This window comes from Agrobacterium sp. CCNWLW32 (assembly GCF_037083425.1).
In the GTDB taxonomy this organism is placed as follows: Bacteria; Pseudomonadota; Alphaproteobacteria; order Rhizobiales; family Rhizobiaceae; genus Agrobacterium; species Agrobacterium radiobacter.
The window spans coordinates 1-57,671 of the sequence record NZ_JBAOJM010000011.1 but is presented as its reverse complement, the minus strand read 5'-3'; the positions used below and the strand labels follow the sequence as shown (position 1 = coordinate 57,671).

Annotated in this window: 47 protein-coding genes; 14 read left to right on the top strand and 33 right to left on the bottom strand. The window is 59.2% G+C overall.

Annotated elements, in window-relative coordinates; genetic code table 11:
• Positions 1–50: 50 nt before the first annotated feature.
• On the bottom strand, positions 51–1,070 hold the full coding sequence (locus V6R85_RS19970) for a bile acid:sodium symporter family protein (RefSeq protein WP_003505904.1): 1,020 nt from the start codon (positions 1,068–1,070) through the stop codon (positions 51–53).
• Between the two features lie 97 nt (positions 1,071–1,167).
• Here V6R85_RS19970 and V6R85_RS19965 point away from each other — a divergent pair, with 97 nt between their 5' ends.
• Positions 1,168–2,028 (top strand): LysR family transcriptional regulator, encoded by an 861-nt coding sequence (locus tag V6R85_RS19965; protein ID WP_003505897.1) that lies wholly within the window; start codon positions 1,168–1,170, stop codon positions 2,026–2,028.
• Positions 2,029–2,083: 55 nt separating this feature from the next.
• On the opposite strand, the gene glpK is transcribed toward V6R85_RS19965, so the two are convergent.
• The 19 genes from glpK to V6R85_RS19870 all read right to left on the bottom strand — a co-directional run bounded on the left by glpK (position 2,084) and on the right by V6R85_RS19870 (position 25,539).
• A complete protein-coding gene (glpK, locus tag V6R85_RS19960; protein ID WP_020810335.1) occupies positions 2,084–3,583 on the bottom strand; it encodes a glycerol kinase GlpK in 1,500 nt (499 codons plus the stop codon).
• A 69-nt stretch (positions 3,584–3,652) separates the two neighbouring features.
• The gene (locus V6R85_RS19955; RefSeq protein WP_003505894.1) at positions 3,653–5,374 is read right to left on the bottom strand and encodes an ABC transporter substrate-binding protein; all 1,722 of its coding nucleotides are present in this window, start codon (positions 5,372–5,374) and stop codon (positions 3,653–3,655) included.
• 75 nt (positions 5,375–5,449) lie between these two features.
• The gene (locus tag V6R85_RS19950) at positions 5,450–5,743 is read right to left on the bottom strand and encodes a DUF2160 domain-containing protein (RefSeq protein ID WP_003505892.1); all 294 of its coding nucleotides are present in this window, start codon (positions 5,741–5,743) and stop codon (positions 5,450–5,452) included.
• Between the two features lie 2 nt (positions 5,744–5,745).
• A complete protein-coding gene (locus V6R85_RS19945) occupies positions 5,746–6,669 on the bottom strand; it encodes a carbohydrate ABC transporter permease (protein WP_003505890.1) in 924 nt (307 codons plus the stop codon).
• 3 nt (positions 6,670–6,672) lie between these two features.
• The gene (locus V6R85_RS19940; protein WP_003505888.1) at positions 6,673–7,539 is read right to left on the bottom strand and encodes a carbohydrate ABC transporter permease; all 867 of its coding nucleotides are present in this window, start codon (positions 7,537–7,539) and stop codon (positions 6,673–6,675) included.
• Between the two features lie 2 nt (positions 7,540–7,541).
• On the bottom strand, positions 7,542–8,612 hold the full coding sequence (locus V6R85_RS19935) for an ABC transporter ATP-binding protein (RefSeq protein ID WP_111792695.1): 1,071 nt from the start codon (positions 8,610–8,612) through the stop codon (positions 7,542–7,544).
• Positions 8,613–8,624: 12 nt separating this feature from the next.
• Positions 8,625–9,695: an ABC transporter ATP-binding protein gene (locus tag V6R85_RS19930; protein ID WP_080864677.1), complete on the bottom strand. Its 1,071-nt coding sequence runs from the start codon at positions 9,693–9,695 to the stop codon at positions 8,625–8,627.
• Positions 9,696–9,732: 37 nt separating this feature from the next.
• The gene (locus tag V6R85_RS19925) at positions 9,733–11,256 is read right to left on the bottom strand and encodes a glycerol-3-phosphate dehydrogenase (protein ID WP_003505883.1); all 1,524 of its coding nucleotides are present in this window, start codon (positions 11,254–11,256) and stop codon (positions 9,733–9,735) included.
• A gap of 108 nt (positions 11,257–11,364) precedes the next feature.
• Positions 11,365–12,138 (bottom strand): DeoR/GlpR family DNA-binding transcription regulator, encoded by a 774-nt coding sequence (locus V6R85_RS19920; protein ID WP_003505873.1) that lies wholly within the window; start codon positions 12,136–12,138, stop codon positions 11,365–11,367.
• A gap of 119 nt (positions 12,139–12,257) precedes the next feature.
• Entirely contained in the window at positions 12,258–13,736 is a 1,479-nt protein-coding gene (gene cysG / locus V6R85_RS19915; RefSeq protein WP_020812586.1) for a siroheme synthase CysG, read from the bottom strand.
• Positions 13,708–16,356 (bottom strand): nitrate reductase, encoded by a 2,649-nt coding sequence (locus tag V6R85_RS19910; RefSeq protein WP_336377143.1) that lies wholly within the window; start codon positions 16,354–16,356, stop codon positions 13,708–13,710. The genes cysG and V6R85_RS19910 overlap by 29 nt, the downstream gene beginning before the upstream one ends.
• 214 nt (positions 16,357–16,570) lie before the next feature.
• Entirely contained in the window at positions 16,571–16,906 is a 336-nt protein-coding gene (gene nirD / locus V6R85_RS19905; RefSeq protein ID WP_003505867.1) for a nitrite reductase small subunit NirD, read from the bottom strand.
• A 5-nt stretch (positions 16,907–16,911) separates the two neighbouring features.
• On the bottom strand, positions 16,912–19,359 hold the full coding sequence (nirB, locus tag V6R85_RS19900) for a nitrite reductase large subunit NirB (RefSeq protein WP_020812588.1): 2,448 nt from the start codon (positions 19,357–19,359) through the stop codon (positions 16,912–16,914).
• 5 nt (positions 19,360–19,364) lie between these two features.
• Positions 19,365–20,162, bottom strand: coding sequence for an ABC transporter ATP-binding protein (locus V6R85_RS19895; RefSeq protein WP_129565462.1), 798 nt, complete (start codon positions 20,160–20,162; stop codon positions 19,365–19,367).
• 13 nt (positions 20,163–20,175) lie between these two features.
• The gene (ntrB, locus tag V6R85_RS19890; protein ID WP_003505862.1) at positions 20,176–21,069 is read right to left on the bottom strand and encodes a nitrate ABC transporter permease; all 894 of its coding nucleotides are present in this window, start codon (positions 21,067–21,069) and stop codon (positions 20,176–20,178) included.
• A gap of 113 nt (positions 21,070–21,182) precedes the next feature.
• Entirely contained in the window at positions 21,183–22,475 is a 1,293-nt protein-coding gene (locus V6R85_RS19885; protein WP_003505860.1) for a CmpA/NrtA family ABC transporter substrate-binding protein, read from the bottom strand.
• Between the two features lie 378 nt (positions 22,476–22,853).
• The gene (locus V6R85_RS19880; protein WP_129565463.1) at positions 22,854–24,149 is read right to left on the bottom strand and encodes a CmpA/NrtA family ABC transporter substrate-binding protein; all 1,296 of its coding nucleotides are present in this window, start codon (positions 24,147–24,149) and stop codon (positions 22,854–22,856) included.
• A gap of 35 nt (positions 24,150–24,184) precedes the next feature.
• Positions 24,185–24,772 carry an ANTAR domain-containing response regulator gene (locus tag V6R85_RS19875; protein ID WP_080865065.1) on the bottom strand — a complete coding sequence of 196 codons (588 nt, stop codon included), beginning with the start codon at positions 24,770–24,772 and terminating at the stop codon, positions 24,185–24,187.
• Positions 24,773–24,873: 101 nt separating this feature from the next.
• Positions 24,874–25,539, bottom strand: a complete 666-nt coding sequence (locus V6R85_RS19870; RefSeq protein WP_020812594.1) for a GntR family transcriptional regulator — start codon at positions 25,537–25,539, stop codon at positions 24,874–24,876.
• 266 nt (positions 25,540–25,805) lie between these two features.
• Here V6R85_RS19870 and V6R85_RS19865 point away from each other — a divergent pair, with 266 nt between their 5' ends.
• The 6 genes from V6R85_RS19865 (at position 25,806) to amyA (ending at position 33,625) form a co-directional block, all read left to right on the top strand.
• Entirely contained in the window at positions 25,806–27,062 is a 1,257-nt protein-coding gene (locus V6R85_RS19865; RefSeq protein ID WP_003505852.1) for an NRAMP family divalent metal transporter, read from the top strand.
• A 20-nt stretch (positions 27,063–27,082) separates the two neighbouring features.
• Entirely contained in the window at positions 27,083–27,850 is a 768-nt protein-coding gene (locus V6R85_RS19860; RefSeq protein ID WP_003505845.1) for a LamB/YcsF family protein, read from the top strand.
• Between the two features lie 11 nt (positions 27,851–27,861).
• Positions 27,862–28,671 carry a putative hydro-lyase gene (locus tag V6R85_RS19855; RefSeq protein ID WP_003505842.1) on the top strand — a complete coding sequence of 270 codons (810 nt, stop codon included), beginning with the start codon at positions 27,862–27,864 and terminating at the stop codon, positions 28,669–28,671.
• A 7-nt stretch (positions 28,672–28,678) separates the two neighbouring features.
• On the top strand, positions 28,679–30,295 hold the full coding sequence (locus tag V6R85_RS19850) for a 5-oxoprolinase/urea amidolyase family protein (protein WP_129565464.1): 1,617 nt from the start codon (positions 28,679–28,681) through the stop codon (positions 30,293–30,295).
• Positions 30,292–32,025 (top strand): acetyl/propionyl/methylcrotonyl-CoA carboxylase subunit alpha, encoded by a 1,734-nt coding sequence (locus V6R85_RS19845; protein ID WP_003505838.1) that lies wholly within the window; start codon positions 30,292–30,294, stop codon positions 32,023–32,025. Before V6R85_RS19850 ends, V6R85_RS19845 begins: the two co-directional genes overlap by 4 nt.
• A 112-nt stretch (positions 32,026–32,137) precedes the next feature.
• Positions 32,138–33,625 (top strand): alpha-amylase, encoded by a 1,488-nt coding sequence (gene amyA, locus V6R85_RS19840; protein WP_129565465.1) that lies wholly within the window; start codon positions 32,138–32,140, stop codon positions 33,623–33,625.
• Positions 33,626–33,655: 30 nt separating this feature from the next.
• On the opposite strand, the gene soxR is transcribed toward amyA, so the two are convergent.
• Complete coding sequence (gene soxR / locus V6R85_RS19835) at positions 33,656–34,111, bottom strand: redox-sensitive transcriptional activator SoxR (RefSeq protein ID WP_003505833.1); 456 nt, start codon at positions 34,109–34,111, stop codon at positions 33,656–33,658.
• 157 nt (positions 34,112–34,268) lie between these two features.
• Entirely contained in the window at positions 34,269–36,377 is a 2,109-nt protein-coding gene (locus V6R85_RS19830) for a TonB-dependent receptor plug domain-containing protein (RefSeq protein ID WP_129565466.1), read from the bottom strand.
• 147 nt (positions 36,378–36,524) lie between these two features.
• Between V6R85_RS19830 and V6R85_RS19825 the strand changes: the two genes are divergently transcribed.
• Positions 36,525–37,994, top strand: coding sequence for a glycosyl transferase family protein (locus V6R85_RS19825; protein ID WP_129565467.1), 1,470 nt, complete (start codon positions 36,525–36,527; stop codon positions 37,992–37,994).
• 7 nt (positions 37,995–38,001) lie between these two features.
• Here the strand turns inward: V6R85_RS19825 and V6R85_RS19820 are convergent, their stop codons facing one another.
• The 6 genes from V6R85_RS19820 to repA form a co-directional block, all read right to left on the bottom strand.
• Positions 38,002–39,201 (bottom strand): low temperature requirement protein A, encoded by a 1,200-nt coding sequence (locus V6R85_RS19820; protein ID WP_129565468.1) that lies wholly within the window; start codon positions 39,199–39,201, stop codon positions 38,002–38,004.
• A gap of 53 nt (positions 39,202–39,254) precedes the next feature.
• A complete protein-coding gene (locus V6R85_RS19815; RefSeq protein WP_336377142.1) occupies positions 39,255–39,539 on the bottom strand; it encodes a hypothetical protein in 285 nt (94 codons plus the stop codon).
• Between the two features lie 65 nt (positions 39,540–39,604).
• On the bottom strand, positions 39,605–39,817 hold the full coding sequence (locus tag V6R85_RS19810; RefSeq protein WP_003505824.1) for a hypothetical protein: 213 nt from the start codon (positions 39,815–39,817) through the stop codon (positions 39,605–39,607).
• Between the two features lie 457 nt (positions 39,818–40,274).
• Positions 40,275–41,552, bottom strand: a complete 1,278-nt coding sequence (gene repC, locus V6R85_RS19805) for a plasmid replication protein RepC (RefSeq protein ID WP_112295344.1) — start codon at positions 41,550–41,552, stop codon at positions 40,275–40,277.
• Between the two features lie 185 nt (positions 41,553–41,737).
• Positions 41,738–42,751 carry a plasmid partitioning protein RepB gene (gene repB / locus V6R85_RS19800; RefSeq protein ID WP_003505821.1) on the bottom strand — a complete coding sequence of 338 codons (1,014 nt, stop codon included), beginning with the start codon at positions 42,749–42,751 and terminating at the stop codon, positions 41,738–41,740.
• Complete coding sequence (gene repA, locus V6R85_RS19795) at positions 42,748–43,962, bottom strand: plasmid partitioning protein RepA (RefSeq protein ID WP_026363408.1); 1,215 nt, start codon at positions 43,960–43,962, stop codon at positions 42,748–42,750. The genes repB and repA overlap by 4 nt, the downstream gene beginning before the upstream one ends.
• 434 nt (positions 43,963–44,396) lie before the next feature.
• Between repA and V6R85_RS19790 the strand changes: the two genes are divergently transcribed.
• The 4 genes from V6R85_RS19790 to V6R85_RS19775 all read left to right on the top strand — a co-directional run bounded on the left by V6R85_RS19790 (position 44,397) and on the right by V6R85_RS19775 (position 49,233).
• The gene (locus V6R85_RS19790) at positions 44,397–45,782 is read left to right on the top strand and encodes an FAD/NAD(P)-binding protein (RefSeq protein ID WP_035212939.1); all 1,386 of its coding nucleotides are present in this window, start codon (positions 44,397–44,399) and stop codon (positions 45,780–45,782) included.
• A 385-nt stretch (positions 45,783–46,167) separates the two neighbouring features.
• On the top strand, positions 46,168–46,563 hold the full coding sequence (locus V6R85_RS19785; RefSeq protein ID WP_003505815.1) for a RidA family protein: 396 nt from the start codon (positions 46,168–46,170) through the stop codon (positions 46,561–46,563).
• A gap of 31 nt (positions 46,564–46,594) precedes the next feature.
• A complete protein-coding gene (locus V6R85_RS19780; protein ID WP_112295350.1) occupies positions 46,595–47,683 on the top strand; it encodes a D-TA family PLP-dependent enzyme in 1,089 nt (362 codons plus the stop codon).
• 71 nt (positions 47,684–47,754) lie between these two features.
• Positions 47,755–49,233, top strand: a complete 1,479-nt coding sequence (locus V6R85_RS19775) for a M81 family metallopeptidase (RefSeq protein ID WP_112295342.1) — start codon at positions 47,755–47,757, stop codon at positions 49,231–49,233.
• A 58-nt stretch (positions 49,234–49,291) separates the two neighbouring features.
• On the opposite strand, the gene V6R85_RS19770 is transcribed toward V6R85_RS19775, so the two are convergent.
• The 5 genes from V6R85_RS19770 to hutI form a co-directional block, all read right to left on the bottom strand.
• Positions 49,292–49,861, bottom strand: coding sequence for a HutD/Ves family protein (locus V6R85_RS19770; RefSeq protein ID WP_080867027.1), 570 nt, complete (start codon positions 49,859–49,861; stop codon positions 49,292–49,294).
• A gap of 61 nt (positions 49,862–49,922) precedes the next feature.
• A complete protein-coding gene (hutU, locus tag V6R85_RS19765) occupies positions 49,923–51,596 on the bottom strand; it encodes a urocanate hydratase (RefSeq protein WP_003505808.1) in 1,674 nt (557 codons plus the stop codon).
• Positions 51,597–51,607: 11 nt separating this feature from the next.
• A complete protein-coding gene (hutG, locus tag V6R85_RS19760) occupies positions 51,608–52,408 on the bottom strand; it encodes an N-formylglutamate deformylase (protein ID WP_336377141.1) in 801 nt (266 codons plus the stop codon).
• 1 nt (position 52,409) lies between these two features.
• A complete protein-coding gene (gene hutH, locus V6R85_RS19755; protein ID WP_099086304.1) occupies positions 52,410–53,954 on the bottom strand; it encodes a histidine ammonia-lyase in 1,545 nt (514 codons plus the stop codon).
• On the bottom strand, positions 53,951–55,210 hold the full coding sequence (gene hutI, locus V6R85_RS19750; protein WP_077998620.1) for an imidazolonepropionase: 1,260 nt from the start codon (positions 55,208–55,210) through the stop codon (positions 53,951–53,953). The genes hutH and hutI overlap by 4 nt, the downstream gene beginning before the upstream one ends.
• A gap of 114 nt (positions 55,211–55,324) precedes the next feature.
• On the opposite strand from hutI, the gene V6R85_RS19745 reads away from it, so the two are divergent.
• Together V6R85_RS19745 and hutC are read left to right on the top strand one after the other, a co-directional pair.
• Positions 55,325–56,671, top strand: coding sequence for a formimidoylglutamate deiminase (locus tag V6R85_RS19745; protein WP_112295341.1), 1,347 nt, complete (start codon positions 55,325–55,327; stop codon positions 56,669–56,671).
• A gap of 51 nt (positions 56,672–56,722) precedes the next feature.
• Positions 56,723–57,448: a histidine utilization repressor gene (hutC, locus tag V6R85_RS19740; RefSeq protein WP_174075239.1), complete on the top strand. Its 726-nt coding sequence runs from the start codon at positions 56,723–56,725 to the stop codon at positions 57,446–57,448.
• Positions 57,449–57,671: the final 223 nt, after the last annotated feature.

Here is a 57,671-nt window from a genome sequence, read left to right as displayed (position 1 = left end):
CAAAAAGAACGGCCCCTTAGGGGGGGCCGTTTTTGTTTGCGGAAATCCTGTTAGCGAGCGGATGCCGCCGCACCCTCTGCAGCAGCCGTTTCCGCGATCGCTGCCTTTTCATGCGCCTTGCGGGCATAACGCTGAGCAAGAACCGCGCAGACCATCAGCTGTATCTGATGGAAGAGCATGATCGGCAGAACGATCGCGCCAATGCTCTGGCCGGCGAAAATCGCGCCCGCCATGGGAACACCACTTGCGAGGCTCTTCTTCGATCCGCAGAAGGTGATGGTGATTTCATCGGCCTTCTCGAAACCGAGCAGACGGCTGCCGAACATGGTTACGCACAGAACAAGCGCCAGAAGCACGATGTTGATGAGGATGACAACGCCGATATCCCTGAGCGAAAACGTGTGCCAGATGCCCTCGATGACAGCGTCGGAGAATGCGAGATAGACCACCATCAGGATCGAACCGCGATCGACCGGGGACAGCAGCTTCTTGCGCGCCCGAATCCAGTCGCCGATCCAGGGCTGCAGAGCCTGCCCGACGATGAACGGCAACAGAAGCTGCAGGAAGATTTGCAGGAACGCGTCCAGCGAAAAGCCGCCGCCATGGCCGCCCACCGTAAACAGCAGGCCAACCAGCAATGGCGTGAGGAACATGCCGAAGATATTCGAGGCCGAGGCCGAACAGATCGCCGCTGGCACGTTTCCGCCCGCCATGGAGGTGAAGGCGATGGAAGACTGTACGGTGGATGGCAGCACGCAGAGAAACAGCACACCCATATAAAGCGGCGCCGGCAGGATGCTTTCGGGAATGAAACCGATCGCCACGCCGAGAAGCGGGAAAAGGCCGAAGGTGACGAGCAGGATCGCCAGATGCAGGCGCCAGTGCAGGATGCCCGCAATCACCACATCCCGCGAAAGCCGCGCACCATGCAGAAAGAAGAGAAGCGCGATCGCCAGTTTCGTCGCAAGGCCGAAATACTCCGCCGGCTCGCCGCTAATCGGCAAGATGGAGGCCAAAATCACGGTGGCCACCAGCATCATGGTGAAACGATCGGGCAGGAAGCGGGTCATGGGAGTCTTTCCGGCATCGGTTTTGCTTGAAACGGGCGTCACTATCGCTCATCATGATTTCGGATGCAAAGATTAACAGTTATCACGATTTGAGATAATGCTGAACCTTCAACATCTTGCCAGCTTCGTCATGCTTCAGCAAACCGGCAGTTTCACGCTTGCTGCCGATCGGCTGGGTATTGGCCAATCCACCGTCAGCCAGCATATTCAAAGGCTTGAGGCAGCCCTTGGCCGCCGGCTGATCGCCCGTAGCACCCATCAGGTGAAACTGACTGGCGAGGGCGAGGCGCTGCTTGGTTATGCCCGCAACATGCTGGAGATCGACAGCAAGGTCTCATCGCTCTTCAGCGAAAACCGTCTGCGCGGGCGGCTGCGGCTCGGCGTCTCGGAGGATTTCGTCGCCAGCCGGCTGACGGCCATTCTGGAGGAATTCATCCGCCTTTATCCGTTGGTGGATCTCGAATTGACGGTCTCGCTGAGCGGCGTGCTTTACCAGATGCAGGATAATGGTGAGCTGGATGTGGTGCTCGCCAAACGCCGCCTCGGCGACAAGCTGGGTCACTTCCTTTACCGCGAACCGCTGGTCTGGCTGGCGCGCGACCCGGAACGCATGCTGAACCAGCCGGACGCCCTGCCGCTGATCGCCTTTCCGCCGCCCAGCATCACCCGAAAGGCGGCGCAGGAAGCATTGGACCGGGCCGGCCTCTCCTGGCGGATCGTCTGCACCTGCGGCAGCCTCAGCGGACTTACCGCTGCCGCAAGAGCGGGCATGGGCATTCTGGTGCAGCCACGCAGCATGGCGCCGGCAGGCCTCAAGGAGATTGCGGCGGGTGTGCTGCCGGCTCTGGAGGATGTGGAATTCGTGCTTCAGCCCAGCAAGGGCGCGGATACGAAGCTGGTGCGCGCCCTTTCCGATCTCGTGTCGAGCAAGAGCATCGCACCTGGCAGCTTCGTATAGATTTCCTGGCGCATTTCCGAAAGCAAAACCGCTTCACACTTTTGCTGGAAATACTCTAGTTTTCCCGTTTCGAGAGGCAGCGGCCGACGCTGTCGCGCCAGCCGGCAATAGCGTTTTTCCGCTCGCCCTCTTCCATATCCGGGCTGAAACGGCGATCACGCCGCCAATGGTCGGCAAAGGCCTTGCGGTCCGGCCAGATACCAGCGCGCGATGCTGCGAGCCATGCGGCACCGAGAATGGTCGTCTCGAGAAAGACAGGACGATCGACGGGTGCTGCAAGAATATCCGCCAGCCGCTGCATGGTCCAATCGGAAGCGACCATGCCGCCATCGACCCTCAGCACCGTCTTGCCATTATCACCCGCCCAGTCCTTGCGCATGGCGTCCAGCAGATCGAAGGTCTGGTAGGCCACGCTTTCCAGCGCCGCGCGCGCAAATTCCGCCGGGCCGGTGCCGCGTGTCAGGCCAAAGATCGCACCCCGCGCCTCGGCGTCCCAGTAAGGCGCGCCAAGACCGGTAAAGGCCGGTACGAGATAAACACGCTGCCTTGGATCGGCCTTTTCGGCAAGCGCACTGACTTCTGATGCAACCGAGATGAAGCCAAGCTCGTCACGCAGCCATTGCACGGCGGCACCTGCGATGAAGATCGAGCCTTCGAGCGCATAGGTCGTGACGCCATCGAGGCGGTAAGCGATCGTCGTCAGCAGGCGATTGGTGGAGGCGACGCGATCAGTGCCGGTGTTGAGAAGCGCAAAGCAGCCGGTGCCATAGGTGGATTTCATCATGCCCGGCTCGAAGCAGGCGTTGCCGATCACGGCCGCCTGCTGATCGCCGGCGACGCCAAGGATCGGGATTTCCGCACCCAGCAGCGACCTGTCCGTCACGCCGAAATCGGCGGCGCAATCCAGCACTTCCGGCAGCATGGCGCGCGGAATATCGAGGATCGACAGGAGTTCATCATCCCAGGCGTTGTCTTCGATATTGTAGATCAGCGTTCGCGAGGCATTGGTGGCGTCGGTCACATGGCGGCGGCCACCGGTGAGACGGTAGATCAGGAAACTGTCGACCGTGCCGAAGCAGATTTCCCCCTTCACGGCTTTTTCGCGAAGGCCGCTGACGCTGTCGAGAAGCCATTTCAACTTCGTGCCGGAAAAATAGGGATCGAGCAGCAGCCCGGTCTTTTTCGAAAAAAGCGGCTCGAGTCCCCGGCGTTTCAGATCCTCGCAGACAGGCGCGGCGCGCCGATCCTGCCAGACGACGGCGCGATGCACGGCCTCACCGGTATTACGGTCCCAAAGCACGGTCGTTTCGCGCTGGTTGGTGATGCCGATCGCCGCGATATCGGATGCGGCGATGCCGGCATCGGCAAGCGCCAACCGGATGGTTTCCAGCACACTTTTCCAGATATCCTCTGCATCGTGTTCGACCCAGCCGGAGGCCGGGAAATGTTGCGGAAATTCTCGCTGCCCGACACCGATGACCCGCATGTCGCGATCAAAGACCATCGACCTTGTCGATGTCGTTCCCTGATCGATCGCCAGAATATAACCGCCCATTATGCTACTCCCTTTCAGACGCAATGACGGGGCGGCAAAGCCGCCCCGGTTTAAGATTTCATGCAGAAATTACTTCTGCCAGCTTTTGACCAGTTCGTCGTAATTGACGGTGACCGGCTTTTCCTTTTCGTTGGCGATCTTCAACTGCGGCGCCAGATTGCCCTTCGAAACGGCATCCTTGTTCCAGTATTCGATATCGTGCTCTTCCGCCAGTTTCGGACCGATATCGCCCTGCACGCCGGCACGTTCCAGACGGCTCATGACTTTTTCTTGCTCGGCGCAGAGAGAGTCCATTGCCGCCTGAGCCGTCTTTGCGCCCGAAGACGCATCGCCGATCGCCTGCCACCACAGCTGTGCCAGCTTCGGATAGTCAGGAACGTTGGTGCCGGTTGGCGACCACTGCACGCGGGCCGGTGAACGATAGAACTCGATGAGACCACCGAGCTTGGTGGCCCGGTCCGTGAAGCTCTTGTGGTGGATGGTGGTGTCGCGAATGAAGGTCAGACCCACATGGCTCTTTTTCACATCCACGGTCTTGGAGGTCACGAACTGCGCGTAAAGCCAGGCGGCCTTGGCGCGGTCGTCGGGGGTGGATTTCATCAGCGTCCACGAACCCACATCCTGATAACCGAGTTTCATGCCGTCCTTCCAGTAGACGCCATGCGGCGAAGGTGCGACGCGCCATTTCGGCGAACCGTCCTCGTTCACCACAGGCAGGCCGGGCTTGGCCATATCTGCCGTGAAGGCCGTGTACCAGAAGATCTGCTGGGCGATGTTGCCCTGCGCCGGCACCGGGCCGGATTCGGAGAAGGTCATGCCCTGCGCTTCGGGCGGCGCATATTTCTTCAGCCATTCGAGATATTTCTCGATGGAATAGACGGAAGCCGGACCATTGGTATCGCCGCCGCGCGCCACGCAGGAACCGACCGGCTGCGACTTGTCGTTGACCTTGATGCCCCATTCATCGACCGGCAGACCGTTTGGCAGGCCCTTGTCGCCGTTGCCGGCCATGGAAAGCCAGGCATCGGTGAAGCGCCAGCCGAGCGACGGGTCCTTCTTGCCATAGTCCATATGGCCAAAGACCTTCTTGCCATCGACATCGCGGCCGGTGAAGAATTCGGCAATATCCTCATAGGCCGACCAGTTGACGGGCACGCCGAGGTCATAACCATATTTGGCCTTGAAATCGGCCTTGTTCTTTTCGTTGTTGAACCAGTCATAACGGAACCAGTAGAGGTTCGCGAATTGCTGGTCGGGAAGCTGGTAGAGCTTCTTGTCCGGCGCCGTCGTAAAGGCGCTGCCGATGAAATCCTTGAGGTCAAGACCGGGATTGGTGACGTCCTTGCCTTCATTGGCCATGAAGTCGGTCAGGTTGCGCACCTGCTGGTAACGCCAATGGGTGCCGATGAGGTCACTGTCATTGACCCAGCCGTCATAGAGGTTCTGACCGGTCTGCATCTGGGTCTGGATCTTTTCGACCACATCACCTTCCTGGATCAGGTCGTGCGTGACCTTGATACCGGTAATGGCGGTGAAGGCCGGAGCCAGAACCTTGGATTCATACTCATGGGTCGTGAGCGATTCGGAAACGACCTTGATCTCCATGCCCGCGAAAGGTTTCGCGGCATCGACAAACCATTGCAGCTCCTTTTCCTGATCGCCACGCGAAAGCGACGAGAGATCGCCGATTTCCTTGTCCAGAAACTGCTTTGCTTCCTCCATTCCGGCGAAAGCGGAACCCGTCATTGCCAGCAGCATGGCCGCCGTCGTCGTCATCAGATGCCGTCGCATATCAGTCCTCCCAAGGGTTTGCGATTGCATGAAGTCTGCTGGTGCGGTTTTCCTCCGCCGCACCTTTTTCCTGCTCTAGACAAAACGGAAAACGCCGATGGCGTAGACCGCAGACAGAGCGAGAGCCCACCACAGGTTCGGGCCGACCAGCCCGAGCCATGCGAGATGAATGAAGGCGCTGCCGAGCAGCGAGATGAACAACCGGTCGCCGCGCGTGGTCTCGAAGCGCAAGATGCCGAAGCGGGGATTGCCGCCGGGCGAGAGATATTCCCAGAACCACATGCCGACGAGCAGCACGGCAATGGCGCCGAAAAACGCAGCCGTCTGCCAGGTCCAGGCCATCCAGGTAAAATCGGGCATCTTCGTCATGGTCAAACCCTCCCCAGCGCAAAGCCCTTGGCGATGTAATTACGCACGAACCAGATCACCAGCGCGCCGGGGATCAGTGTCAACACGCCGGCGGCGGCAAGCAGGCCCCAGTCCATGCCGGCGGCGGAAACGGTTCGCGTCATGGTCGCGGCAATCGGCTTGGCGTCCGTCGTCGTCAGCGTGCGGGCGATCAGAAGCTCGACCCACGAGAACATGAAGCTGAAGAAGCAGGCGACACCGATGCCGGAAGCGATGAGCGGCATGAAGATCTTCACGAAGAATTTCGGGAAGGAATAGCCGTCAATATAGGCGGTCTCGTCGATTTCCTTCGGCACACCGGACATGAAACCTTCGAGAATCCACACCGCCAGCGGCACGTTGAACAGGCAGTGCGCCAGCGCCACCGCGATATGTGTGTCGATCAGACCGAATGCCGAATAAAGCTGGAAGAAAGGCAGCGCGAAGACGGCGGGCGGCGCCATACGGTTTGTCAGCAGCCAGAAGAACAGGTGCTTGTCGCCCAGAAAACGGTAACGTGAGAAGGCATAAGCCGCTGGAAGCGCCGCCGCGACCGAAATCACCATATTCATCACGACGTAAGTAATCGAATTGATGTAACCCGAATACCAGGATGAATCCGTGAAGATCGTCCTGTAGTTCTGCAACGTTGGCTGGTGCGGATAAAGCGTCATGGACGACACGATTTCCGAATTCGTCTTGAAGCTCATATTGATGAGCCAGTAGATTGGCACGAGCAACAGCACGATATAGATCGTCGGCACCAGCCAGGAAAACCTGGACGGCCCATGGTGACGGCGTGACCTTGCCGTTGCGGCAAAACCAGGCCGTACCGAGGCAGCAACTGCCGCAGAACCAGTACCCATGCCATTACGTTCCACACCGGTCGTGACGTTCGAAGCACTCATGTCTCAAGTCTCCGCGTCGTGGCTGGTCATGACGGTGTAGAACACCCAGGACAGCAGCAGGATGATGAGGAAGTAGATCAGCGACATGGCTGCCGCAGGCCCGAGGTCAAACTGGCCGAGCGCGACCTTCACGAGATCGATGGACAGGAAGGTCGTGGAATTGCCGGGGCCGCCGCCGGTGACGACGAAAGGCTCGGTATAGATCATGAAACTGTCCATGAAGCGTAGCAGGAAGGCGATCAGCAGCACCCGCTTCATCTTCGGCAGCTGGATGTACCGGAACACCGCAAAACGTGACGCGCCATCGATCCTTGCCGCCTGATAATAGGCGTCCGGAATGGAGACAAGGCTGGCGTAGCACAACAGCACGACAAGGCTTGTCCAGTGCCACACATCCATGATGATGACCGTAATCCATGCGTCAACCGGATCGTTGACGTAGTTATAGTCAAGACCAAGCTGATTGGCGTAATAACCGAGCAGTCCGATATCGCTGCGGCCGAACACCTGCCAGATCGTGCCGACAACATTCCAAGGCACCAGCAGCGGCAGCGCCATCGTCACGAGGCAGACCGGCACGCCGATGCCGGATTTGGGCATCTTGAGCGCGATGAATATGCCGAGCGGAATTTCGATCGCCAATATGATGCCGGAAAACACCAGGTTGCGTCCGAGAGCGTTCCAGAAGCGATCGGAACTGAGGATTTCCTCGAACCATTGCGTTCCCGCCCAGAAGAACTGGTTATTGCCGAACGTATCCTGCACCGAATAGTTCACGACGGTCATCAGCGGAATGACGGCAGAAAAGGCGACCAGCACCAGCACCGGCAGCACCATGAACCACGCCTTGTTGTTCCAGCTCTTTTCCATGGTCAGGCTCCCATCTTCACGCGCCAGGAATCGGCAAAGACACCGATCGCGGCCGGATCGAAGCGAACACCCGCTTCCGCCGGAATTTCCTCGTCTTCCGCAACGACGATCGCGAGCTTCTGGCCGGCAAACCGGGCGCGCACGATCTTCTGCCGGCCGATATCCTCGACCTTGTCAACAGTGATGGGCATACCGCCCCGTTCCAGCCGGACGAATTCCGGGCGGATGCCGATCTCGATCCGCTGCTTTCCATCAACCTTCGGCGCACCTGCCAGCGGCACGCCGAGGCCGCCGACAACCGCCGTCGCCCCTTCGATGCTGGCGGGCAGCACGTTCATGCCCGGTGAGCCGATGAAATAACCGACGAAAGTGTGTCCCGGCCGTTCGAAAAGCTCGGCGGGCGTGCCGATCTGGACGATCTGCCCGTCATACATGACGACCACCTTGTCCGCGAAGGTCAAAGCCTCGGTCTGGTCATGGGTCACATAGACCATGGTGAAACCGGACTGGCGATGCAGGCGCTTCAGCTGCGAGCGCAGCACCCACTTCATATGCGGATCGATCACCGTCAGCGGTTCGTCGAAAAGAATGGCATTGACGTCGGAACGTACCAGGCCGCGCGCCAGCGAAATCTTCTGCTTCTGGTCTGCCGTCAATCCGCGCGCATGGCGTTTGGCCATGCCGGAAAGATCGGTCATTTCGAGAATTTCCCGCACCCGGCGGCCCACCTCGGCCTCCGGCACATGCCGGTTGCGCAGCGGAAAGGCGAGATTGTCGTAGACCGTCATCGTGTCGTAGACGACCGGGAACTGGAACACCTGCGCAATATTGCGGTCTTCGGTGGCAAAATCGGTCACGTCAGTTCCGTCAAAGGCGATGCGGCCTTCCGACGGACGCAGCAGGCCGGAAATGATGTTGAGCAGCGTGGTCTTGCCGCAGCCGGAAGGCCCAAGCAGCGCATAGGCGCCGCCGTCCTCCCATTCGTGATGAACTTCCTTCAGGGCATATTCGCCGGCAGCCTGCGCCTTGGCATTATAGGCGTGGCGGATATGATCGAGCGTGATGCGTGCCATGACCGATCTCCCTTACGCCGCTTCGCCGATGGCGCGGCCATTCGCGTCAAAGGCCATCAGGTGTTTTGTATCGAGAAAGAGCTCGATATCTCTGTCCGGTTCGATGTCGTGGATGCCATGCGCCAGCATGACCCAGCGCCTGCCGGAAAATTCCACATGCACGAAGCTCTCCGATCCGGCGATTTCCGAAATCAGCGTCCGCGCACGGATGGATTGCCGCGCCTCACCCTTCGCATGCGGGAAAAGATGATGCGGCTGGAAAGCAATGGTCAAAGGTCCGTCCGGCACGGCCGCAAGATGCGCCGGCACCGTGACAACGGCCTGATTGGCACGGGTGAAAGCCCCACCCGTCTTGATGACCTCGATGGTGTTGAGCGGCGGGTCGGCGAAGATTTCCGCGGTCACGATATCCACCGGACGCCGGTAGACCTCGATCGTGCGGCTAAACTGCGTCACCCGCCCTTCGTTAAGCGTCGCGGTATTGCCGCCCAGCAGCAGCGCTTCTGACGGTTCGGTCGTGGCATAAACGAAGATCGCACCGGATTCCGCAAAAATGCGCGGCAGTTCCTCACGCAATTCTTCGCGCAGCTTGTAATCGAGATTGGCCAGCGGCTCGTCGAGCAGCACCAGATTGGCGTTCTTGACGATGGCTCTTGCAAGCGCGGTGCGCTGCTGCTGGCCACCAGAAAGATTGAGGGGCGTGCGGTCTAGATAGGGCGTCAGCTTCAGAAGCTCGGCCGCCTTCCTGACCTCCCTATCGATGGTCGCCTGATCCTTGCCGGCAACCCGCATCGGCGAAGCGATATTTTCATAAACCGAGAGCGCCGGATAGTTGATGAACTGCTGATAGACCATGGCGACATTACGCTTCTGCACCGGAAAGCCCGTCACGTCCTCGCCATTAAAAAAGATCTCGCCGGCGCTCGGCTTGTCCAGCCCGGCCATCAGCCGCATCAGCGTCGTTTTGCCCGAAAGTGTCGGTCCAAGCAGGACGTTCAGGCTTCCGCGCTGCAACGTCAGATCGATCGGGTGAATATGATACTCACCGCCAACCATCTTCGAGACGTTTCGCAATTCAAGCATGGTGATCCAAAGCCTCCTCCGCTTTTCGATCGGATCGTCAGATTGCCTTCAAGCGTTCACCCGCAATGTCTTCGATATAATCCTCCAGCCCACGCACCTCTTCGGGGGTTAAAAACAGCCCCTGCTTGGTGCGGCGCCACAGAATATCCTCCGCCGTCAGCGCCCATTCCCTCGCCATCAGCCAGCGAACCTCAGCCTCGTAGAGCGTGCCGCCGAAAAACCGCCCCATCGCCGCCGTCTCAGTCGCATTGCCGATCAGCGCCGTCGCATCCGTTCCGTAGCAGCGCACAAGCCGCTTTGCATGACGCTCTTCGAGAAAGGGGTAACGTGAACGCAGCGCCGAAACTTCCGCGACGTAGGCTTCGGCACCGAAATCTCCACCCGGCAAATGCGAGCCCGCGGTCCATGGCGCACCCTTTTCACCCAGCGCATCGCCGATTTTTTCAAGAGCATGTTCGGCAAGCCGCCGATAGGTGGTGAGCTTGCCGCCGAAAATATTGAGAAGCGGCGCTTCGCCTTCCGCCCCTTCGGTTTTCAGCACATAATCGCGGGTCGCTTCCTGCGCTTTTGACGCGCCGTCATCGAACAAGGGCCGCACGCCGGAATAGGTCCAGACGATATCCGCCGGCCCCACCGGTTCAGCGAAATATTCGCTCGCCGCATTGCAAAGATAGCTGATCTCCTCGTCGCTGATCTTAACAGCACGGGGGTCGGCGGTATAGTCGCGATCCGTCGTGCCGATCAGCGTAAAGTCCTGTTCGTAAGGGATGGCGAAGATAATGCGGCCATCAGGATTCTGGAAAAAATAGGCGCGCGGATCGGAAAACTTCTTGCGCACGATGATGTGGCTGCCTTGCACGAGGCGGACATTGTGGACATTGTTTTTACCGAATGTCGAAGACAGCACCTTGTCCACCCAGGGGCCGGCGGCATTCACCAGCATGCGCGCCCGGTGGGTCTTGGCTTCTCCGGCGACATTTTTCGTTTCAATCCGCCAGAAGGCGCCTTCGCGCCGGGCCGAAACCACCTGCGTACGATTGAGGATCAAAGCACCGCGATTAGCGGCATCGCGGGCATTCAGCACCACAAGACGGGCATCGTCCACCCAGCCATCCGAATATTCAAAGGCGCGGGCGAAAATCGGCTTCAGCGGCTTTCCGGCGGGATCACGGCGCAGATCAAGCGAGCGTGTGGCGGGCAAAAGCTTGCGGCCGCCGAGATGGTCGTAAAGAAATAACCCGAGACGCACGAGCCAGGCCGGGCGCACGCCACCCTTCTGGAACGGTAGTACGAAGCGCATCGGCCAGATGATGTGCGGCGCCATGGCCCACAGCACCTCACGCTCCATAAGCGCTTCGCGCACCAGACGAAATTCGTAATGTTCGAGATAACGCAAACCGCCATGGATGAGTTTGGTCGCGGCGGACGAGGTGCCGGAGGCAAAATCGTTCATTTCCGCAAGCGCCACGGAATAGCCCCTGCCAACGGCGTCACGCGCGATGCCGCAGCCATTGATACCGCCGCCGATCACGAAAATATCGTGAATTGCCTCGTCAGACATGGACCCTCCCGTGCTTTCATCGACGCTCTCCTCATCGATATATTGAAAGCACAGCCATCTAATTCGAAGACAAAACGAATGTCAAACGAAATCAAAAAGCCCCTTGAATCAGGCGTCGCGACCCTCGGTTTCGATCAGCCGGACATCGTGATCGGCACAGATGGTACGGATGGAATCAACAGGACAATGATCGGTAATGAAGGTGTGCACCTGGGAAAGATGACCGATACGCACGGGGGCCGTGCGCTCGAATTTAAGCGAATCCGACACCAGAATGACATGGCGCGCATTGGAGATGATCGCCTGCGCCACCTTGACCTCACGGAAGTCAAAGTCGAGCAAAGCCCCGTCTTCATCGATGGCCGAAACGCCGATGACGGCAAAATCAACCTTGAACTGGCGGATGAAATCCACAGCCGCCTCGCCGACGATACCACCATCGGAACCGCGCACGACACCGCCGGCAATCACCACTTCGATGCCGGGGAAAACCCTCAACCTGTTGGCAACATTGATGTTGTTGGTAATAACCATCAACTCGTGATGATCCGCGAGCGCTTCACCAACTGCCTCGGTCGTGGTGCCTATATTGATGAAAAGCGACGAGTTATTGGGGATGAGGGCCGCGGCAGCGGCGCCGATCGCCTGTTTTTCGGACGATGCGATGGCGCGGCGCGCCTCGTATTTGACGTTTTCATTGCCGCTTGGAAAGAGCGCGCCGCCGTGGATGCGGGTCAGCACCCGCGTATCGCAGAGATCGTTCAGATCCTTGCGGATCGTCTGGGGGGTCACCGAAAACCGCGCCGCCAGTTCATCGACCAGCACCCGGCCGTTCGCTTTCGCCAGCGCAACGATTTCATCCTGACGCGGTGTGAGCAGCATTTCACCCTCCCTCCTCTTTCAATTTTTTCGTTTTATTGAAGAGCGAACGAAAAACCAATGTCAAGGGAGGGTTTACGGTGAGAAGGATCGCCGGTTAGCGGAAACTATCAAAAATCTTGTTAGCCGGCTTTTTGAACAGGCCCAGCATCGGCTTCCTCGTTGCGGGTAACGGAAAATGCCGCGGAGGCGTTATGGAACGTATCACCGATGCCAATCAGCACAGGTTCGTTCACGCCCAGTCTCTCGACCGCGGCAGCCAGTTGCGCAAGCGAACCGCACCATCGTCGCTCATTGGCGCGGCTGACGGAAATCATCACCACCACGGGTGTCGATGCGGGCATTCCCTGGGCAAGCAGGCAGGACTGAATATCGCCGGCGGTTCGTCCGCCCATATAAAAGACAGTGGTGACGGAGGGGTTCGACAGGGACTGCCAGTCGATATTCTCCGGCAGCTTCCCCTGCCGGGAATGACCAGTGATGAAGCGTACCGACTGGGCATGGTCGCGATGGGTCAAGGACACGCCTAGGCGCGAGGCCATGGCGCTTGCGGCAGTGATGCCGGGCACGACTTCGACCGGGATATTTTCGGCCTCCAGCGCGGCGATCTCCTCGCCGGCGCGCCCGAAAATCATCGGATCGCCGGATTTCAGCCGCACCACCCGTTTTCCGGCCTTGGCGAGGCGGATCATCATCTCGTTGATGTCTTCCTGCCTGCAGCTTTCCCGGCCACCACGTTTGCCAACCAGCATGCGCTTCGCCTCCCGCCGCGCCAGTTCCAGCACTTCGGCTGAAACAAGATCGTCGAACAGGATGACATCGGCCGCCTGCAAAGCGCGCACCGCTTTCAGAGTCAGCAGTTCGGCATCGCCCGGTCCGGCGCCTACAAGCGTCACCAGCCCGGCGCGCGAACCCACCCGACCGGCCTGCGTTCCGATATCCGCAAGCAGCCGTTCTTCGCTGCCTTCATCCAGCCTTTCGGTGAACGCCCGATCGACGAATTTTTCCCAGAAAGAGCGTCGCGCCGGACCCGGCACGAGTCGCAGATTGACGCGCTCGCGAATTGTCTGGGCAAGCGCGCCCCAGTCCTTGAGGGCCAGCGGCAGCAAGGTTTCGATGCGCCGGCGGATGGCCTGCGCCAGGATGGGTGCGGCGCCATCGGTGGAAATCGACACCACCACCGGCGAGCGATTGACGATGGAGCCGAACTGGAACTGGCAGAACTCCGGCTTGTCGATGACATTGACGGGAATGCCAGCCGCTCGTGCGGCATGGTAAAATCTTTCCGCCTCTTCATCGGTCTCGCAATCCGCCAGCGCTAGTTCCGCGCCCTTGAAAATATCCGCACCCCATGAACGGTCATGCCATATCAGCATCGGGCTTTTTGCGACGAGCGTCGCGAAGCTTTCCGAAAGCTCGCTTTCCTCACAATAAAGATGAAGTTCCGCCCCGCAGGCCAGCAGCAGTTCCGCCTTCCAGGCCGCCCCATCCGATCCGCCCGCCAAAACCACGCGCTTGCCCTCAAGTCCCCAGAAGACAGGCAACTTAGCGAGCTTCTCCATACGAGCCGGTTCATTCCGCTGCGGTTTTAAGGCATCCATCGATGATCCCCCTGATTTCAGCGCGGCAGGAGCCGCAATTGGTTCCGGCATTCAACGCCTTGCCGATGGCTTCGACACTGTGGCAGCCATCACGGATAGCGGCCGTGATCTGGTTCACCCCGACATTGAAGCAGGAGCAGACCGTCGCACCCGGATCAGCCCGGCCCGCACCGGGACGCCCGGCGACCAGCGCAAAGCGCATGCGCAAATCCTCGTGGCGCTCAGTAAGTTGCGAGATCGCCCAGTTGCGGGCAACGGCCACCGGTTCATTGGCAATGAACAGTGCCGCAAGCAGTGTTTCGCCGTCGAAAAAGGCGAGACGCAGATCGCCCGTCTGCCGGTCGCTGTAACCCAGCGGCTCGATCCTGGCATCGATGCCGAAAACCTGTCGCGCCCAGAGCGTCCAGTCCTGCGGCTCTTCGGCAAAGGCAAGCTCCATGCGATAGCCGCCATCGGCTTTGGCGATGGCCCAGTAGGCGCAATCCGGCGCATCGGGCCGGGTGCGGGAAATGGCAAAACCATAGGCCTTCGCCGCAAAACGCCTTGCCTTCACCGCCACGTTTTTCGAAGCGGGCTGGCCGGAATGCGGATCCGTAACAGGTGCCACAACCATATCGATGCGCGCCCGCGAGGCAAACTGATCGTTCCAGTGCATCGGTACGAAGACCGAACCGCGCGCCTGCCTTTCGCTGACCAGCGCCCGCAGCAGAACCTTGCCATGAGGACTTTCCAGCTCCACTAGATCGGCGCTTTCAATTCCCAGCGCCTGCGCATCGCGCGGGTGAAGCTCGGCGAAGGGTTCGGCGATATGGGCGGTAAGCCGCGCGCTTTTGCCGGTGCGGGTCATGGTGTGCCATTGATCGCGGATGCGGCCGGTATTCAGTGTCAGCGGATAGTCGGGTGACGTCCTGCGGGTGTCCGGCAAGGCGGTGGCTATGAACCGCGCCTTGCCATCGCCATGATAAAACCGGCCATCCGCGAAAAAGCGGGTAACGGTGGCGTCACTGGATTCGGCTTTCGGCCATTGAAAGGGTGTCATCGCATCATAGGAATCCCGTTCGACACCGCTAATATCGAAATCGCGACTGCCCGCATTCTCAAAGCCGGAAAGAGCGGCGTGTTCGGCGAAAATCTCCGATGCCTGGCCAAAGGCGAAGGCTGCGTCAAAACCCATGCGCCGACCCACTTCCGCCATTTGCCACCAGTCAGCCTTCGCTTCACCCGGAGCATCGAGAAAACCGCGCTGACGCGAAATCCGTCGTTCGGAATTGGTGACGGTGCCGTCCTTTTCGCCCCAGCCGAGCGAGGGCAGGAGGACATCGGCATGGCGGGCCGTATCGGTACTGGCCATGACCTCGGAGACCACAACGAAAGGACAGGCCTTGATGGCCGCCTCGACGGCACCGGCATCCGGCATGGAAACGACGGGGTTGGTGGCCATAATCCACAGCGCCTTGATGCGGCCGTCGGCCACCGCCCTGAACATATCCACCGCTTTCAGGCCGGGCTTTTGCGCAATGGCGGGTGAGGCCCAGAAGCGCTGCACACGATCGCGGTCCTCCGCACTTTCGATGGCCATATGGGCGGCCAGCATGTTTGCCAGCCCGCCGACTTCGCGACCGCCCATGGCGTTCGGCTGGCCGGTCAGCGAAAACGGCCCCATGCCCGACCTGCCGATACGGCCGGTGGCAAGATGGCAATTGATGATGGCATTGACCTTGTCGGTGCCGCTTTCCGACTGGTTGACGCCCTGGCTGTAACAGGTGACGGTCTTTTGCGTGCGTTCGAACAATTCGTAAAAGGAAATCAGTTCGGCAATCGTCAGACCGGTGGCCTCGGCGATCTCCGGCAGGCTGTATTCGGTTGCTGCCTGCATCGCAGCGCCAAAGCTGACCGTATGGTTTTCCACATAGCCGTGATCGATTGCAGGACTATCGGCAAGATGCGCCAGCAAGCCGACAAACAGCGCCACATCTCCATCCGGGCGGATGGCGAGATGCATATCGGCAATATCGGCACTCATCGTCCGGCGTGGATCGATGACGACGACCTTCATCTCAGGCCGTGCTGCCTTTGCGACGGCAAGACGCTGATAAAGGACCGGATGGCACCAGGCGAGATTGGAACCGGTGAGGATCACCAGATCGGCAAGCTCCATATCCTCATAGGTGCCCGGCACCGTATCGGCTCCGAAGGCACGGCGGTGGCCGGCGACGGAGGACGACATGCAAAGTCTTGAATTCGTATCGATATTGGCCGAGCCGATGAAACCTTTCATCAGCTTGTTAGCGAGGTAATAATCCTCCGTCAGCAATTGGCCGGAGACGTAAAAGGCCACCGAATCCGGGCCATGCTCGGCTATGGCTTCAGAAAAGCGGGTGGCGACGAGATCAAGGGCTTCGTCCCACGTCGCCCGTCTGCCGTCAATTTCGGGATGGAGAAGGCGGCCGTCGAGATCGATGGTTTCGGCCAGAGCCGAACCCTTGGAACACAGCCGGCCGAAATTGGCGGGGTGGTCCTGATCGCCTTTGACGGAAACGGCGCCATTGTCGTTGACGGTGGCGATGACACCGCAGCCGACGCCGCAATAGGGACAGGTGGTTTTTGTTTCAACGGGCATGGGTTTGCCCTCTCAGTGCGTGGCGCTTCCCCCCCTCTGTCCTGCCGGACATCTCCCCCTCAAGCGGGGAGGTCGACAAGCGTAAGGCTCCCCGCTCTATATCGACGGGCGGCGCGGCCAGCTGGGAACGGAAGCGCGTGCCGCAATTGATCTCCCCCCTTGAGAGGGAGATGTCCGGCAGGACAGAGGGGGGTAAAATCGCCGCCATCGCAATTCACTCCGCCGCAATCATCAGAGTTTCAAGCGCGATGGAAAGCCGGCCGTCGAGATTGCGGACGGGGATAGTCTTCACCTCACCCTCATCCGCCCCCAAGGCCTTGCCGGTTTCCAGCGAAATCACCCAATTGTGCAACGGACACGTCACCGAAGCCCCATGCACGATGCCCTGAGACAACGGTCCACCCTTATGCGGGCAATGATCCTCAATCGCGAAGACCTGATTTTCCGCCGTGCGGAATACGGCGATCTTGCCCATCGGCGTTTTCACGCAACGCGCACCACGCAGCGGGATGTCGGAGATGTCACCAATATCAATCCAGTTGCTGTCCATCGTTCTCACTCCGCCGCTTCACTGAAACCGATTGCCGCCATGGGCCTGAACTCATGCTTGTCGTGGCCGGATACACGTTCGGACCATGGATCAACCTGCGCGAATTTCTGGCTGAAGACGAAGCGGTCGAAATAGCCCTTGCGCTTTTCAGCATCGTCCATGATCTGGCGACGAACCTCGTCGTAGCCGATACGCTTGGCCCATTTGTAGATGCGCTCGAGGTAACGCGCCTGTTCGCGGTACATCTGGGTCAGCGCCACGATATGCTCCAGCGCCTCATCCTCGGTCCTCACGAGACCGAGCACTTCCGTGCCCTTGATATCGAGACCGGCGGCACCGGCGAAATGGATTTCAAAACCGGAATCGACGCAGATGACGCCGATATCCTTGCAGGTGGCCTCCGCACAGTTGCGCGGACAGCCCGAGACGGCGAGCTTAAGCTTGGCGGGTGTCCATGAGCCCCACATGAATTTTTCGATGCGGATGCCGAGACCGGTGGAATCCTGCGTGCCGAAACGGCACCATTGCTGGCCGACGCAGGTCTTCACTGTGCGCAGGCCTTTGGCATAGGCCTGACCGGAGATAAAACCGGCCTTGCCGAGATCGGCCCAGACCGCCGGCAAATCCTCCTTCTCGATACCGAGAAGATCGATGCGCTGGCCGCCGGTCACCTTCACCATCGGGATTTCGAACTTGTCGACCACATCCGCAATTGCCCGGAGCTCGGAGGAAGAGGTGACGCCGCCCCACATGCGCGGGACGACGGAATAGGTGCCGTCCTTCTGGATATTGGCGTGAACGCGCTCATTGATATAACGCGACTGATAATCGTCGGCATATTCATCCGGAAAGTCGCAGACGAGGTAATAATTGAGCGCCGGCCGGCACTTGGCGCAGCCGCAGGAGGTTTTCCATTCCAGCTCCTGCATCACGGCAGGAATGGTCTTCAGACCCTTGGCCTTGATCAGGCGGCGCACATCGTCATGGCCGAGATCGGTGCATTTGCACATGGGCTGCACGGCGGCGGGATTGTAGCTGTCGCCCAGCGTTATCGTCATCAACTGCTCGACAAGACCGGTGCAATTACCGCAGGAGGCGGACGCCTTGGTGTGGGCACGCACATCGTCCAGCGAGGTCAGCCCTTTGGAAGTTATAACCGAAGTGATCTTGCCCTTGCAGACGCCGTTGCAGCCGCAGATTTCCGCATCATCCGGCAAGGCTGCAACGGCCGCCATAGGGTCCAGCGGAGACCCTCCCTGATAGGCCTGGCCGAAGATAAGGGTTTCGCGCATGGTGGAGATATCGGTCGATTTCTTCATCAGGTCGAAGAACCACGACCCATCCGCCGTCTCGCCGTAAAGAACCGCGCCAATGATGCGGTTTTCCTTGAGAATGAGACGCTTGTAGACGCCGGCGGTGGCATCGCGCAGCACGATTTCCTCGCGGTCATCGCCTTCGGCGAAGTCGCCGGCGGAAAACAGGTTGATGCCTGTCACCTTCAGCTTCGTATTGGTGACAGAGCCGTGATATTCGGCCGAACCGCCGCAAAGCCGGTCAGCCAGCACGCGGGCCGATTCATAAAGCGGCGCAACGAGGCCATAGCACATGCCGCGATGCTCGGCGCATTCGCCGAGCGCGTAGATCGAGGCGTCCGACGTCATCATGCCGTCATCCACCACGATGCCGCGATTGACGGCGATGCCGGCTTCCTTGGCGAGACCCGAGGCCGGGCGGATACCGACCGCCATCACCACCATATCGCCCTTGATGATCCGGCCGTCCTCGAGCTCGATGCCCTCGACCTTGTCCTCACCGAGAATGCACTTGGTGTTGGCCTTGGTGATGATGTCGATGCCGCGCTCGTTCAGCGCCTTTTCTAAGAGATAGGCCGCTGCCGGATCGAGCTGACGCTCCATGATGGTCGGCATCAGATGGATGACGGTGACATCCATGCCCTGACGCTTCAGCCCGTAAGCCGCCTCCAGCCCGAGAAGACCCGCACCGATGACGATGGCGCGGCCTTTGCCTTCAGCGATTTCCAGCATCTTCGTCACATCGTCGAGATCGCGATAGGCGAGCACGCCGGGTAATTGATGACCGGGAACGGGAATGATGAAGGGCAGGGAACCGGTGGCGATCACCAGCCTGTCGTAAGAGGCCGTGATGCCGTTTTCGCTGGTCACGGTTTTCTTGTCACGGTCGATGCCGGTGACTTTCGCGCCCTTGTGCAGCGTCACATTATTAGCCGCATACCATTCGTCATTATGAATGACGATGTCCTCATAGCTCTTTTCGCCTGAGAGTACCGGCGAGAGCATGATGCGGTCGTAATTGACGCGCGGTTCGGCGTTGAAAATCGTGACGTCGTAAAGGCCGGGGGCGGTTTCGAACAGGTTCTCCAGCATGCGCCCCGGCGCCATGCCATTGCCGATGATGACGAGTTTTTGCGCCATAGTCGTTACTCCGCGGCTTCGACGAAGCGGTGACGTTCGTAAAGGAACTTCAGCACGGCTTCGCGGCATTTGAGGTAGGTCTTGTCGGAGGCAAGCTCGATGCGGTTGCGCGGGCGTGCCAGCGGCACGTCAAGCACCTCGCCGATATGGGCGGCGGGCCCGTTGGTCATCATCACGATGCGGTCGGAAAGCAGCACCGCCTCGTCCACATCATGGGTGATCATGACCATGGTGTTGCCGAGACGGGCGTGAATTTCCATCACCGCATCCTGAAGATGAGCGCGGGTCAGCGCGTCCAGCGCGCCGAAGGGCTCATCCAGCAGCAGGATTTTCGGCTCCATGGCGAGCGCGCGGGCAATGCCGACGCGCTGTTTCATGCCGCCGGAAATTTCCGAAGGTTTCTTGTCCTTGGCATGGGCCATCTGCACGAGATCGAGATTGCGCATGACCCAGTCATGCCGCTCGGCGCGGGTCTTGGTGTTGCGGAAGACCTTTTCCACGGCAAGATTGACGTTTTCATAGACCGAAAGCCAGGGCAGCAGGCTGTGGTTCTGGAACACGACGGCGCGTTCAGGCCCGGGTTCATTGACCTCCCGGTTTTCGAGAAGCACCGCACCGGCGGAGACTTTCGTCAGCCCGGCGATGAGGTTGAGCATGGTGGACTTGCCGCAGCCAGAATGGCCGATGACCGAGACGAATTCACCTTTTTCGATGGTGAGGTTGATGCCTTTCAGCACCTCGGCGCGCGAGCCGCCCTTTTCGAAATATTTGTCGATATGATCGAGCTTCAGATAAGCGTTCATAATATTGGCCCTCTCAATTCGCCGCAGCGCCGCGGGTGATGACCTTGCCAAGCGCCGCCACGAGCTTGTCGAGCATGAAGCCGACAACGCCGATGTAGGCGAGCGCCACGATAATGTCGGGCAGGCGCGAGGAATTCCACGCATCCCAGATGAAGAAGCCGATGCCGACGCCGCCGGTCAGCATTTCCGCAGCCACGATGGCGAGCCACGAAAGACCGATGCCGATGCGCAGGCCGGTGAAGATGTAAGGAGCGGCCGACGGCAGCATGATTTTGAAGAAGAATTCGAGCTGGTTGAGCCGCAGCACCTGCGCGACATTGCGGTAATCCTGCGGAATATTGCGTACGCCAACCGCCGTATTGATGATGACCGGCCAGATGGAGGTGATGAAAATCACGAAAATGGCCGATGGATTGCTGTCCTGAAAGGCAGCCAGCGAAAGCGGCAGCCAGGCGAGCGGCGGCACGGTGCGCAGCACCTGAAAGATCGGATCAAGGCCGCGCATGGCCCAGACCGACTGGCCGATCACCGCACCGAGGATGATGCCGGCAATGGCGGCGAGGCCGAAACCATAGGCCACACGCTCAAGCGAGACCAGAACGCGCAGCCCAAGGCCGATATCCTGCGAACCATTCTGGAAAAACGGCGATACGATGAGATCGTAGCTTTCCTCGAAGACCTGGCTAGGCGGCGGCAGCGAGGAGCCGGGCGCGGAACAGAGCAGCTGCCAGACGCCGAGCAGCATGGCGAGAACGACAAGCGGCGGTATGATGTTACGAGCCGCCGCAGCACCCCATTTGCGCAGATCGATCCGCGGCGACTGTTTCGGTGCAAGCGCCACGACGTTTGCCTTCTGCGCCACCGGCTGCTGCGGCTCTTCGTTGAATTTTCGGGCCAATGCGGACATGGGCATTTCCTCTTGATTTCGGTTGCGGTCTGGGCTCGCCCCTCATCCGGTCTTCAGCAGCGCCGGTTGGGCAGAGCTGCTGGCGGATGAGGAGCGACGCCCGGGTCTCCTCCTCAGGAGGCCGCCTTGATGGACAGACTTTCGAGATAGGCAGATGGATTTTCAGGATCGAACACCTTGCCATCGAAGAAGGTTTCCTTACCGCGCGAAGTGGAAGCGGGAAGATCCGCAACGCCGAGATCCTTGGCCGCCGCGCGCCAGATATCCTCGCGGTTTACCTTCTCCACCAGCGCTTTCACGTCCGTATCCGGCGCGAATTTGCCCCAGCGGATGTTTTCCGCGATGAACCAGCTGTCATGGCTGCGGAAGGGATAGGACGCATGGTCCTGCCAGAACTTCATCTGCAGACCGGTATTTTCGAGCGCGCGACCGTTGCCGTAATTGATATTGCCCTTGAGGCGTCCAAGAACGTCCTTCGGCGGCACGTTGAACCATTGGCGCTTGCCGAGGATGGTGGACATTTCCTCCTTGTTCGCCATCTCATCGCACCATTGCTGCGCCTCCATCACGGCCATCAGCAGCGCCTTGGTGGCGTTGGGGTTCTTTTCCACCCAGTCGGCGCGCATGCCGAGCGCCTTTTCCGGATGGCCCTTCCAGAGCTCTCCGGTGGTACAGGCAGTAAAGCCGATGCCCTGATTGACGAGCTGTTCATTCCACGGCTCGCCAACACAGAAGACGTCCATATTGCCGACTTTCATGTTGGCAACCATCTGCGGCGGCGGAACGACGATGGTGGAGACGTCCTTGTCCGGATCGATGCCGCCGGCGGCGAGCCAGTAGCGGATCCAGAGATCATGGGTGCCGCCGGGGAAGGTCATCGCGGCCTTGATTTCCTTGCCTTCGGCCTTCTTCTTCTCGAAAGCAGCCTTCAATTTGGAAGCATCGAGCTGAACGCCGGTTTCGGCATATTCCTTGGCGACGGAAATGCCCTGGCTGTCGAGGTTGAGGCGGGCGAGGATGGTCATCGGCACCGGCACATTATTCTGGGTCACCTTGCCGGTGTGCATGAGATAGGGCATCGGCGTCAGAATATGCGCGCCATCAATGCCGTTGGATGCGCCACCAAGCACGAGATTGTCGCGAGTCGCGCCCCAGGAGGCCTGCTTCAGAACCTCGACATCAGGCATGCCATGCTTGGCGAACAGCCCCTTTTCCGCCGCGATGATGAGCGGGGCGGCATCGGTCAGCGCGATAAAGCCGATTTTCGCACCTTTTACTTCCGGCTCGGCGGTGGCTGCGAAAGCACCCGATGGAAAGGCCACGCGCACAGCGCTGACAAGGGCTGCGGTGGCGGTCGTCTTCAGTATCGTGCGGCGGCTGACAGCGCCGGAGAATATCTTTTTCATTCGCATGTTCCCCTTATTGGGCCACCTCTGCGGGTGACGTTTTCGCTTGCGAAAAAACCTGAAAATAAAAAACGCCGCTCGGTGTTTGCACCGGCGGAACGGGAGGTGTTCCGGGCAGCAAAACCTTGCGACGTCTGTGTCTTTGAAAGCGCCTATGCCGCGCCCTGCTCGCCCCGATCGCCGTTGACCGGTGCAAACAAGGAGAAGCAAGAGGCGTGCCAGTTTTCTAGATGGAAGCTATATTATTGTAAATAAAACAGAATTTCAGAAATTCTGTCAGGCGATTAAATTTTAACCAGCCGCAATTTTGTCTATCGTTTACGCAACTGGAAAAATTCCGCGCTTGAAATTTGCGCAGCTAGCCCGGCTGAACTGCTCTCAGGCTTCGCCTTGGGAGGTAGAAACAGGGGCAGAACTGCGCACGGCAAAACCATTCACATACCCTGTAATGTCAGCGGGATCGAAGACGAAGCCGTCCACAAAACGGTCGCCAGCCTCCTGTCCTTCGATACGAATATCGGCATCATCAGGCGCATTGGCATCGCCCAGCGCCGCCCGATAAATATCCGGCCGATAAGCGGACAGGGCAGCTTCTACGCCACCTTGCGAAAACTCCGCCTGCCCCCAGCGGATCATCTGGCTGTAAATCCACAATGCCTGGCTCCGGCGCGGATAATTGGCATGACCACCGTGGAACAGGAAATATTTGTCGATAACCCGGCGGTTGCCCTGGCTGTCAATATTGAATTCACCGGCAAGAACGTGGCGGATGATGCTTTCCGGCGCGCCGATATAGCGGGGATCAGCAAGCACCCGGCTTAGATCGTCGTGATTTCCCGCAACATCACACCAGCGCGCGGCAGCATCGAGCGCCGTCAGCAGCCGGCCGACCGTTTCCTGCTGGCTTTCAGCCCATTCCGGCCGCATGCCGATGACCTTTTCCGGCGCAGAAGGCCACAGGTCCTGCTTGGCGGCAACGATCCGGCCAACACCGCGCTCGGCGGCGACGATGTTCCAAGGCGCTCCGACGCAGAAACCGTCGATAGCCCCTGCGGCCAACGCGTCCGACGTCAATGGCGGCGGCACCACCACAAGCTTGACGTCGTGATCGGGGTGAATGCCGCCGGCGGCGAGCCAATAGCGGAATTCGTAATTATGCGATGAAAAAGGATAGGTCATGCCGAGTGTCGGCGGCGGTTCGCCGCGCGCCCGCATATCGTCGAGCACCCGCTTCAACGCCTCGGCATTTTCGAGTGCGCCCGCCATTTCGGAAAGCCCTGTCAAGGCCTTCATCCGGGCAAACAGGCGGGTCGAAAGCGTGATCGCATTGCCGCCGCGTCCGAGCGAAAAAGGCGTGATCGTCGGCGACGGGTTGGAACCGAGCCCGAGCATGGAGGCAACGGGCATCGGCGACAGCATATGGGCGATATCGAATTGCCGGAACGCCAGCCGGTCGCGCACATTCGCCCAGGAGACATCTTTGACGAGATCGATCGACAGACCTTCGCGTTCGGCAAAACCGAATTCGGCAGCGGCGATCAGGACGGATGCATCGACAAGCGGGATAAAGCCGGCACGCAGGATTTTCTGCCGGTCGCTGCCGACGATTGCCGGCGCGCCCGGGGCTTTCGTTACTCCGCTGTCTGATCCGGCCGTTTTTTCCGGTGCCGCCATATCATGCACTCCTTGACTGTCCGACCGGCGGTTCGTCACATCAACAAACCGGCCGCGGTGACCACGCTTTGCGCGATCTCGGAAATCTTCTTTTTCTCATTCATCGCCGTCTGGCGCAAAAGCGCAAAGGCCTCCTCTTCGGAAAGGCCGCGCATCTTCATCAATATGCCCTTGGCGCGCTCGATGACCTTGCGCTCCTCCAGCGCCGATTTGGCATCGGCGAGTTCCCGCTGCAATCGGCTGAAAGCATTGAAGCGGCTGACCGCCATATCGAGAATGGGCTTGACCCGCTCCTTCTTCAACCCGTCCACCACATAGGCGGAAACGCCCGCCTCGACGGCAGCCTCGATGGAGGCCGTATCGGAGCGATCGACGAACATGGCAATAGGCCGGCCGACCGTGCGGGTGAGCTGGAACAGATGCTCCATCATGTCACGATTGGGATTTTCCAGATCGATGAAGATGACATCGGGCTGCAGCGTCTCGATGGTACGCGCGACCCCGTTCACCTCATGGATAACAGTGACGCGACTATAACCGGCTTCGCGCAGCCCCTCCTCAATGATGGAGGCGCGGATCGCGTTTTCGTCTATAACGAGAATGGTCAGGTCGCGAAGCGTCATGTCAGCATTGATGACGCAGCGCAGCAAACTTGGCAATCGGCTGCGGATGCAAAAAATGGATGGAGCGGCAAGGGCCGTTTTTTCCCCTGCCGCCCATCATATCAGGATGCGTGTTCGACGGCGCGTTCGAGCGCCTTCAAAACCGTCCGCTCGGAAAGATTGAGATAGATTTCCATCTCGTCGCCAGCCTCCTGCGCCTTTCCTTCTTCCATCAGCGATAAAATCTTGCTGTTCATGTCCACAAAGGGGGAATGAAGCTGTTCGGGATCCTTCAGCAAACCGAAACAAAGCCTGAGCTCAGCAGCGATACGCTCGTAAAAGTCGCTGAGACGGGCGCTGTCTAGAAGATCGACGGCGGCGGCATGAAATTTCATGTTGGCGCTGCCCACGCCCAGCCAGTCGGCCTCGTCACGCTTGACCTTGGCATCTTCGACGGCTGCCCGCATCGCTTTGATCGCGGGGTGCTTGTGCCAGGCCTGGCGCAGCGCGCCACATTCCACCATGCGCCGCACCCGATAGATATCGATGACCGAAGACATGGTGGGAACGGCGACAAACACGCCGCGATTGGCCTCGTGGCGCAACAGGCCGTCCTTGGTCAGCAGCCGGAAAGCTTCGCGCAGCGAATTGCGGGAGACGTCGAAACGTTCACTGAAGGCTGCCTCTGAAAGGCGCTGCCCCGGCATCAGCTCGCCTGATATCAGCAGGGTGCGGATACCCTTGGCCAATCGATCCGCAAGCGGCAGACCCTCTATCGTTTCCGTCATGACGCTCCTTTCCGTAAGAGCAATGCAGCATCGGGAATTCCGTGACAGGCATGTTCGGACACGGCATGATTGCCCATAGCACAAAGCATTAGCAAAGCACGAAAAAAACGTGATGAATTCCTGCGCATAACGTCCAACAAATGAACAGAATAAGAGAACGATTATTATTTATTGTTGAACAATATTGACAATTTCGCGGAACACGACAAGATCGGCCGCATAAAGCATCCGCGAGGGGCGGATTGCGATTGGAGCGGAGAAAATCCATGGAGCAGAACAAGCTCTCGCCCGCCGACCCTAACGAGGTTGCGCGCAAGGCGAAGAATCAGCGTTATGCCTTGCTTTCGGCAATGTTCCTGATGTCGATGTCGGCCGTCGGACCGGGCTTCATCACGCAGACGGCGAATTTCACGGTGAAACTGGGCGCCGCATTCGCATTCGCCATCATTATTTCCATACTGATCGACTTCGTCGTGCAGGCCAATATCTGGCGCATCGTCACCATCACCCGCATGCGCGCGCCGGCGATTGCCAATGCCGCCATTCCGGGCTCGGGTTATCTGCTCGCCATTCTCGTCATCATCGGCGGCCTGTTCTTCAATATCGGTAATATCGGCGGCGCTGGCCTCGGCTTCAACGCCATGATCGATCTCGACCCGAAGATCGGCGGCGCGATCGGCGCGCTGGCGGCCATCGGCATCTTCCTGTCGCGCCGGGCGGGCATCGCCATGGACCGCGTGGTTTTCGTGGCCGCCTTCGTCAAACTCGCGCTGATCGTTTATGCGGCTTACGTCTCCGGCCCGCCCGTGGCGGAAGCCTTCCGCCAGACCTTCCTGCCCGATACCATCGATTTCGTCACCATCACCACCATCGTCGGCGGCACGGTCGGCGGTTATATCACCTATGCTGGCGCACATCGCCTGCTGGACAAGGGCATGGTGGGCGTTGAAAATATCAACGCGGTCAATCGTGCGGCGCTGAGCGGCATCGCGATTACCGGCGTGCTGCGCTACATCCTGTTCCTTGCCATCCTCGGTGTCGTCGCCAGCGGCGTGGTCATCGATCTCTCCGGCAAGGCGGCAAACCCCGCCGGCCAGGCTTTCCATGCCGCCGCCGGCGATATCGGCTTCCGCCTGTTCGGCGCGGTCTTCCTCGCCTCGGCCATGACCAGCATCATTGGTGCGGCCTATACCTCCGTGTCGTTCCTGACGGCTTTCAAGCCTGACATAACGGAGCGCCAGCGAAACCTGGCAACCGTCGGCTTCATCGCCATTTCGCTGATCGCCTATGTCATCATCACCACACCGCCTGCAGCCATGCTCGTCTTCGTCGGCGGCCTCAACGGTCTCGTTCTGCCGATCGGCCTTTCGATCTTCATGTATGCAGCCTGGAAACGCGCCGATCTGATGCACGGTTATCACTACCCGCGCTGGTTGCTGGTGCTTGGCGTGCTGACCTGCGCACTCACCTGGTATATGGCCTATAAGTCGGCGGGCGCGATCTTCGCCTTGCTCGGCTACTGATAAATTCAAGGGAGGCAAACATGGCCGCTATCGATCTCAACAGCGATCTTGGCGAAAGTTACGGCGCATGGCGCATGGGTGACGACGAGGCGATGCTCGCCATCGTCTCCAGCGCCAACATCGCCTGCGGATTTCACGCAGGTGATCCGGCCGGCATCTACCGCACCGTCAAGGCCGCTGCCGAAAAAGGCGTGGTTGTCGGCGCCCATGTCTCCTATCCGGACCGCGTCGGCTTCGGCCGCCGTGATCTGGACGCGACCTCGGAAGAGCTGATTGCCGATGTCATCTATCAGATCGGCGCGCTGAAAGGCGTCGCCGCCGCTGCCGGCACCACGGTGCGTTACGTCAAACCGCATGGCGCGCTCTACAACCGCATCGCCAATGACGCGAAACAGGGGCAGGCCGTTATCGACGGCATCAAGGCGATAGACTCGTCGCTGGTATTGATGGGCCTTGCCAATGCCCCCATCCTCGATCTCGCCCGCAAGTCCGGTCTTGCCGTCGTTGCCGAAGCCTTTGCGGATCGTGCCTATACGCCTCAGGGCCAGCTCGTTTCCCGCCGGGAAGCCGGTGCCGTCCTGCATGATGCGGCAAAGATCGCCGACCGCATGGTGCAGCTCGCCCGCGAAGGCACGCTGGAGGCAATCGATGGCAGCATCATAAAAATCGAGGCGCAATCCATCTGCGTGCATGGCGACAGCCCCGGCGCGGTTGCCATCGCCCAGGAAATCCGCCGCCGTTTCGAGGCTGATGGCATCGACATCCGCTCCTTCGCATCCAATCGCTGAAAGGGTAGCCGATGACGATACCGACATCCTATCTCAACCACACGGACGCGGACGCCGCGCGAAAGGCCCGCGCCATCTATCGCGACGGCCTCGTCGCCCCAACCTCTGGCATAGCACCCGGCTTCACGCAGGCGAACATGATCGTGCTGCCGCGCGACTGGGCTTTCGATTTCCTGCTTTATGCGCAGCGCAATCCCAAACCCTGCCCGGTGCTTGATGTCTCCGATCCCGGCTCGCCCACCACGCTTCTCGCGCCCGGTGCCGATCTCAGAACTGATCTACCGCTCTACCGCATCTGGCGGGACGGCAAGCTTGCCGAGGAAACGGCTGATGCCACCGCTGCGTGGGCTGAGCGTGACGATCTCGTCGCTTTCCTGATCGGCTGCAGCTTCACCTTCGAAACGCCGATGGTGGAAGCGGGCATCGAAATCCGCCACATGACCGACAAGAGCAATGTGCCAATGTATCTCACCAACCGGCCCTGCCGTCCGGCGGGTCGGCTGAAGGGCAATATGGTCGTTTCCATGCGGCCGATCCCGGCGTCGCGTGTTGCCGATGCGGCAACCATTTCGGGACGTTTTCCGGCGGTGCATGGCGCGCCCGTGCATGTCGGCGCGCCGGAAGAAATCGGCATCATCGATCTTGCCAAACCCGACTTCGGTGATGCGGTGCGGATCGAGCCGGGTGAGGTTCCGGTCTTCTGGGCCTGCGGTGTGACCCCTCAGGCCGCGGTCATGGCATCCGGCGTGCCTTTTGCGATCACCCATGCGCCGGGCCACATGTTCATCACCGATATTCCCGATTCCGCCTATCACGCGTGAGGATATGATGCGTTTTCTCCCCGTCAGCCTCACCACCATTCTTGTCGAACTTGCCGATCTCGATGAAACGCTGGCGCTTTTCGCCTCGCTTCAGAGTGATCCGGTCGAGGGCATCGAAGAGACGGTGCCGGCGGCCCGCACGTTGATGATCCGCTTTCGCCCCGAAAAGATCGGTGCGGAGATGCTGGCCGCGCAGCTCGCAAGCCGCGATCTCTCGGCGAAAATTGCACCTTCGGACAATCTCGTCGAAATCCCCGTCCATTATAATGGCGAGGACCTCGCCGATGTTGCCGAACTGACCGGCATGAGCATCGAAGAGGTCATCCGTCGCCACACCGAAAGCGAATTCACCGTGGCCTTTTGCGGCTTCGCTCCCGGTTTCGGTTATCTGGTCGGCGGCGATCCGGGCCTGCATGTGCCGCGCCGGCAAAGCCCGCGCACCCGCATTCCCGCCGGCTCAGTGGCATTGGCTGGTGCCTTCAGCGGCGTCTATCCGCAAAACAGCCCCGGCGGCTGGCAGATCATCGGCACGACGCCGGTGAAAATGTGGGATATTGACCGCGATCCCGGCGCACTTTTCCAGCCGGGTTACCGGGTGCGTTTCTTCGACATGAACAAGGCCGGCAAGACGGTCGATATTCCCGTCTCGGCACCGCGTAGTTCGCAAAAAGAACCGATAAAGGACGGCCCACATTTCGAGGTGCTCGCCGCACCCATGCCCGCCATCTTTCAGGATCTCGGCCGCTTCGGCCAGACAGGGCAGGGTGTATCGGCTTCCGGCGCCTTGGATCGCGGTGCGTTCAACGCCGCAAACCGCATCGTCGGCAATCCGGTTAATACGCCGTGCCTTGAACTGACGCTCGGCGGTTTTTCCTTCAGGAGCACAAGCCGCACTGTCATCGGCATTGCCGGTGCGCCCTGCCCCGTCACCATTACCACGGCGGATGGCAGCTTCGCGGCAAAGACCGATGGCCCGGTATCCCTCGAACCCGGCGATGTCGTGACTTTCGGCCAGCCGCCGAAGGGCATGCGCTGTTATCTTGCGGTACGCGGCGGCTTTGATGTTGAGCCGGTACTCGGCAGTTTCGCAACCGATACGCTCGCTGTTGTCGGTCCCGAACCGGTGGGCGCTGGCGCCGTCCTTTCGCTCAAGGGTGAGAAGTCCGGCCTCTCCAGCGTATCGATCAACGAAGTTCCGGCCTTAGAACCTCCGGCAACCGGTGAGGTCGTGACACTGGACGTCGTTCTCGGCCCCCGCACCGACTGGTTCACGCAGAAGGGTATCGAGACGCTGACCGGCCAGTTCTGGCAGGTCACGCCGCAATCGAACCGCGTCGGCATCCGCCTTGCCGGCGACGTGCCGGTGGAACGCAAGGACAGCGCCGAACTGCCGAGTGAAGGCACGGCGACAGGGGCGATCCAGATACCGCATAGCGGCCAGCCGGTTCTCTTCCTTGCCGATCACCCGCTGACCGGCGGTTATCCCGTCATCGGCGCGGTGGCGGAATATCATCTCGATCTTGCCGGGCAGATCCCCGTCAACGCCAAAATCAAATTCCGCCCGATCGGCCTATTCGCCGAAATCGCGGCCAAGAACATAGAATTCCGAGGAGAAGAGCGATGAAAAAAGTGCTGATTGCCAATCGCGGCGAGATCGCGGTGCGCATCATCCGCGCATGTCGCGATTATGGCCTGCAATCGGTCGCCGTTTATGCCGATCCCGATCAGGATGCGCTTTTCGTCCGGCTGGCGGATGAAGCCTATGCGCTGGAAGGCGTGCGCCCGGCCGAGACCTATCTCGATATCACCAAGCTGATCGCGATTGCCAAACGTGCCGGCGCGGATGCCGTGCATCCCGGCTACGGCTTCCTGTCCGAGCGTGCTGAATTCGCGCAGGCCGTGCTTGATGCCGGCTTGATCTGGATCGGCCCGGACCCGCAGGTTATCGAAGCATTGGGCGACAAGGTCGAGGCGCGGCGCATCGCCACCGGCGTCGGCGCACCGCTGGTCGCCGGCAGCGACGGCCCGGTCTCTTCCGCCGCCGAAGTCACAGCCTTTGCCGAAGAACACGGCCTGCCCGTCGCCATCAAGGCAGCGCATGGCGGCGGTGGTCGCGGCCTGAAAGTTGCTTGGAAGATGGAAGAGATCGCCGATCTCTACGAATCCGCCGTGCGCGAGGCGACAGCCGCTTTCGGCCGCGGCGAGTGCTTCCTCGAACGTTTCCTTGACCGGCCGCGCCATATCGAGGCGCAGGTTCTCGCCGACAAGCACGGCAATGTGCTGGTACTCGGCACCCGCGACTGCTCGCTGCAGCGCCGGAACCAGAAACTGATCGAAGAAGCCCCTGCCCCCTTCCTGTCCGCCGAACAGCGTCAGAAAATCCATGCGGCCGCCAAGGCGATCTGCGCTGCCGCTGGTTATTCCGGCGCCGGCACCGTCGAATTCCTTCTCGGCGTCGACGGCACGATTTCTTTCCTCGAGGTCAATACGCGCCTGCAGGTGGAACATCCGGTTACCGAGGAAACCACAGGCATCGATCTCGTCATCGAACAGTTCCGCATTGCCGAAGGCCACAAGCTACGGGTGCTTGAAACGCCGGAGCCGCGTGGCCACTCCATGGAGTTCCGCATCAATGCCGAAGATCCCGGCCGGGGTTTCCTGCCCACACCCGGCTCGATCTCGGTTTTCGACGCACCTTCAGGTCCCGGGATTCGCGTGGATAGCGGTGTCGTCAGCGGCTCCAGCGTGCCTGGCGTATTCGACTCGCTGATGGCGAAGCTGATCGTCACCGGTGCCGACCGCGATCAGGTCCTGCGTCGCGCCCGCCGCGCGCTGAAGGAGTTCCGCATCGAAGGCATCGCCACGGTGCTGCCATTTCATCGCGCCGCGATCGAAACCGAAGACTTCATCGGCACGGACGGTTTCAAGGTTCATACCCGCTGGATCGAGACCGATTTCGCCGCCATGCCGGATGCGATGGAACGACCGGCACCGGCCGACGACCCTTCCGTTACTCGCACTTTTCTGGAAATCGACGGCAAGCGCGTATCGGTTGGCCTGCCCAGCCTGCTGCTCTCCAGTCTCGGTGCGGTTAGCGGCAGCAGCGCGGCTGTTCCGGGCGCCGCCGCCACCAAGGAAAAGGAAGGTGAAATCCTCGCCCCGGTTTCCGGCACCTTGCAGTCCTTCAAGGTGGAAGACGGCGACACGGTTTCGCAAGGCGATCTTTTGGCCGTCATGGAAGCCATGAAGATGGAGACGCAGATTGTCGCCCCCAAGGCCGGCAAAGTCCGTCTGATCGTCAAGGAAGGCGACTATCTGCAGGCGGGCGCTGCTCTTCTCGACATAGCCGGCTAATATACGGGCGGGCCATCGGGCCTCACAATTGCAGATCGCGCATCCCCGGCGGCGGAACCCTTTCGCCGCCGGGCCGTTTATGGCGCGACCTGCTAACTACTGTGAGGGAAATATGGCCGGACGCACCTTGCTTCAGTTCTTCCATTGGTATTATCCAGACGGAGGGAAATTATGGAGCGAGGTGGCCGAAAAGGCCGAAAGCCTTGCGAAAATGGGTATCACCGATGTTTGGCTGCCGCCCGCCTACAAGGGCGCCGCCGGTGGTTATTCGGTGGGTTATGACACCTACGATCTCTTCGACCTCGGCGAATTCGACCAGAAGGGCACCGTCGCCACCAAATATGGTGATCGCACCGCGCTCGAACATGCCGGACGAACGCTGAAGGAAAACGGCATCCGCGTCATTCACGATGTTGTTCTCAATCACAAGATGGGTGCCGACGAGAAGGAAAAGGTGCGGGTTCGCCGCGTCAATCCTGAGGACCGTACCGAGATCGATGATGAAGACTTTCCGGCGCTTGCCTATACACGCTTCACCTTTCCCGGTCGCAACGGCAAACATTCCAAATTCATATGGGACCTGAAGTGCTTCAGCGGTGTCGACCATATCGAGGAACCGACCGAAGACGGCATTTTCCGCCTCGTCAACGAATATGGCGATGGGGAATGGAATGAGGAAGTCGATCAGGAAAACGGCAATTTCGACTATCTGATGGGTGCGGATGTCGAGTTCAGGAACCGGGCGGTTTACGAGGAACTCAAATATTGGGGCCGCTGGCTCTCCGAGCAGGTACAGGTGGATGGCTTCCGCCTGGATGCCGCCAAACATATTCCGGCCTGGTTCTTCCGTGACTGGGTCGGCCATATGCGCGAAACGGTCGATCCGGATCTCTTCGTCGTGGCGGAATATTGGCACCCCGATCTCGAGGCGCTGAAAAGCTATCTCGAACTGGTCGACAAGCAGCTCATGCTTTTTGACGTCGCCCTTCACCACAGCTTCCATGACGCCTCGAAACAGGGCGGTGATTTCGACATGCGCAACATCTTCGATGGCTCGCTTGTCTCCGCCGTTCCCGACCACGCCGTCACGCTGGTCGATAATCACGACACCCAGCCGCTGCAATCGCTGGAAGCGCCGGTGGAACCCTGGTTCAAGCCTCTTGCCTATGCCATCATTCTGCTGCGCGAAGAGGGCGTGCCCTGCGTCTTTTATCCCGATCTGTTCGGCACCCGTTATACCGACACCGGAAATGACGGCAACGAACACGAGATCATCATTCCGGCCATCGAATGCCTGCCGAAACTCATCGAGGCCCGCAGCCTTTTCGCCAACGGAGCCCAGACGGATATTTTCGACGACCCGAGTTGCATTGCCTTCATTCGCCACGGCACCGCCGATGCGCCGGGCTGTGTGGTGGTGATGTCGAATGGCGAGCCGGCGGAAAAGCAGATCGATCTCGGTCCCGATCACGCCGGGGCGGTCTGGCGCGACTTTCTCGGGCACCGTGAAGAACATATTACCTTTGATGAGAGCGGCAAGGGCGTCTTTCCCACCAATGGCGGCAGCGTCAGCGTGTGGGTTCCAGCCGATTCCGAGTGAGGGACAATCGCCCCGTCCCGAAACTTCTGCTCACTCGGCGGACACGAGACGGCGCGGACCCGCGCCGTCATCGGCCAGAACATCATTCGGGTTGCGTAACGGACAATCATCCAGCGAAAGGCACCCGCAACCGATACAGCCGGTAAGCTGATCGCGTAGCATGATCAGGTTGTTGATGCGAAGCTGGAGCATTTCCCGCCAGGATTGGGAAAACCTGCGCCAATCGGCCGTCGTCGCTACCCTGTCTTGCGGCAGATCGGCCATCGCATCCCTGATGATGCTGAGCTGTATCCCGGCCCGCTGCGCGATGCGGATGATGGCGATGCGCCTCAGAACGGCGCGATGATAACGACGCTGGTTACCGGCGGTGCGCCAGCCCTCGATCAATCCTTTCGCCTCGTAAAAATGGATTGTGGAGACGGCAATACCGCTGCGACGGGCAACCTCCCCGACCGTCAGGCTGTGTTTGAAGATGGTATTTTCCATTCTGGCTCCTGCTTCCGGAACGATTTCCGCTCGGAAAACGCGGAAACACACTGAAGAGCAGCCGGTATAATTCCTCAACCATAGTTGAGGTCAATAGACGAACGTTCAAAAAAAGAGGCGCCAGAAGGCGCCTCTGAATTTCGTGACTGTGTCCAGATCAGAACTTCGCTGTCATGCTGATCCAGAAACGACGGCCTTCCATGACGGTGTTAAAATCGTCGGTGCCGACATCCTTGTCGAAGACATTGTAGATGGCGGCATTGAGGTCGACATTTTCGGCGACCGCATATTTCGCCCCGATATCCAGCGTGGTGTAGGCGTCGTATTTGCGACCGGCCTTGCCATTGATCGTCACCGGCGTGCCATTCGTGCCGATGCGCGGGCCGGCGTTGATTTCCGATCCGTGGTAATTCAGCGAGGCCCAGGCTTCCAGACCATCGATCGGGGTCACCCAGTCGCCGCGCAGATTGGCCATATGCTCAGGTGTGCGCGCCAGGGGGAAACCTTCGTAGTCACCGGTTTTCTGTTCGGAATGCGTATAGGTATAGTTGCCGCGCAGCGTCAGTTCTGGCGTCGCATACCAGGTCGCCGTCAGTTCCACACCCTGAATGACCGCATCGTCGATGTTGTAGTTATACCAGAGACGATAGTTGCGGTCTTCGCTCCAGCGGGCCGGTGTTCCATCCGGATTGAGCACCAGCGCGTTGGAGATCTTGTCCTTGAAATCGGTATAGAAATAGGTAGCGCCGAGAGCGACGTCGCCATTGTCCCAGAGGGCGGCGACTTCGTAGCTCGTGCTCTTTTCCGCTTCGAGGTTGGGATCACCGATGATCACGCCGCAGGTGCCGCTTGGGCCATAGCTGCAGCCGCCGCCACCCGTCGTATAGGCGTAACCCGGCGCGATCTGGCGGATTTCCGGGGCGCGGAAACCGGTGGAAATGCCGCCCTTGATGGTCAGCTCTTCGGTCGCACTCCAGACGCCATAAAGGCGCGGGCTGAAGTGATTGCCATACTTCTCGTGATTATCGAGACGAAGACCGCCCGTCAGCGCGAAATTATCGACAATGCGCCATTCATCCTCAAGGAAGAGCGCCCATTGCGTCGCCGAAAATGTCTCATCGCGACCGGTGCGGCGTCCCGGATTCTGGTCCGTCAGCCGCGCCTCGAAATATTGTCCGCCTGTGACCAGCGTGTGGTTGCCGAACAATTCGAAGGGCGTGGTGAACTTGCCGTCGAGAACGGTATTGCGCACTTCCGGCGAGCGCGGGTTTTCGGTCACGCGGCCCGTGCGGATATTTCTGGTGAAGTTGGTGCGCTCCGCCCATTCCTGCTGGAACGAGAATTCGGATGTGGTCGGCCCCCAGCGGCCGGTATGCGACAGGGACCAATGGTCACGCGTATTGGTGTTGTAGGTGCCGTTGGCATCCGTCGCTGCCAGCGTCTCGCCGGGTTCGGCGTCGCGACGCAGCCGCGTCTTGCCGCCTTCGAGATAGATGTCATGATCTTCATTCGGCGTGAATGTCAGGCGACCGTTGAAATCATATTCCCTGGCGCCCGTGGTGCCGTTCAGAATACCGTCTTCGCCGCGCGTGAAGCCCCTGCCCCAGACCTGCAGGCCGAGCTGGTCCTTCAGGATCGGTCCGTTGGCATACCAGGAGACCTGACCGCTATTGCCGAATTTGGAATGTTGCTGAACCGTGCCTTCGGTCGTGACCGAGCCGGACCAGACATCGCCGACCTTGCGGGTGATGATGTTGATGACGCCGCCCATGGCATCCGAACCATAAAGCGAGGACATCGGCCCACGCACTACCTCGATGCGTTCGATCGCCGATACCGGCGGCACGAAACTCTGTTCGAAGCCGGAATTGCCGTTGGTGCGGGCATCGCGTGTGCTCTGCCGCTTGCCGTCAACCAGAACCAGCGTGTAGGCGCCGGGCAATCCGCGAATGAAAATATCCTTTTCATTGGCAATGCCGGTGACGGACACGCCCTGAACTTCGCGCAATGCATCGGTCAGATCGCGATAGGACCCTTTTTCCAGATCTTCCCGCGTGACAACTGTGATGCTGGCCGGAGCGTCTTTCACATTCTGCTCGAAGCCGGATGCGGTGACCACAATCTGCTGAAGAACCGTGGTTCCCTCGGACGCCTGCTGCGCAAATGCCGGCAGAGCAAGGCCCAAAGCCGTGCCAGCCATTGCTGCAGAAACACCGGTCTTTATTATTGTCGCAGCCCTGTTCTGACCGCGGTACTTCAATTCCATGTTACGCCCCCGCATTTAACTTGAGAATTTAACCCCACTTATTTAGGAGGGGATGCGGGCGCAACGCGTTTGTTTTCGAACAGTTCTAAATTCCAGAAATTGCAAAAAGGGCTCCCCGAATAAGCGGCGGAGTAAAAAAATCGCAAGATGACAACCGGCAAGAGAAAAGAAGAACCAGCCTCCACGACAAAACCCGACAGGCTCGGACAGCTGAAATTACTTGTCGCTTTTGATGCGTTGTTGCGGGAAGGCAGTGTAAGCCGGGCTGCGGCGGGCATGGGACTGCCGACATCTTCGATGAGCCGCATTCTGCAACAGCTCCGGGAAAGATACGGAGACCAGCTTTTTTTGCGTACTGGCCAGGGCCTGCGCCCTACCCCCTTTGCGGAGAATATGCGGCTGCGCATTCGATCGCTGGCGGCGGAGGCCGAAAACCTGATCGACTATTCGCAGGACAGACCGGAGGCGCCGGCCGCCCTCGATAAAAGCGGTTGGGAACAGCCGGTATTGATGAAGGCGCCGCCGCTTTCCCTTCGCCCCAGCGTTCTTCTGGAAGGCCAGCCGACACCGGAAAATATTGCCGACCGTCTCGCCCGCATCGGGCACAATGCCGATCCGCAGCACCGGCTTGCCAAATATATCGCGACCTCGGCAATGGGCATCGGCAACAGCCGTCCGCTCGCCCAAGACGAGGCAATGGATGCGCTGTCGATCATTCTCGAGGGCGATGCCGATCCCATACAGATCGGCGCACTGCTCGCCACCATGCATTATCGCGGCGTGACCGCGGCCGAACTTGCCGGCTTCATCGAGGCCATGTGGCAACATATCGAAAGAGATCGGCAGCAGCCGGCGGCGGCGGATCTTGACTGGCCGGCCTACATGTCGCCGAAACATCGCGATGCGCCATGGTTCCTGCATTCAGCCCGCCTGGTTTCCATGGCGGGATACAGCGTTCTCTTGCACGGCCATGTGGGTCAGGGCGAAAACGGCGGCAAGCTTGAACTTGCCGCACAGGCCTGCGGCATTCCCCTTTGTCATTCGCTTTCACAGGCGGCCGAAGCCACATCCTCAGAACGTATCGCCTATCTGCCGATCGGTGGCCTGTCCCTGCAATTTCAGAGCCTGCTCGGCCTGCATGGCATTCTGGAGATGCGCCTGCCGCTCAACACGGTCGTCCATCTTCTCAACCCGCTTCGCGCCCGAAGCACTATCATCGGCGTGGCCCGGCCATCCTATCAGGAACTTCACCGGGACACGGCGCGGCTGCTTTCGGTGGAAAACCTCGCCATTCTCGGCAATACGCGGGATTTTGCGCAATTCACCCCTTTCCGCACCACCCGGATTTTTGGCCTTTCAAAGGGCAGGGATATCGAATTCCTCATTCCCGCCCGCGAGGCGCCGCCCGCCGAAATGCCGACCATGTTCACCACTTTCGAATATTGGCGGGCGGTCTGGACGGGGGCGGCGAGGGACGAAAGAGCCGAAACCATCATCATTTCCACCGCCGCCATCGCGCTGATGCTGGTCAATGATATGACTCTGCCCTTTGAGGAAGCCTATGCACGTAGCCTTCGGCTCTGGAACGACAGGGCGCGTAATCTGGCCAATGCGTGATTAGTCGTCAGGCATTGGTGCCTGCTTTTTTCAGCGCCAGATATTCCCAGAGGGCGACGAGCAGGAGAATTCCCGTGCTTGCCAGTTGCAGCACAAAAAGCGGAATACCCGGCGCCGGCAAAAGCAGGCAGAGCGCCACCACGCCGGCAAGATGCGAAACCGGCCGCTGATAGGCGGCGGCAATCTTGACGCCGATATTGCCGGCCAGAAACAGGACGGGACCGCCGAGAATGGCGATCGCCTCCCGCATGGTCGCGCCTTCGCGCGCGTGGGAGAGGCTGAAATCCTCACCTACCGCCGTCAAGATAATGCCGGCTACAATGGGCAAATGCCCGTAGTTAAAAAGATTATGGGCAATCTTCGCTTTTTCTTCGGCGTTCTCGGCTTTTCTCGAGGCCTCCTCCTGCCCGTGATGAAAATAGATCCACCACATCGCCACGGTGCTGACGAAAGCCGAGCAGAAGACGATGAATGTCAGACCCGAATTCATATATTCCGTGGCCGTGCGCCCCGTGGTGAGGATCGTTTCCCCAAGGCAGATGATGACGAAAAGCGCACATCGCTCCGCCAGATGCTCGCCGGAAAGATGCAGCCGGTCCTCGTCGCTTGAGGCCACGCCCGGCACGACATAACGGCAGGCGGGACCGGCATATTCGATTGCAAGCGCGATGCCCCACAGAAGAATGCGATCCGCCAGATCGACCAGTCCACCGGCCAGCCAGAACAGGCTTGATACCGCGAGCCAGATCGTCACGCGCACAAAGACCAGAAAAGACTGCCGGTCTTCATCCTTGAAAGCATACAGCGCAAAGAGGCTTCGCCCCACCTGCATCGCGCTGTAGATCAGGGCGAAGACAAGGCCCTGTTCCGCAAAAGCCTCCGGCAGCGCGATGGCGAGCAAAACGCCACCGAACATCAGGACAAACAGCAAAATCCTGACCGGTTCCTTTTCCGTGTTCAACAGGTTTGTGATCCAGGTGGTATGTATCCATAACCACCAAAGCGATAATATCAGGATGCCCGCTTCAAGCGCTGCCGTCGGCCCAAAATCTTTGGCGAGGGCGTGGGAGAGCTGGATCAGCGCGAAAACGAAGACCAGATCGAAGAACAATTCGGGGAAACTGGCCTTTCCGGCATCCTGCCCCTCCTGCCTTATCCAGCGTTCCCCATCCGCCTTGCGTGAATAAGTCTCGCCCTTGGCTCTCATGCCACCCCCGTCAGATGTTGGTCGTCGCGATACGTCCGCTCACCAATGGCCTCTCACCGTTGGGAAAAAATCTCTTCGCTGCCCGCTTCGACCGGGTTCAATTTTTGACCGGGAAACTCCAGCGCCCGCGCACTGTCGGGATAAAAACGCGGCCCGACCAGACGAACCTTTTTTCCCGACACGTCGGTGATGTAGTTCGGGAACAAGACCTTTGGCGGAAGTGGGGTGCTATCTGCCCTGGAAACCTCGAGCGTGCTGACCTCGATAGGTTGGGCAAATACCGGCAAGCCCGTCATAGTGGCGAGCGCGGCTGCGAGAAAAAATGATCTTGGAAACATGGGACGCATCCTGGCACAATTGTTTGCGCCATAAACCGCCCTCGCCCGCTTTGGTTCCGCCCCTTTCAGATGTCCTCATCGAGGTAGGAGCTATATTGGACATAGTCCGCGCTCGGTTGCCCATCGATGATTTCGGGCGGCCTACCTTGACCGCCGGGAAGATGGCCGGCGTTTTCGAGCTCCGCCCTCAGAAGCTTTTCAATGGCCCTGTCCCGGGGCAAAGCGTTGTCCGCCATATAGAGAGCGACGGAGAGTTCCATATCATCCGGAAAATTCATCGGCTCAGCCATCCGTTTAAGCAATGAAGCGCAAACGCGGGACCTTGCCGAAAGTTCAACATCGCCCGCCTCCACCCGAGGCCCGTCGTCTTTCAAATGTGCGTTCCCGTGGAACTCATCCCGGGTTTTACAGCGGCCGGACATGCCTTTTATCCGGTGCTACACGCCCACTTTGACAGGTGATCGGTGTATACAGATTGCACTGTTCTGCCCTTGCCAGCGCTTTTCCGACGAAAAGTATGCCCGACTCAAGCGTTTGAAAGCAATCACGGAAAAACGCAAACGAAAGCTAATTCGGACTTAGTTTTCATTACCCTGCATTAACCATAGAAACCCCTTGGCTGCACTGTTGATATCAGCAGCCTCATGCGAATCTCTTTTTCTTGCGGAAACGGCGTCAATGTAACTTCGGTCTGCTTTTTCCGCAAGCAGAGACCGTTTTCCACGCTCCGTTAACTCAGCAGGGCATGCTGGCCTCCATAGTGTCCTTACGCCCTCTCAACTGCGCCAGAAGCATTGTCTGCAGGTCGAAGCCGCCTTCCTGCGCCTTACGGGTCAGATTGCGCAGATACCCGCCAAGCGAACTTATCTGGTCTGCTTTCTGCAGAAGGCAGGCGAGAATGGCTGCGGTTCCCTGTCGGCCAAATGTGGCAAGCGCATCCTGATAGGCGGACTGGCTGATGTTGAACATGGTTTTGATCACCGATGTCGCCACTTCCAGATCGCGCCAGCCTGTAACCGCTCCGCCTGGGGCATAGAGCGCGATGTCAGGGCAAGCCTTCAAAACCAAAACAATATCAGGAACAAAAAATTGCTTATGAAGAACAGGCTTTGGCGATGGCGGTGAAGGTTTTGCACTGATGGGTGCCGCATATGCCGGCTGGGCGCTTACCGTGCTGGCAGGTGCAGTGGTTACCGGTTCGTGCAAATCCTGCCGTTTAGATATGGATTCGGATTCTGAATTCTTTATGAGGCGCTCATTTTGGCAGTCATTGCCGCCCAAATTTTCCGATTTTTCAATATTTTCCAGATAGTTGGTTACTTCAGCACGCAAAGAGGCCAAAAAACCGCCGATTTCTTTGAGTTCCGCGGGCTTGGAATTGCGACCGAGAGAGCGGGCAATGGCGTTGTAACGTGTCTGAAACCCTTCGAAGGCTTCGACCTGACCGCTCGCAGCAATCATGTCGCAGAGTTTCTGGATATCGCGGCGGCAAAGGCTGATACTTTCACGAAGCCGCTGAAGATCGAGTCGCTCGCTGACGATGCGTTCGGCGAGTTCCTCAATTTCCGCTTTGCGGGCAAGAAGCGGTGCCAGCGAAAAACCGTAAGCCTCGCTGATTTCCCCTCCCCGGTGTTTGCGGGCGTATCGTTTTCCGTTCGGGCTGTCCTTGCGAATGATGAGGCCGGCTTCGACAAGAGCCGAAAGATGCCGGCGCAATGTCTGTTCGGCCATGCCATGGGCACGGAGTGACAATTGCGCATTCGACGGGAAGACGACCAAACCGGCTTCGCTGGAAAGTTCGTTCTTGGGATAAAAACTCAGAAGCGCGTTCAGGACCGCAAGCGAGCGATCGGTCACGCCAACCAAAGGCCGGGCTTCACAGACCGAACGATAGAGTTTCCATTTATCGACCGCTTCGATCTTCTTGTTTTTCTGCGCGGCAAACTGGGTCGCGAGGACGCCAAACGACATCGCTCGCCGCCCAAAGGGCGTCGTTACACATGTGCTGTCCATGTCTTTCACCTTTCACAAGGCAAAAGAAAATCGCTCACCGAAAAATTCGATGCCAAGACTCTTGACTATGATTCGCGGAAATGAGATTCTTCGGGTGCTTAAATCAAAGAAAGGCTTCCGCGCGGCAACGTTCGGGGGCTTTTTTCTTTTGTGATGCGTCTCCTGTTAGTCGTTCGAGTTAAAATTCACTGCTTGGACCGGTATTCGGCAAACAGCGTTTGAAGATGTTCCAGAACGAACTCGGCAAATTCCGGTGCTTCGTTCTTGTCGATAGAGATATCCAGCTTGCGGTCGCTTTCGACGACCTTTGCCAGCCGGCCGCCGGTTTCGGATGACCAGACACCGGTTTTTTTTGCCTGCGCCTTGGGCTTCAGAAAATCCAGAAGCGACTTGAAACGGTCTTCCGATGGCAGGGCAGCAACCGAGGCATCCCTCACATAGGCACGGGCCGCTTCCTTGACCTGAGAAGAGGAAAGCTGATCGGCAAGGTCCATCCAGTTACGACGGCCGACAGTTGGGGCGGGGCCAATAAGATCGACCAGATCCTCCGGAATGCGGCCGACAACCGACAGCATGTTGGAGAGATCGCCCTTGTGCAGCGACATGGCGGCCATGATCGTATCTCGCGGAAACCGTATCTGCAGTTTCTGGGCAAAGCGTGCCTTTTCGATATAGGTGAGATCGCGACGTTCGTTGTTTTCCTGTCCCTGGGCAACGACGAGCTGCTCATCGCTGAGATCACGTACGACCGCCTTGACCGGAATACCGAGGCTGGAGACTGCACGCAGGCGACGATGACCAAAGGCGACCTGATAACGGCCGGGGAACTCGGGATGCGGGCGCACCAGAATGGGAACCTGCTGGCCCTGTTCACGAATGGCTTCAACCAGACCTGCATCCGCCTCTTCGGAGGCTGGCATGCGATCAGGTATGAAAGAGGGATCTATATCGGCAGGATTGAGCGAAACGATCGTGAGACCTTCTGCGAGCTGCCTTTCGATTTCTTCCGCACGCTTGGCGCGTTCCGATACCTCGCTGAGCGACTGGCCGATCATTCCCACCGGGGAATTCAGAACATCGGTCACGAGTTCCGGAGAGCCAAGGATGGGCCTGATACGCGGACGCGACCGCTCGGATGCGGTCTCATTGCTGTCGGCGGCCGGAGTACCAAGATTGGCGAATATCTGTTTTCTGCTCATGCTGCCCTACCCCACGCTTTTTTAATCAGTCCTTCGATTTCAGCGTTTACGTTGTTCATGGCTTCCAGCGCACGGTCATAGGTGGACCGGGTGAACTGGGTTCTTTCCACTTCGAAAAGTGTCTGGTTGGTCAGTCCGGCATCCGAGACGGCCGTGCTCTTCAGCATCGGGTGGATGAGGACGTTTTCACCGAAAATCGAGCGCAGGAAGGCGACCATCTGGTTCTGCGGTCCGTCGCTCGGTTCAAAACGGGTGATCAGATAACGCATCCAGTTATAGTCGGAACGTGCGCCCGCCCTGCCGATTTCGGCGAGAAGGTCGCCGGTCATGGCAAGGAACTGGTTCATCGACATCACATCCAGCATTTGCGGATGAACGGTGACGAGGACGGATGTGGCGGCGGTCAGCGCCGAAAGCGTCAGATAACCAAGCTGCGGCGGGCAATCGATGACCACGACATCATAGAAGTTCTGCGCCTGGGCAATTGCTTGGCCAATGCGGGCGAAAAACAGTGTATCGCCGGGCGCGCGGCGCATCAGAGCGCGGGGCGTGTCATGTTCGAATTCCATGAGTTCCAGATTGCCCGGAACGATATGGAGATTAGGAATATAGGTGCCGCGAACGATTTCAGCGATCGGCCTGCGTTCGTCATCGTAACGGATGGCGCCATAAAGCGTTTCATTCGGACCGACATCAATCTCCGGCTGATGACCGAAGAGCGCCGACAGGCTGGCCTGCGGATCGAGATCGATGGCGAGCACCCGGTAACCGCGCAGCGCCAGATATTGCGCCAGATGTGCAGATGTCGTGGTTTTTCCAGAACCGCCCTTGAAGTTCATGACGGCGATGACCTGCAACTCTTCGCCATCACGGCGGTGTGGCAGATAACGGCGGGTGCCGCGCGCGCCCTGATCAAGGAATTTTCTGATCTCGTCCATATCCTCAACCGAATAGGAACGGCGGCCGGAGGCTTGGGCCGCATCGAGCTCCGGGCGTTCGGCGGCGATCTGACGAAGATAGGCCTCGCCGATACCGATCAGCCGCGCGGTTTCTGCCGGTGAGAAATGGCGCATGCTCTTTTCGGTGTGTGGTGAAAATGTATTTGCATTATGAGCCTGCAATTGGGCTGACAACGCAGCCGAATGCTGTTGTATAAGACTCGTCAGGTCGGGTGCTCCTGCGGCACGTCTTAAATCGGCACTCTGTGTCATCGGTCTTCTTTCGCTCGAAATTGCAGTAGCGGTTTTTTTCGAAAAAGGCGGTTTTTTCCGCAACTGAGATATAAGCGCCGATTCTCTTTTTGGCGCAATAGGCTTTTTTCTCAGGTGCGAAAGTGGCGCTAAGGCATTGTGGAAGAATCACTTTTGTTTTTTGTGACAGTTTGACGGTTAGCCGCGGCTAACTTCGCCCTGACGATCAGACAGACGGGCGCGGATCGCGTCTTTTCACACAAGGAATGCATGCCCGCGCAGAAGTTTGCCGCGGCTAACTTTTTGGTTTTGACCCACTGCACATCCGATCATCCCGCGGCAAAAAGTGAAGGGTGGACATTCGCGGATGTTTAATCTCTACTCATTGACTAGAGTATCGTTGGGTTCGACGCCCGTCGTCTGGCTGTTCAAGCTGTCGCAGGTTGGAGGAATGAATGTCCTATGATGTCGCTCTCGTCGGGTCGGGTTTCTCGGCCATTTGTACTGCCGCTCATCTTTTATCGTCCCTGCCGGCGGAAGCCTCGATCGCTATCGTGGGCGATGAATCGGATTTCGGGCGCGGCACCGCCTATCGTACCGAACTTCCCTATCATCGGCTGAATGTGCCAGCCGGGCGAATGAGTGTCTTCCCTGACCGCCCCGGTGATTTTGTCGACTGGTTGGCGGAAAATGGGATAGCGGAGGATCCTCTGCTGTTCGCCTCGCGTGGAGACTATGGTCTTTATCTTCGCGACAGGCTGGCGGGTTTGCTTAGAAGCAGGGAGCAACGGGCGCGGGTGGATTTCGTTCGGGCCAAGGCTTCGGCCTGTCGCCCGGATGGCAAGGGTGGATTTTCTTTCGCTCTGGAGAATGGCGAGCAGCTGCGCGCGCAGAATGTCGTTTTGTGTCTCGGTGTCGGCGCGGCGAGTTTGCCGGTGCAAACTGTCGCGAGGGAAGAAGAGGGGCCACAACGTATCATCGGTCACTGCTGGCAGCCGGGATGGCTGTCCAAAGTCAAGGCCGGAGATCGCATCTGTATTCTGGGTTCGGGTCTGACGATGATCGATCAGGTTCTGACCCTGCGGGGAAAAGGGCATCAGGGCCCGATCCATGTTCTCTCCCGACGCGGCCTGGTGCCGCATCCGCATGTCAGCCCGCCTGCTCCCCCCACGGAGCCTGAGCTGCCTGATGGCTCGACGGAGATCAGCCTGTTGCTGCAGTCTTTACGCAAACAGGTCAGCGATGGCGCACCGTGGCGCACCGTTATGGATGGTTTGCGGCCGAAAACACAATTGCTGTGGCAACGCCTTACACCTGCGCAGCGCAGCCGGTTTCTTCGGCATGCCTTGCCTTGGTGGAATATCCATCGGCACCGCATCGCGCCTGAGGTCTCTGGTGCTTTCGAGAAGTTGCTCTCGGACGGCATTCTGGAAATTCATGCGGGTTACCTCCGGTCCATAGACGAAGGGGAGGAGGGGATTGCCGTGCGTTACCGCCGCAGACATACACAAGTGGTGAGGGAACTTCAGGTCGATTGGGTCGTCAATTGCACCGGCATGGAGCGGGCCGGCATCGGTCATTCGCGGCTTCTTGAAGCCATGTGCGGCGAGGGTGTTATTTCACTGGACCCTTTCGGGCTCGGGGTCGAGGTTGACGACCACTCCCATTTGCTGCGGACGGACGGACGAAGCTGGCCCGGTCTTTTCGCCGCGGGTGCGCTGACGGCAGGCCGGTTCTGGGAGATAACCGCTGTTCCGGATATTCGTGTGCAGGCACAGAAGATCGCGCGGGAGATTACGCGGAGAGTGACCGCGAATGATCGGGTTGCTGCACAGGGCTGATCCGGCCGAAGAATCGACCATAGCGAGAGGTGCCGTCATAACAGACATTCTCGGCGCCTCTTGATTTTGATGTTAGCCGCGGCAAACTTTTTCTTTGAATGAATGTGCTGACTATTCATTGGAGGCCGAATTCGCGGATTCGAGGCGGCTGATGAATGTCGCGTGGGCTTTCCGCACGATAGCAACGAACGTTCTTTGGTGACGTACCGCTTTTTGCCTTCAAAGTGCGTATTCCCGCAATCAACTGGGGTAAAAGACCGAGACCGTCTTTGCGGGGCAATGTCCGCGATTGCTAAATAATTTACATAGCTTATGGAAGTTCGTCATAAAAGAGGCTATAAACCCTGTAAATTTCTGAAATTATGAAAATAATTTGCGAGGACCAATGCAGAAACAGAAACTGGTAAGATACGAGACGGCGGACAGTCAGGCCGGCGGACAGCGTCGGCCATTTGCCAAGGCCGTTCGCGCCGGTGATTTCGTTTATGTTTCGGGGCAGGTGCCGACTGTTGATGGCGAGGTCGTGACCGGCGGCATCGTGGCGCAGACCGAGCAGGTGGTCGCGAATATCAGGGATGTTCTGGCGCTGGCGGATTGTACGCTTGCCGATGTGGTCAAGATCAATGTCTGGCTGGATGATGCGCGGGATTTTTCGAGCTTCAACGCCGTTTTCCAGAAATATTTCATCGATCATCCACCCGCGCGCTCGACCGTGCAATCACCGCTGATGGTCGATGCCAAGGTGGAAATGGACGTTATCGCTTATAAGCCGCTGGCTTGAAGCCCAATTTGCCTATTTTTGAGAGTAGATGATGACCTATCCCTGGCCTGATGCGGGCACACCCCTCAATGCGATTTCAACGCCAATGCCCGTCATTGACGAGGATAGGCTCAGTGCCAATATCCTCAGGGCGCAATCCTATCTGGATGAACACGGTAAGGCTTTCCGGCCGCATATCAAGACGCACAAGATACCGGCTGTCGCAAAACAGCAGCTGCAGGCTGGCGCGATCGGCATTAATTGCCAGAAAGTCAGTGAGGCGGAAGTTTTCGCGGATGCCGGTTTCGATGATATCCTGATCACCTACAATATTCTCGGTGCAGCAAAGCTTTCGCAGCTGAAGGCGTTGAATGCGCGCATCGGCGGGCTGAGCGTGGTTGCCGATAGCGCGGTCACGATTGCCGGTCTTGCCGATACATTCGAGGCAGTAAGGCCGCTTGCCGTGCTTGTCGAATGCGATACGGGCGGCAAGCGCTGCGGCGTGCAGACGCCGGAAGCGGCATTGGCGCTTGCGGAAAAGATTGTTGCGGCCCCGGGCCTCAGATTCAAGGGCATTTTGACCTATCCGGCACCGGATGGGGCCGAGACGGTGGAAAACTTCCTTCGCAAAACCATGGCGTTGCTTGCGGCAAGGGGCATTGACTGCCCGGTCCGTTCCAGCGGCGGTTCGCCCGATTTTTATTCCGCCCATCTCGTTCCTTCCGCGACCGAACATCGGGCAGGCACCTATGTCTATAATGATCGCGCCATGCTGCGCGCGGGACATTGCACGACCGGCGATCTCGCCATGCATGTTCTCGCCACCGTCGTTTCGAGGCCTACGGCCGATCGGGCGGTGCTGGACAGCGGATCCAAGGCCTTGACCTCGGATCTCCTGGGTTTCAGCGATTATGGGCTGATCGAAGGTTATGAGGGCGCAAAAATCGTCTCGCTTTCGGAAGAACACGCCGTCGTTGATCTGTCCGGCTGCGCCTCCGGGCGGCCTGAAATCGGTGATGTGGTAAAGGTCGTGCCGAACCACACCTGCGTCGTCAGCAATCTTTTCGATAGGATGGTTTTCCATCGAAACGGTGTCGTAACACGCGTTGAGAAGGTCACAGCACGCGGTACCGTCTGGTAAAGTTACCCGGCTAATTGAACTGGAATCGGAAGCTGCGAAAATGCAGATACCGGCAACGAGAATCTGGAAATATGCGCATCTTCACGGCGTCGCTCGCCACTGAAACCAACACGTTTTCCCCCGTGCCGACGGATATGGACGCTTTTCGTGCGGCTTTTTATGCCGGGCCGGGCGAGCATCCCGAAACGCCGACGCTCTGCTCGTCGCCCGTGCCGATCCTGCGTCGTCGCGGCAAGGCGGAAGGGTTCACGGTGATTGAGGGAACCTCCTGCTGGGCGGAACCGGCGGGACTTATCCAGCGCCAGACTTATGAAACGCTGCGGGACACGATTCTTGCCGAACTCGCCGCCGCCATGCCCGTCGATGCCGTGGTCCTTGGCCTGCATGGAGCCATGGTGGCGCAGGGTTATGACGATCCGGAAGGCGATTTCCTCTCCCGCATCCGCGAGATGGTTGGACCGGAAGTGCTGATCGCAGCGGAATTCGATCCCCACAGCCACCTGACGGCGCTCCGGGTTAAAAATCTCGACATCATGGCGACGTTTCTGGAGTTTCCGCACACGGATTTCGAAGAGCGCGGCGAACATGTAGTGCAGATGGCGCTGCGCACGCTTCGGGGAGAGATCAATCCGGTCATCTCGACTTTCGATTGCCGCATGATCACTATTTATCCCACCAGCCGCGAGCCGATGCGTTCTTATGTTGACCGGCTGAAGGCAATGGAGGGCAGGGACGGCATCCTGTCGATTTCGGTCATTCATGGTTTCATGGCCGGCGACGTACCGGATATGGGAACGCGCATCGTTGTCGTCACCGATAATAACAGGGCGAAGGGTGAGGCGCTGGCTGAAAAGCTCGGCCGCGAGCTCTATGCCATGCGCAAGCTGACCGCCATGCCGATGCTGGATACAGAAACGGGTCTCGATCGGGTTCTCGCCATTCGCAGTGGCAATCAGGAGAAGCCGGTCGTGGTATCGGACATCTGGGACAATCCGGGTGGCGGTGTTGCCGGTGATGCCACCCATATTCTGCGGCGCATGGTGGACCGCGGCATGGACAATTTCGCTGTCGCGACGATCTGGGACCCGATCGCCGTGTCTTTCTGTCACGCGGCGGGGGAGGGTGCCGAGATTGACCTGCGCATCGGCGGCAAATCCAGCCCGCAAGGCGGCGAACCGCTCGATTTCCGTATAAAGGTGATGCGCACGGCCGAGGCCGGCTGGCAGAGTTTCCGCAACAGCCGCGTAACACTCGGCCGTGCCGCTGTCGTGCGGCCGCTCGGCACGGAGATCGATATCATCCTCATCACCAGCCGGACGCAGACTTATGAGCCGGATATCTTTTCCAATCTCGGCATCGATTTCGCGAAAAAAGACGTGCTGCTGGTCAAGTCGACCAACCATTTTCATGCGGGGTTTGCGCCCGTCGCCTCCGAGATCGTTTATATAGCGGCCCCGACGTCCTATCCGACCGATCCGGCAAAAACGCCCTATCGCAAGGCGAGCCTCGAGCTTTGGCCACGGGTGGCTGATCCGCTGGGCCTGGATTGAGCGGCAGCCGTTCGAGCATTATCGGGACGGAACTCTGAAGCCTTTTTCTGGAACGGCTTCAGAGGCGCTCAAGCGTGATCAGGAAAAACGCGCTTTCGTTTTGACCTGCTTCGACTGTGAACGGTAAGCCGCCTTCGATCAGCAGACCATCCAGCTTCCCCAGCTGCTCCTTGCCATCACCGGTGGAAACCGTCAGTGGATCGAGTGCCAGGATAAGTGTCGCGTTTCCGCCTGCTTTCCCCGCAAACAGGCCGAAATGCCTCCTGACGACATGGCGAAAGGTCGAACGGCGGGTCATGACGTTCAGATCGGTGATCGCGCCGTCGGGTAAGGTCGCATTGACGGGCACATCGGCCGGAAAGGGCAGGGGCTGGCTTTCCACGGTCAGCATTAGTGGATCGGCGGCCGCAATTGCCAGCGCCATGCCGTTTCCCTCAAGAATGGACAGGGTGCGGTCTATTCCGGGAAAGATCGAAAACGGCCCGTCGCTTGCGACCGTCGCCATGCTGATACGCCAGTCGAAATCATCGACGGAAGAGCCTGGCGGAAAGATGGCGATTTCCACGGTCTCGCCGCCGCCGTTTTTCCAGGGCATTCGCTTGTAGTCGCTTGCGCGCAGCAGGGTCATGGTTGTCCACTTTTGAAAGATCGGCCGGAAACGGTGTTCCCCATTTCCGGCCGTGGCAGGATCAATTGCCGAGGATGCCGGGCAGGCGCAGGCCCTGTTCCTTGGCGCATTCCACGGCGATGTCGTAACCGGCATCGGCATGGCGCATCACGCCGGTTGCCGGGTCGTTCCAGAGCACGCGCTCCAGCCGGCGAGCCGCATCGTCGGTGCCATCGGCGCAGATGACCATGCCGGAATGCTGCGAGAAGCCCATGCCGACACCGCCGCCGTGATGCAGCGAAACCCAGGTCGCGCCGGATGCCGTGTTGAGCAGCGCATTGAGGAGCGGCCAGTCCGAAACGGCGTCCGAGCCGTCCTTCATGGCTTCGGTCTCGCGGTTGGGCGAGGCGACGGAGCCGCTGTCGAGATGGTCACGGCCGATGACAACAGGCGCCTTCAGCTCGCCGTTCTTGACCATTTCATTGAAGGCAAGCCCAAGACGATGGCGGTCGCCAAGGCCGACCCAGCAAATACGTGCCGGCAGGCCCTGGAATGCGATGCGCTCGCGCGCCATGTCGAGCCAATTGTGCAGATGCTTGTTGTCAGGCAGCAGTTCCTTCACCTTGGCGTCGGTCTTGTAGATGTCTTCCGGATCACCTGACAGGGCCGCCCAGCGGAACGGGCCGATGCCACGGCAAAACAGCGGGCGGATATAGGCCGGCACGAAGCCCGGGAAGGCAAAGGCGTTCTCCAGCCCCTCATCCTTGGCGACCTGGCGGATATTGTTGCCGTAATCAAGCGTCGGAACGCCGGCGTTCCAGAAATCGACCATGGCCTGCACATGCACCTTCATCGAGGCGCGCGCTGCGGCGGCAACGGCCTTCGGGTCGCTTTCCTGCTTGGCACGCCATTCGGCAACGGTCCATCCGGCCGGAAGATAACCATGGACGGGATCATGCGCCGAGGTCTGGTCGGTGACGATATCGGGACGAACGCCGCGACGGACGAGTTCCGGGAAGATTTCCGCCGCATTGCCGATCAGGCCGACGGATTTCGCCTCGCCCGCCTTGGTCCATTGGTCGATCAGCGCCAGCGCCTCATCGAGTGTATGCGCCTTCGCATCGACATAACGGGTACGCAGGCGGAAATCGACGCGGGTTTCATCACATTCGACGGCAAGGCAGCAGGCGCCGGCCATGACGGCGGCCAGCGGCTGTGCGCCGCCCATGCCGCCGAGACCGCCGGTCAGGATCCACTTGCCCTTCAGGTTGCCGTCATAATGCTGGCGGCCGGCCTCGATGAAGGTTTCATAGGTGCCCTGCACGATGCCCTGCGTACCGATGTAGATCCACGAACCGGCCGTCATCTGGCCGTACATGGCAAGACCCTTCTTATCCAGCTCGTTGAAGTGATCCCAGTTCGCCCAGTGTGGCACGAGGTTGGAGTTGGCGATCAGGACGCGCGGCGCATCCTTGTGGGTGCGGAATACACCGACCGGCTTGCCGGACTGGACGATGAGGGTTTCATCCTCGTTCAGATCTTTCAGCGTCGCGACGATGCGGTCGAAATCGTCCCAGGTGCGGGCGGCGCGGCCGATACCGCCATAAACCACCAGCTCATGCGGGCGCTCGGCGACATCGGGATCGAGATTGTTCATCAGCATGCGCAGCGGGGCTTCCGTCATCCAGCTCTTGGCATTGAGTTCAGTGCCCTGCGGCGCGCGGACATCGCGAATATTATGGCGTGGATTGTTCATGTGTTTTCCCCTTATCGTTTCGTGTCGAGCGCAAATGTTTCCATGCGCGTGAGAATGGTTTTGAGATGGGAGCGAAGCCGGTCGGCCTTGCCCGCGTCATAGGCGAAAGGCGGCGTCTCGCTTTGAAGATGGGTGGACTGCGCCAGCTCCATCTGGATGGAGTGCACGCTGCTCTGCGGTTTTCCGTAATGGCGCGTCGTCCAGCCGCCTTTGAAGCGACCGTTCAGGATGCTGTCGTAACCCTCTGCAGCGACGGTCGCTTCGACAGCGATTTTTTCGATCGCGGGGTCGCAAGTTGCGCCCATATCCGTGCCGATGTTGAAATCCGGCAGCTTGCCTTCGAACAGGAAGGGAATATGCGAACGGATCGAATGGCAATCATAGAGAATGGCGATGCCATGAATGGATTTGACCCGTTCGATTTCCGCCGCAAGCGCTGCGTGATAGGGCGCGTGAAAGGTTTCCAGACGGTATGCGATGTCGTCCTGAGTGGGCTCCTGCCCTTCATTCCAGATCGGCTTGCCGTCGAAATCGGTCTCCGGAACAAGCCCTGTTGTGTTCTGGCCCGGATAAAGGCTGACCCCGGCGGGGTCGCGGTTGGCGTCGATCACGTACCGATGAAAGGTGGCACGCACCGTCGTCGCTTCTGGGATCAGATCCGCATAGAGCTCGTGAATATGCCAGTCGGTATCGGCCAGCAATTTGCCGTTTTCGTTCAGGCGTTGCCAGATATCCGCCGGCACATCCGTGCCGGTGTGGGGTAGCCCGAGAATGATCGGCGAAGAACCTTCCTTGATGTCAAAGACACGCATCTCAAACCTCCAGCTTCGGCAGAATGCCGCCTGAAATCGTCGAGACCAGAGCGCCGGAAGCGATCAGCTCTGCCGCCGCCTTCAGGTCCGGCGCCATATAACGGTCTTCTTCCAGCGACGGGATCGTGGCGCGTAGCGCGGCAATCACCTTCTGCAATTCGGGGCTGGTTTTCAGCGGCCCACGCAACTCCACACCCTGAATGGCCGAAAGCGCCTCGATGCCAAGGATGGCGAAGAGATTGTCCGTCATCGGCAGCAGACGTCGTGCACCGTGGCAGGCCATGGACACATGGTCTTCCTGATTGGCGGAGGTCGGCGTCGAATCGACCGAGGCCGGATGCGCCATCTGCTTGTTCTCACTCATCAGCGCGGCGGAGGTGACTTCGGCGATCATCAGGCCAGAATTCAGCCCCGGCTTCTTGGAAAGAAAGGCCGGCAGCCCATAGGAAAGGGCCGGATCAACCAGAAGCGCCACACGACGCTGGGCGATCGCGCCGATTTCGCAAATGGCAAGCGCCGTCTGATCGGCGGCAAATGCAACCGGTTCGGCGTGGAAATTGCCGCCGGAGACGACGGAATTGTCTGAAAGCACCAGCGGATTGTCGGTTACGGCGTTGGCTTCGATTTCCAGTGTGCGGGCCACCTGCCGCAGAAGATCGAGGCAGGCGCCATCCACCTGCGGCTGGCAACGGATGCAATAGGGGTCCTGCACCCGCTCGTCGCCCTCGATGTGGCTGACGCGGATTTCCGAACCATCCAGCAGATTACGAAGCGCCGCTCCCGCGTCGATCTGGCCCTTATGGCCGCGCAGGCTGTGAATATCGGGATGAAAAGGGGCAGACGACCCCATCGCGGCATCGGTGGAAAGCGCGCCGGTGATAAGCGCCGCCTGTGCCGCGCGATGGGCGCGGAAAAGACCGGCGAGCGCCAGCGCCGTCGAGGTCTGCGTGCCGTTGATAAGTGCAAGCCCTTCCTTGGCTGCCAGAACCACCGGGGTCAATCCGGCTTTCGCAAGCGCTTGGCCGGCGGGCAGAAGCGTTCCCTCATAAAAGGCCTCGCCTTCGCCCATCATCACCGCGGCCATATGGGCCAGCGGCGCGAGATCGCCGGAAGCGCCGACCGAACCCTTTTCGGGAATGACGGGAATGACACCCTTCTCAAGCATGGCTTCGATCAGCCGCACCAGTTCCAGCCGCACGCCGGATGCGCCGCGGCCGAGCGAAACCAGCTTCAGCGCCATGATCAGCCGCACGATATTTTCAGGAAGCGGTGCGCCGACCCCGCAGCAATGCGACAGGATGAGATTGCGCTGCAGCGTCGCCACATCGGCCGCGTCGATCTTGATGGAGGCAAGTTTGCCGAAACCGGTATTGATGCCGTAGACCGGCGCATTGCCGGCAGCAATCTCCGCGATGCGGGCTGCTGCCTTTTCAATGCCGGCATCGAAGCTGCGGTCGAGCTTTGCCGTACCGTTTTCCCAGTATATGGTGGAAAGCTCGGCAAGCGTCACGGCGCCTGGATGAAGGGTGATGGCTTTTATGGTCATGGGGAAACCTTCTGTCCCTTGAAAATACGGGCATGGAGCGGATTAAAACCGATGCGATAGACAAGCTCGGCCGGACGCTCGATATCCCAGATGGCAAAATCAGCCGATTTTCCGGCCTCCAGCGTGCCGGTTTCCGCAAGCAGGCCGAGCGCCTTTGCCGCATTGCGTGTCGTCGCCGTCAGACACTCTTCCACGGTCATGCGGAAAAGCGTGGCGCCCATATTCATGGTCAGCAGCAGGGAGGTGAGCGGCGAAGTGCCGGGATTGCAGTCCGTTGCGAGCGCAATGTCGGCTCCGGCATCGCGCAGTGCCTGTACCGGCGGCAGCTGCTTTTCGCGCAGCGCATAAAAGGCACCGGGAAGAAGCACGGCCACGGTTCCTGCTTCCGCCAGCGCCTTCGCACCGGCTTCATCAAGATATTCCAGGTGATCGGCCGACAGCGCATTATAGGATGCCGCAAGCTCGGAACCGCCAAGGTTGGAAAGCTGCTCCGCATGCAGCTTGACAGGAAGTCCGAGCTGTTTAGCGGCCTTGAAAACCCGGTCGATCTCCGCGACGGAAAAGGCGATGCCTTCGCAGAAGCCGTCAACCGCATCCGCCAGTCCTTCCGCATGCGCCTTTTCCAGCCCCGGCAGAACAATGTCGCCAATATAATCGGCGTTGCGGCCCTTATAGTCTGCAGGTGTCGCGTGCGCGGCGAGATAGCTGGTGACGATGCGCACCGGCCGTAATGTCTCAAGCCTGCGCGCAACGCGCAGCATCTTCAGTTCGGTTTCGATGTCGAGACCGTAACCGGATTTGATTTCGACCGTGGAAACGCCTTCGGAAAGAAGGGTGTCGAGACGCGGAAGCGCCTGCGCCAGCAGAACCTCTTCCGAAAGCGCGCGCGTATCGCGGACCGAAGAAACGATGCCGCCGCCCGCTTTGGCGATCTCCTCATAGGTCGCACCATTCAACCGCATCTCGAATTCCATGGCGCGATTGCCGCCGAAGACAAGATGGGTGTGGCAGTCGATCAGGGCAGGGGTGATCCAGCGGCCGCCGCAATCGGTGGTGTCATCGGCTGTCGCCAGATCGGCAGGCAGATCGCTTTCGGGACCGGCAAAGGCGATGCGGCCGTTACGCACGGCAATCACGGCGTTTTCGACGGCGCCGATGCCATCCACGTCGGGGTTGAAGGTTGCCAGCCGGGCGTTGCGCCACAAAGCCGTGGCGTTCCCCGTCGCCGTTCCGTTTGCAGATTTGTTCCCTGGCATTTGCTTTTCGCCTTTCCTTTGTGAGTTAAATGTATATACATAATAATCGGCTTGGCAAGCTGCAATTTCGTGTTTGAAATGGCCTTGCCGGACAGAACCAAAGGAGAGGGTGGCATGACGGCAATTCACGCGGGCGCAGCGCTTCTGGCGGGCGGATGGGCGAAGGATGTTCGCATCATCTGCGATGACGGCATTGTTTCATCCGTCGAAACCGGCGTTTCCCCGCAGCCGCAGGATGAGCGTCACGCCGTCATCGTTCCAGCTATGCCCAATCTCCACAGCCATGCCTTTCAGCGGGCCATGGCGGGGCTTGCCGAAATCCGCGGCCCGGGTGATGACAGTTTCTGGAGCTGGCGCACCGTCATGTATAAATTCGCGCTCTCCATGACGCCTGACCATGTCGAGGCCGTTGCCGCCCAGCTTTATATGGAAATACTGGAGGCCGGTTTCGGAAGGGTCGGCGAATTTCACTATCTGCATAATGACAGGGACGGTTCGCATTACGGCAATATCGCCGAAATGGTCGAACGCATCGGCGCGGCCGCGTCGCAGACGGGCATCGGTCTCACCTTGCTGCCGGTCTTTTACGCCCATTCCGGTTTCGGCGGCCAGGCTCCGATCGATGGGCAGAAACGCTTCATCCATTCGCTCGACAGTTATGGAAAGCTGATGCAGGGCGCACAGGCCGTGGCGGACAAATTGCCGGGTGCGGTCCTCGGCATTGCGCCACACAGCCTGCGTGCCGTAACCGGCGACGAGCTGGCAGCCATCGAGCCGCTGGCAAAGGGTGGGCCGATCCATATTCATGTGGCGGAACAAACGAAGGAAGTGGACGATTCACTCGCCTTTTCCGGTGCGAGACCGGTGGAATGGCTGCTTGAAAACGCGCCGGTCGATGGTCGCTGGTGCCTTATCCATGCGACACACATGACGGAAACCGAAACGCGGCGTATGGCGAAAAGCGGTGCCGTGGCCGGTCTCTGCCCGATCACCGAGGCCAATCTCGGCGACGGTATCTTCCCGGCTCCGGCTTTCCTTGGCGAAAACGGCCATTACGGTGTCGGATCCGATTCCAACATCCTGATTTCCGTGCCGGAAGAATTGCGAACCCTCGAATATTCACAACGCCTCTCGCATCGGGCACGTAATGTCATCGCCGATGCTGGCCATTCCACGGGAGAAAAACTCTTCCGGCAGGCGCTCGAAGGCGGCGGCAGGGCTCTGGCGTCGCCAAATGGTCTGGAAAGCGGGAAAAGTGCGGATTTTGTCGCTCTTGATGTTTCCGCCGTTTCTTATCTTCCGATATCCCAGATTCTCGATCAGTGGATATTTGCGGGTGGTGTTGGCGTCGATTCCGTTTGGGTGCGCGGCAAAAAGCGCGTGCAAGCCGGCCGGCATATCCACCGTCGTGAAATATCCGATCGTTTCAACAAGGTCATGGCCGAACTTCTCGATAGCTGATATGGGCTCGGCAGAAACGGGAAAAAGCCAGTGGGGAAAGGCATTGCGGACGTGACGAAAGCATCGGCCGGGCAAACCCTGCACCAGCGTATCCTCAGCGACATCGAGGGCCGGATCGTTTCGGGAGAATGGCCGCCGGGCCACCGGCTGCCTTTCGAGGTAGACCTCGCCGATCAGTATCACTGTTCGCGCATGACGGTGAACAAGGTCATGGGCCAACTCGCCAAGGCCGGCTTGATCGAACGCCGCAAGAAATCCGGCAGTTTCGTTCGCCAGCCTCAGATCCAGTCTGCCGTTCTGCAAATTCATGACATCGGGGCGGAAGTCGAATCCCTTGGCCTCGAATATGGCTTCAAGATCCTGGAGCGCGAAGGGCGCAGCGCCAAAAGCGGGGATCGTGAGCGGCTCGACGTTTCCGTCGGCACATCGTTGCTCGAGATTCTCTGCATCCATTTCGCCGGTGCGCGCGAATTTTGTGTCGAGCAGCGTCTCATCAGTCTGACGGCCGTGCCGGAAGCGGCTGAAACCGATTTTACCGAAATTGCGCCAGGCCCCTGGCTACTTGGCCATGTTCCGTGGAGCACTGCCGAACATCGGATCAGCGCCGAGGCGCCGTCGAAGGAGATCGCGCGCCTGCTCGGTATCTCCGACAGACAGGCCTGTCTTGTGGTCGAGCGTCGTACCTGGAGCAATTCCGGCGCCGTGACCTATGTGCGCTTCACCTATCCTGGCAATGCCCATGCCCTGGTCGCCCGTTTCAGCCCGTCTTCCGACTGATATCCGTAAGGTCTCTCGCGTCCTTTAATTGCGAAATGGAAACCCTATATAGGGGAAGGCTAACCCCACTTATCGTTTGCACGGCGAAAGTCGTTAAAATCCGTTAATCTGTACGATTAATCTCAAATTCCCTTTTAAAATCAGTAATCTGTCACATTTCTTGATTTTTTTGATATTGCTGTGTTGACTTGTTTGGTGGGGTGGATTTATAAGTCCGCTCACT

What these genes read in the sequence shown, in the direction of transcription:
- V6R85_RS19970 (WP_003505904.1), bottom strand. Translation starts at nt 1,070, where the DNA reads ATGACCCGCTTCCTGCCCGATCGTTTCACCATGATGCTGGTGGCCACC.
- V6R85_RS19965 (WP_003505897.1), top strand. Translation starts at nt 1,168, where the DNA reads ATGCTGAACCTTCAACATCTTGCCAGCTTCGTCATGCTTCAGCAAACC.
- glpK (WP_020810335.1), bottom strand. Translation starts at nt 3,583, where the DNA reads ATGGGCGGTTATATTCTGGCGATCGATCAGGGAACGACATCGACAAGG.
- V6R85_RS19955 (WP_003505894.1), bottom strand. Translation starts at nt 5,374, where the DNA reads ATGCGACGGCATCTGATGACGACGACGGCGGCCATGCTGCTGGCAATG.
- V6R85_RS19950 (WP_003505892.1), bottom strand. Translation starts at nt 5,743, where the DNA reads ATGACGAAGATGCCCGATTTTACCTGGATGGCCTGGACCTGGCAGACG.
- V6R85_RS19945 (WP_003505890.1), bottom strand. Translation starts at nt 6,669, where the DNA reads ATGAGTGCTTCGAACGTCACGACCGGTGTGGAACGTAATGGCATGGGT.
- V6R85_RS19940 (WP_003505888.1), bottom strand. Translation starts at nt 7,539, where the DNA reads ATGGAAAAGAGCTGGAACAACAAGGCGTGGTTCATGGTGCTGCCGGTG.
- V6R85_RS19935 (WP_111792695.1), bottom strand. Translation starts at nt 8,612, where the DNA reads ATGGCACGCATCACGCTCGATCATATCCGCCACGCCTATAATGCCAAG.
- V6R85_RS19930 (WP_080864677.1), bottom strand. Translation starts at nt 9,695, where the DNA reads ATGCTTGAATTGCGAAACGTCTCGAAGATGGTTGGCGGTGAGTATCAT.
- V6R85_RS19925 (WP_003505883.1), bottom strand. Translation starts at nt 11,256, where the DNA reads ATGTCTGACGAGGCAATTCACGATATTTTCGTGATCGGCGGCGGTATC.
- V6R85_RS19920 (WP_003505873.1), bottom strand. Translation starts at nt 12,138, where the DNA reads ATGCTGCTCACACCGCGTCAGGATGAAATCGTTGCGCTGGCGAAAGCG.
- cysG (WP_020812586.1), bottom strand. Translation starts at nt 13,736, where the DNA reads ATGGATGCCTTAAAACCGCAGCGGAATGAACCGGCTCGTATGGAGAAG.
- V6R85_RS19910 (WP_336377143.1), bottom strand. Translation starts at nt 16,356, where the DNA reads ATGCCCGTTGAAACAAAAACCACCTGTCCCTATTGCGGCGTCGGCTGC.
- nirD (WP_003505867.1), bottom strand. Translation starts at nt 16,906, where the DNA reads ATGGACAGCAACTGGATTGATATTGGTGACATCTCCGACATCCCGCTG.
- nirB (WP_020812588.1), bottom strand. Translation starts at nt 19,359, where the DNA reads ATGGCGCAAAAACTCGTCATCATCGGCAATGGCATGGCGCCGGGGCGC.
- V6R85_RS19895 (WP_129565462.1), bottom strand. Translation starts at nt 20,162, where the DNA reads ATGAACGCTTATCTGAAGCTCGATCATATCGACAAATATTTCGAAAAG.
- ntrB (WP_003505862.1), bottom strand. Translation starts at nt 21,069, where the DNA reads ATGTCCGCATTGGCCCGAAAATTCAACGAAGAGCCGCAGCAGCCGGTG.
- V6R85_RS19885 (WP_003505860.1), bottom strand. Translation starts at nt 22,475, where the DNA reads ATGAAAAAGATATTCTCCGGCGCTGTCAGCCGCCGCACGATACTGAAG.
- V6R85_RS19880 (WP_129565463.1), bottom strand. Translation starts at nt 24,149, where the DNA reads ATGGCGGCACCGGAAAAAACGGCCGGATCAGACAGCGGAGTAACGAAA.
- V6R85_RS19875 (WP_080865065.1), bottom strand. Translation starts at nt 24,772, where the DNA reads ATGACGCTTCGCGACCTGACCATTCTCGTTATAGACGAAAACGCGATC.
- V6R85_RS19870 (WP_020812594.1), bottom strand. Translation starts at nt 25,539, where the DNA reads ATGACGGAAACGATAGAGGGTCTGCCGCTTGCGGATCGATTGGCCAAG.
- V6R85_RS19865 (WP_003505852.1), top strand. Translation starts at nt 25,806, where the DNA reads ATGGAGCAGAACAAGCTCTCGCCCGCCGACCCTAACGAGGTTGCGCGC.
- V6R85_RS19860 (WP_003505845.1), top strand. Translation starts at nt 27,083, where the DNA reads ATGGCCGCTATCGATCTCAACAGCGATCTTGGCGAAAGTTACGGCGCA.
- V6R85_RS19855 (WP_003505842.1), top strand. Translation starts at nt 27,862, where the DNA reads ATGACGATACCGACATCCTATCTCAACCACACGGACGCGGACGCCGCG.
- V6R85_RS19850 (WP_129565464.1), top strand. Translation starts at nt 28,679, where the DNA reads ATGCGTTTTCTCCCCGTCAGCCTCACCACCATTCTTGTCGAACTTGCC.
- V6R85_RS19845 (WP_003505838.1), top strand. Translation starts at nt 30,292, where the DNA reads ATGAAAAAAGTGCTGATTGCCAATCGCGGCGAGATCGCGGTGCGCATC.
- amyA (WP_129565465.1), top strand. Translation starts at nt 32,138, where the DNA reads ATGGCCGGACGCACCTTGCTTCAGTTCTTCCATTGGTATTATCCAGAC.
- soxR (WP_003505833.1), bottom strand. Translation starts at nt 34,111, where the DNA reads ATGGAAAATACCATCTTCAAACACAGCCTGACGGTCGGGGAGGTTGCC.
- V6R85_RS19830 (WP_129565466.1), bottom strand. Translation starts at nt 36,377, where the DNA reads ATGGAATTGAAGTACCGCGGTCAGAACAGGGCTGCGACAATAATAAAG.
- V6R85_RS19825 (WP_129565467.1), top strand. Translation starts at nt 36,525, where the DNA reads ATGACAACCGGCAAGAGAAAAGAAGAACCAGCCTCCACGACAAAACCC.
- V6R85_RS19820 (WP_129565468.1), bottom strand. Translation starts at nt 39,201, where the DNA reads ATGAGAGCCAAGGGCGAGACTTATTCACGCAAGGCGGATGGGGAACGC.
- V6R85_RS19815 (WP_336377142.1), bottom strand. Translation starts at nt 39,539, where the DNA reads ATGTTTCCAAGATCATTTTTTCTCGCAGCCGCGCTCGCCACTATGACG.
- V6R85_RS19810 (WP_003505824.1), bottom strand. Translation starts at nt 39,817, where the DNA reads ATGAATTTTCCGGATGATATGGAACTCTCCGTCGCTCTCTATATGGCG.
- repC (WP_112295344.1), bottom strand. Translation starts at nt 41,552, where the DNA reads ATGGACAGCACATGTGTAACGACGCCCTTTGGGCGGCGAGCGATGTCG.
- repB (WP_003505821.1), bottom strand. Translation starts at nt 42,751, where the DNA reads ATGAGCAGAAAACAGATATTCGCCAATCTTGGTACTCCGGCCGCCGAC.
- repA (WP_026363408.1), bottom strand. Translation starts at nt 43,962, where the DNA reads ATGACACAGAGTGCCGATTTAAGACGTGCCGCAGGAGCACCCGACCTG.
- V6R85_RS19790 (WP_035212939.1), top strand. Translation starts at nt 44,397, where the DNA reads ATGTCCTATGATGTCGCTCTCGTCGGGTCGGGTTTCTCGGCCATTTGT.
- V6R85_RS19785 (WP_003505815.1), top strand. Translation starts at nt 46,168, where the DNA reads ATGCAGAAACAGAAACTGGTAAGATACGAGACGGCGGACAGTCAGGCC.
- V6R85_RS19780 (WP_112295350.1), top strand. Translation starts at nt 46,595, where the DNA reads ATGACCTATCCCTGGCCTGATGCGGGCACACCCCTCAATGCGATTTCA.
- V6R85_RS19775 (WP_112295342.1), top strand. Translation starts at nt 47,755, where the DNA reads ATGCGCATCTTCACGGCGTCGCTCGCCACTGAAACCAACACGTTTTCC.
- V6R85_RS19770 (WP_080867027.1), bottom strand. Translation starts at nt 49,861, where the DNA reads ATGACCCTGCTGCGCGCAAGCGACTACAAGCGAATGCCCTGGAAAAAC.
- hutU (WP_003505808.1), bottom strand. Translation starts at nt 51,596, where the DNA reads ATGAACAATCCACGCCATAATATTCGCGATGTCCGCGCGCCGCAGGGC.
- hutG (WP_336377141.1), bottom strand. Translation starts at nt 52,408, where the DNA reads ATGCGTGTCTTTGACATCAAGGAAGGTTCTTCGCCGATCATTCTCGGG.
- hutH (WP_099086304.1), bottom strand. Translation starts at nt 53,954, where the DNA reads ATGACCATAAAAGCCATCACCCTTCATCCAGGCGCCGTGACGCTTGCC.
- hutI (WP_077998620.1), bottom strand. Translation starts at nt 55,210, where the DNA reads ATGCCAGGGAACAAATCTGCAAACGGAACGGCGACGGGGAACGCCACG.
- V6R85_RS19745 (WP_112295341.1), top strand. Translation starts at nt 55,325, where the DNA reads ATGACGGCAATTCACGCGGGCGCAGCGCTTCTGGCGGGCGGATGGGCG.